Source organism: Microbacterium sp. C23T (genome assembly GCF_053345975.1).
Map to the genome: position 1 here is coordinate 1 of NZ_JBKFBD010000029.1, position 57,671 is coordinate 57,671.

47 protein-coding genes and 3 tRNA genes (1 of these 50 running past the window's edge) are annotated in these 57,671 nt (G+C 70.1%); 29 read left to right on the plus strand and 21 right to left on the minus strand.

From position 1 onward, the window contains the following. Positions 1-55: 55 nt before the first annotated feature. Positions 56-1,426 carry a glycosyltransferase gene (locus ACLBXX_RS15820; protein ID WP_447658816.1) on the minus strand — a complete coding sequence of 457 codons (1,371 nt, stop codon included), beginning with the start codon at positions 1,424-1,426 and terminating at the stop codon, positions 56-58. Between the two features lie 539 nt (positions 1,427-1,965). On the opposite strand from ACLBXX_RS15820, the gene ACLBXX_RS15825 reads away from it, so the two are divergent. Further along, entirely contained in the window at positions 1,966-7,950 is a 5,985-nt protein-coding gene (locus ACLBXX_RS15825) for a CBM96 family carbohydrate-binding protein (RefSeq protein ID WP_447658817.1), read from the plus strand. A 75-nt stretch (positions 7,951-8,025) separates the two neighbouring features. Next, positions 8,026-9,516 carry a glycerophosphodiester phosphodiesterase gene (locus ACLBXX_RS15830; protein WP_447658818.1) on the plus strand — a complete coding sequence of 497 codons (1,491 nt, stop codon included), beginning with the start codon at positions 8,026-8,028 and terminating at the stop codon, positions 9,514-9,516. 240 nt (positions 9,517-9,756) lie between these two features. On the opposite strand, the gene ACLBXX_RS15835 is transcribed toward ACLBXX_RS15830, so the two are convergent. Together ACLBXX_RS15835 and ACLBXX_RS15840 are read right to left on the minus strand one after the other, a co-directional pair. Beyond that, positions 9,757-11,214, minus strand: coding sequence for a sugar transferase (locus tag ACLBXX_RS15835; protein WP_447658819.1), 1,458 nt, complete (start codon positions 11,212-11,214; stop codon positions 9,757-9,759). A gap of 364 nt (positions 11,215-11,578) precedes the next feature. Continuing rightward, positions 11,579-12,742 carry a polysaccharide deacetylase family protein gene (locus ACLBXX_RS15840; RefSeq protein ID WP_447658820.1) on the minus strand — a complete coding sequence of 388 codons (1,164 nt, stop codon included), beginning with the start codon at positions 12,740-12,742 and terminating at the stop codon, positions 11,579-11,581. A gap of 147 nt (positions 12,743-12,889) precedes the next feature. On the opposite strand from ACLBXX_RS15840, the gene ACLBXX_RS15845 reads away from it, so the two are divergent. Next, positions 12,890-13,255, plus strand: a complete 366-nt coding sequence (locus tag ACLBXX_RS15845) for a hypothetical protein (RefSeq protein ID WP_447658821.1) — start codon at positions 12,890-12,892, stop codon at positions 13,253-13,255. A 96-nt stretch (positions 13,256-13,351) separates the two neighbouring features. Here the strand turns inward: ACLBXX_RS15845 and ACLBXX_RS15850 are convergent, their stop codons facing one another. After that, on the minus strand, positions 13,352-15,154 hold the full coding sequence (locus ACLBXX_RS15850) for an LVIVD repeat-containing protein (protein WP_447658822.1): 1,803 nt from the start codon (positions 15,152-15,154) through the stop codon (positions 13,352-13,354). 181 nt (positions 15,155-15,335) lie between these two features. Between ACLBXX_RS15850 and ACLBXX_RS15855 the strand changes: the two genes are divergently transcribed. Continuing rightward, a complete protein-coding gene (locus tag ACLBXX_RS15855; protein WP_447658823.1) occupies positions 15,336-15,992 on the plus strand; it encodes a DUF305 domain-containing protein in 657 nt (218 codons plus the stop codon). A gap of 33 nt (positions 15,993-16,025) precedes the next feature. Next, entirely contained in the window at positions 16,026-16,541 is a 516-nt protein-coding gene (locus tag ACLBXX_RS15860; RefSeq protein WP_387147700.1) for a glycine cleavage system protein R, read from the plus strand. 9 nt (positions 16,542-16,550) lie between these two features. Here ACLBXX_RS15860 and ACLBXX_RS15865 read toward each other — a convergent pair whose 3' ends face one another. From ACLBXX_RS15865 to ACLBXX_RS15875, 3 genes are read right to left on the minus strand one after another with little or no spacing between them, the layout of a single operon-like run. Further along, positions 16,551-20,315, minus strand: coding sequence for an SCO7613 C-terminal domain-containing membrane protein (locus tag ACLBXX_RS15865; protein WP_447658824.1), 3,765 nt, complete (start codon positions 20,313-20,315; stop codon positions 16,551-16,553). Beyond that, positions 20,312-20,557 carry a helix-turn-helix domain-containing protein gene (locus ACLBXX_RS15870; protein WP_447658825.1) on the minus strand — a complete coding sequence of 82 codons (246 nt, stop codon included), beginning with the start codon at positions 20,555-20,557 and terminating at the stop codon, positions 20,312-20,314. The genes ACLBXX_RS15865 and ACLBXX_RS15870 overlap by 4 nt, the downstream gene beginning before the upstream one ends. Continuing rightward, a complete protein-coding gene (locus ACLBXX_RS15875; RefSeq protein WP_387147706.1) occupies positions 20,557-21,033 on the minus strand; it encodes a DUF2975 domain-containing protein in 477 nt (158 codons plus the stop codon). The genes ACLBXX_RS15870 and ACLBXX_RS15875 overlap by 1 nt, the downstream gene beginning before the upstream one ends. Positions 21,034-21,178: 145 nt before the next feature. Between ACLBXX_RS15875 and ACLBXX_RS15880 the strand changes: the two genes are divergently transcribed. After that, positions 21,179-21,736: a dihydrofolate reductase family protein gene (locus tag ACLBXX_RS15880; protein ID WP_447658826.1), complete on the plus strand. Its 558-nt coding sequence runs from the start codon at positions 21,179-21,181 to the stop codon at positions 21,734-21,736. Positions 21,737-21,792: 56 nt separating this feature from the next. Here ACLBXX_RS15880 and ACLBXX_RS15885 read toward each other — a convergent pair whose 3' ends face one another. Further along, entirely contained in the window at positions 21,793-22,086 is a 294-nt protein-coding gene (locus tag ACLBXX_RS15885; RefSeq protein ID WP_447658827.1) for a hypothetical protein, read from the minus strand. A gap of 67 nt (positions 22,087-22,153) precedes the next feature. After that, positions 22,154-22,576 (minus strand): Hsp20/alpha crystallin family protein, encoded by a 423-nt coding sequence (locus ACLBXX_RS15890; protein ID WP_447658828.1) that lies wholly within the window; start codon positions 22,574-22,576, stop codon positions 22,154-22,156. Between the two features lie 449 nt (positions 22,577-23,025). Here ACLBXX_RS15890 and ACLBXX_RS15895 point away from each other — a divergent pair, with 449 nt between their 5' ends. After that, a complete protein-coding gene (locus ACLBXX_RS15895) occupies positions 23,026-23,301 on the plus strand; it encodes a MerR family transcriptional regulator (protein WP_447658829.1) in 276 nt (91 codons plus the stop codon). A 253-nt stretch (positions 23,302-23,554) separates the two neighbouring features. On the opposite strand, the gene ACLBXX_RS15900 is transcribed toward ACLBXX_RS15895, so the two are convergent. From ACLBXX_RS15900 to ACLBXX_RS15915, 4 genes are all read right to left on the minus strand, one after another. Next, on the minus strand, positions 23,555-27,628 hold the full coding sequence (locus tag ACLBXX_RS15900) for a carboxypeptidase regulatory-like domain-containing protein (RefSeq protein WP_447658830.1): 4,074 nt from the start codon (positions 27,626-27,628) through the stop codon (positions 23,555-23,557). Positions 27,629-28,212: 584 nt separating this feature from the next. After that, positions 28,213-28,285, minus strand: a tRNA-Phe gene (locus ACLBXX_RS15905). Positions 28,286-28,362: 77 nt separating this feature from the next. Beyond that, positions 28,363-28,436, minus strand: a tRNA-Asp gene (locus tag ACLBXX_RS15910). 20 nt (positions 28,437-28,456) lie between these two features. After that, a tRNA-Glu gene (locus tag ACLBXX_RS15915) sits at positions 28,457-28,529 on the minus strand. 321 nt (positions 28,530-28,850) lie between these two features. Here ACLBXX_RS15915 and ACLBXX_RS15920 point away from each other — a divergent pair. Further along, positions 28,851-30,158 (plus strand): peptidoglycan DD-metalloendopeptidase family protein, encoded by a 1,308-nt coding sequence (locus tag ACLBXX_RS15920; RefSeq protein ID WP_447658831.1) that lies wholly within the window; start codon positions 28,851-28,853, stop codon positions 30,156-30,158. Positions 30,159-30,226: 68 nt separating this feature from the next. On the opposite strand, the gene ppa is transcribed toward ACLBXX_RS15920, so the two are convergent. Further along, entirely contained in the window at positions 30,227-30,760 is a 534-nt protein-coding gene (gene ppa / locus ACLBXX_RS15925; protein WP_447658832.1) for an inorganic diphosphatase, read from the minus strand. 73 nt (positions 30,761-30,833) lie between these two features. On the opposite strand from ppa, the gene tilS reads away from it, so the two are divergent. Continuing rightward, positions 30,834-31,829 carry a tRNA lysidine(34) synthetase TilS gene (gene tilS / locus ACLBXX_RS15930; protein ID WP_447658833.1) on the plus strand — a complete coding sequence of 332 codons (996 nt, stop codon included), beginning with the start codon at positions 30,834-30,836 and terminating at the stop codon, positions 31,827-31,829. Between the two features lie 23 nt (positions 31,830-31,852). Continuing rightward, positions 31,853-32,404 (plus strand): hypoxanthine phosphoribosyltransferase, encoded by a 552-nt coding sequence (gene hpt, locus ACLBXX_RS15935; protein WP_056372524.1) that lies wholly within the window; start codon positions 31,853-31,855, stop codon positions 32,402-32,404. A 6-nt stretch (positions 32,405-32,410) separates the two neighbouring features. Here the strand turns inward: hpt and ACLBXX_RS15940 are convergent, their stop codons facing one another. After that, complete coding sequence (locus tag ACLBXX_RS15940; protein ID WP_447658834.1) at positions 32,411-33,451, minus strand: hypothetical protein; 1,041 nt, start codon at positions 33,449-33,451, stop codon at positions 32,411-32,413. A 186-nt stretch (positions 33,452-33,637) separates the two neighbouring features. Between ACLBXX_RS15940 and ftsH the strand changes: the two genes are divergently transcribed. From ftsH to ACLBXX_RS15995, 11 genes are read left to right on the plus strand one after another with little or no spacing between them, the layout of a single operon-like run. Next, positions 33,638-35,647, plus strand: a complete 2,010-nt coding sequence (gene ftsH / locus ACLBXX_RS15945) for an ATP-dependent zinc metalloprotease FtsH (protein ID WP_387147721.1) — start codon at positions 33,638-33,640, stop codon at positions 35,645-35,647. Positions 35,648-35,656: 9 nt separating this feature from the next. Further along, positions 35,657-36,247 carry a GTP cyclohydrolase I gene (folE, locus tag ACLBXX_RS15950; protein WP_387147724.1) on the plus strand — a complete coding sequence of 197 codons (591 nt, stop codon included), beginning with the start codon at positions 35,657-35,659 and terminating at the stop codon, positions 36,245-36,247. Then, positions 36,244-37,071 carry a dihydropteroate synthase gene (folP, locus tag ACLBXX_RS15955; protein ID WP_447658835.1) on the plus strand — a complete coding sequence of 276 codons (828 nt, stop codon included), beginning with the start codon at positions 36,244-36,246 and terminating at the stop codon, positions 37,069-37,071. Before folE ends, folP begins: the two co-directional genes overlap by 4 nt. Further along, on the plus strand, positions 37,071-37,466 hold the full coding sequence (folB, locus tag ACLBXX_RS15960) for a dihydroneopterin aldolase (RefSeq protein WP_387147730.1): 396 nt from the start codon (positions 37,071-37,073) through the stop codon (positions 37,464-37,466). Before folP ends, folB begins: the two co-directional genes overlap by 1 nt. Continuing rightward, a complete protein-coding gene (gene folK / locus ACLBXX_RS15965) occupies positions 37,463-38,020 on the plus strand; it encodes a 2-amino-4-hydroxy-6-hydroxymethyldihydropteridine diphosphokinase (protein WP_447658836.1) in 558 nt (185 codons plus the stop codon). The genes folB and folK overlap by 4 nt, the downstream gene beginning before the upstream one ends. After that, complete coding sequence (locus ACLBXX_RS15970) at positions 38,017-38,514, plus strand: DUF3180 domain-containing protein (protein WP_447658837.1); 498 nt, start codon at positions 38,017-38,019, stop codon at positions 38,512-38,514. Before folK ends, ACLBXX_RS15970 begins: the two co-directional genes overlap by 4 nt. After that, positions 38,456-39,073: a PH domain-containing protein gene (locus tag ACLBXX_RS15975; RefSeq protein ID WP_447658838.1), complete on the plus strand. Its 618-nt coding sequence runs from the start codon at positions 38,456-38,458 to the stop codon at positions 39,071-39,073. Before ACLBXX_RS15970 ends, ACLBXX_RS15975 begins: the two co-directional genes overlap by 59 nt. Further along, on the plus strand, positions 39,070-40,848 hold the full coding sequence (locus tag ACLBXX_RS15980; RefSeq protein ID WP_447658839.1) for a PH domain-containing protein: 1,779 nt from the start codon (positions 39,070-39,072) through the stop codon (positions 40,846-40,848). The genes ACLBXX_RS15975 and ACLBXX_RS15980 overlap by 4 nt, the downstream gene beginning before the upstream one ends. Then, positions 40,845-41,558, plus strand: a complete 714-nt coding sequence (locus ACLBXX_RS15985; protein WP_387147745.1) for a DUF2520 domain-containing protein — start codon at positions 40,845-40,847, stop codon at positions 41,556-41,558. The genes ACLBXX_RS15980 and ACLBXX_RS15985 overlap by 4 nt, the downstream gene beginning before the upstream one ends. Beyond that, the gene (panC, locus tag ACLBXX_RS15990; protein ID WP_447658840.1) at positions 41,555-42,400 is read left to right on the plus strand and encodes a pantoate--beta-alanine ligase; all 846 of its coding nucleotides are present in this window, start codon (positions 41,555-41,557) and stop codon (positions 42,398-42,400) included. The genes ACLBXX_RS15985 and panC overlap by 4 nt, the downstream gene beginning before the upstream one ends. A gap of 27 nt (positions 42,401-42,427) precedes the next feature. Beyond that, the gene (locus tag ACLBXX_RS15995) at positions 42,428-43,294 is read left to right on the plus strand and encodes an MBL fold metallo-hydrolase (RefSeq protein ID WP_447658841.1); all 867 of its coding nucleotides are present in this window, start codon (positions 42,428-42,430) and stop codon (positions 43,292-43,294) included. On the opposite strand, the gene ACLBXX_RS16000 is transcribed toward ACLBXX_RS15995, so the two are convergent. After that, a complete protein-coding gene (locus ACLBXX_RS16000) occupies positions 43,249-44,481 on the minus strand; it encodes an MFS transporter (RefSeq protein WP_447658842.1) in 1,233 nt (410 codons plus the stop codon). The genes ACLBXX_RS15995 and ACLBXX_RS16000 overlap by 46 nt on opposite strands. 128 nt (positions 44,482-44,609) lie before the next feature. Between ACLBXX_RS16000 and lysS the strand changes: the two genes are divergently transcribed. Then, complete coding sequence (gene lysS, locus ACLBXX_RS16005; RefSeq protein WP_447658843.1) at positions 44,610-46,124, plus strand: lysine--tRNA ligase; 1,515 nt, start codon at positions 44,610-44,612, stop codon at positions 46,122-46,124. A gap of 29 nt (positions 46,125-46,153) precedes the next feature. On the opposite strand, the gene ACLBXX_RS16010 is transcribed toward lysS, so the two are convergent. Then, positions 46,154-47,461, minus strand: coding sequence for a DUF4192 family protein (locus tag ACLBXX_RS16010; RefSeq protein WP_447658844.1), 1,308 nt, complete (start codon positions 47,459-47,461; stop codon positions 46,154-46,156). Positions 47,462-47,587: 126 nt separating this feature from the next. On the opposite strand from ACLBXX_RS16010, the gene ACLBXX_RS16015 reads away from it, so the two are divergent. From ACLBXX_RS16015 to ACLBXX_RS16030, 4 genes are all read left to right on the plus strand, one after another. Next, on the plus strand, positions 47,588-47,782 hold the full coding sequence (locus ACLBXX_RS16015; RefSeq protein ID WP_056372494.1) for a hypothetical protein: 195 nt from the start codon (positions 47,588-47,590) through the stop codon (positions 47,780-47,782). Between the two features lie 172 nt (positions 47,783-47,954). Further along, entirely contained in the window at positions 47,955-49,421 is a 1,467-nt protein-coding gene (gene cls, locus ACLBXX_RS16020) for a cardiolipin synthase (protein WP_447658845.1), read from the plus strand. Between the two features lie 126 nt (positions 49,422-49,547). After that, the gene (locus tag ACLBXX_RS16025; RefSeq protein ID WP_447658846.1) at positions 49,548-50,285 is read left to right on the plus strand and encodes a hypothetical protein; all 738 of its coding nucleotides are present in this window, start codon (positions 49,548-49,550) and stop codon (positions 50,283-50,285) included. Between the two features lie 556 nt (positions 50,286-50,841). Beyond that, positions 50,842-51,597 carry an endonuclease domain-containing protein gene (locus tag ACLBXX_RS16030; RefSeq protein ID WP_447658847.1) on the plus strand — a complete coding sequence of 252 codons (756 nt, stop codon included), beginning with the start codon at positions 50,842-50,844 and terminating at the stop codon, positions 51,595-51,597. Between the two features lie 132 nt (positions 51,598-51,729). Here ACLBXX_RS16030 and ACLBXX_RS16035 read toward each other — a convergent pair whose 3' ends face one another. Genes ACLBXX_RS16035 through ACLBXX_RS16045 form a run of 3 tightly spaced genes read right to left on the minus strand, consistent with a single transcriptional unit; the run spans position 51,730 to position 53,188 of the window. Next, positions 51,730-51,960, minus strand: a complete 231-nt coding sequence (locus tag ACLBXX_RS16035) for a helix-turn-helix domain-containing protein (protein WP_447658848.1) — start codon at positions 51,958-51,960, stop codon at positions 51,730-51,732. Continuing rightward, a complete protein-coding gene (locus tag ACLBXX_RS16040; protein ID WP_447658849.1) occupies positions 51,957-52,565 on the minus strand; it encodes a hypothetical protein in 609 nt (202 codons plus the stop codon). The genes ACLBXX_RS16035 and ACLBXX_RS16040 overlap by 4 nt, the downstream gene beginning before the upstream one ends. Further along, on the minus strand, positions 52,565-53,188 hold the full coding sequence (locus tag ACLBXX_RS16045) for a hypothetical protein (RefSeq protein WP_447658850.1): 624 nt from the start codon (positions 53,186-53,188) through the stop codon (positions 52,565-52,567). The genes ACLBXX_RS16040 and ACLBXX_RS16045 overlap by 1 nt, the downstream gene beginning before the upstream one ends. A gap of 197 nt (positions 53,189-53,385) precedes the next feature. Between ACLBXX_RS16045 and ACLBXX_RS16050 the strand changes: the two genes are divergently transcribed. The 3 genes from ACLBXX_RS16050 to ACLBXX_RS16060 all read left to right on the plus strand — a co-directional run bounded on the left by ACLBXX_RS16050 (position 53,386) and on the right by ACLBXX_RS16060 (position 57,269). Next, the gene (locus ACLBXX_RS16050) at positions 53,386-55,911 is read left to right on the plus strand and encodes an ATP-dependent Clp protease ATP-binding subunit (protein ID WP_447658851.1); all 2,526 of its coding nucleotides are present in this window, start codon (positions 53,386-53,388) and stop codon (positions 55,909-55,911) included. Between the two features lie 80 nt (positions 55,912-55,991). After that, positions 55,992-56,495 (plus strand): amino-acid N-acetyltransferase, encoded by a 504-nt coding sequence (locus ACLBXX_RS16055; RefSeq protein ID WP_387147784.1) that lies wholly within the window; start codon positions 55,992-55,994, stop codon positions 56,493-56,495. 78 nt (positions 56,496-56,573) lie between these two features. Next, complete coding sequence (locus ACLBXX_RS16060; protein ID WP_447658852.1) at positions 56,574-57,269, plus strand: hypothetical protein; 696 nt, start codon at positions 56,574-56,576, stop codon at positions 57,267-57,269. 137 nt (positions 57,270-57,406) lie between these two features. On the opposite strand, the gene ACLBXX_RS16065 is transcribed toward ACLBXX_RS16060, so the two are convergent. Next, a protein-coding gene (locus ACLBXX_RS16065; protein ID WP_447658853.1) for an amino acid permease crosses the window boundary here: on the minus strand, positions 57,407-57,671 show its 3' end. Its footprint extends 1,295 nt past the window's final position; only the last 265 of its 1,560 coding nucleotides appear in the window; its start codon lies off the right edge, out of view; the stop codon is at positions 57,407-57,409.

The following is a 57,671-nucleotide window of genomic DNA, read 5'->3' on the forward strand; positions in this document are numbered from 1 at the left end:
GGCGCCCGGCGGGGGGGCCCCCCCGCCCCCCCCGCCCGGCCCCCCGCCCTGCGCGTCAGGGGTGGCGGTGCCCGCCCGCGAGCGGGCGGCGCGTCGTGGCGGTCTCGATCGATCCGTGGTGGATGATCCGCCCGATCCCCCGACTCACCGAGGCGGCGAGCGCGGGGACCGGCGCGCGCCGGCCGGAGGCCATCGCCGCCTTCAGCGTCGTCTCGAAGGAGGCCACCGAGGCCTGGACATCGAGATGCAGATCCCGGAACGTCCGGCCCGCCTCGCCGAACAGGTGGGCCGCGTCGGGATCCGCTGCCAGCCGCTCGGCCGCGTCGACCAGGGCGCCGGGGTCGCCGGCCGGAACGCAGGGCCCGGCGCCCGCGGCGCAGACCTCGTCATGCGTGATGCTCGACGAGTCGACGGCCGCGATCACCGGAAGTCCTGTCGCGAAGTACGTCGTCAGCTTGCTGGGGACGGCCATCTCGGTGAGCCCCGGGAGCTCGTTGACGAGAAGGATGTCGGCGGAAGCCAGGGCGCGCTCGAAGAGACCGTCGGGCAGCGGATCGAGGAACTGCAGTCGCGCGCACCCGCCCATCGCCTCGAGGGCCGGCCGCTGATTCCCATCGCCCAGGAGCACGAACTTCACGTGCGATCCGCGGCGATCGGCCTCGCGGGCGGCATGGACCACGTTCTCCAGCCCCTGCTTGGCGCCGATGTTGCCGGCGTGCAGCACGACGATGTCGTCCGCCGCCCAGCCGAGCTCTCCGCGGAGGACGTCGTCGCGTCCGCGGTCATCGGTTCTCACGTGCGACCAGTTCCGCACGACGTCGACGGGTGTGGTGACGGACAGTTCCTCACGCAGGACACGGCGGAACCGGTCGTGGATCACCACGACCCGGTCGGCTGATCTCACAAGCCCGCGCTCGAGCGCCGCGATCGCCTCCGCACGCCGGGACACCGCGCCCGTCTCACGGGCACCGAGAGTGTAGATGTCCTGGATCCAGACGATCGTCGGGATGCCCGACAGTGCGGCCCGGGCGGCGGCCATCCGCGAGGAGATCATCGCCGGGCTGACCAGGACGACGGCATCCGGATGCTGCCAATGGGCGAAGTCGGCCCGCACACCGAACGTCAGCTCGGAGAGTGCCCGATCCGCCATGGTGTGGCGGTGGGGCACGTAGTGACTCAGGCGCGTGACGTCGACGCGATCCTGCTTCTCGACGCGGGTCCAGCCGCCGAAGCCGTCCTGGATCTTCCACCACGGGTAGTGCGGGTGGGTGGTGATGACGCCCACCTGCCAGCCGCGTCCAGCAAGGGCCTGTGCCATGCCGGCGGTGTAAGGCGCGATCCCGGTGGGTTCGGGTGCGTAGTTGATCCCGATGAACAGCACCCGCGGGGCTCGCCGCCGCTTCAGAACCGTCGGTTGCCCAGCCATCTGTCCTCCCAGCATGCGCGCGACGTCGTCGTCGCGACGCATCTCCCGGAGAGCGCTCTTGAGCGCAGTCCTGCCTCGACCCCTCGATTCCGGGCACGCCGACCGTGGATCTCGGCTCCGCCGGTCGTCGGTTTCGGGTTCGTCGACCGTCGGGTGAGCCGGTCGACGGTTTCGGGTTCGTCGACCGACAGCCCCTCGCCTCACGGCAGGGGGTGCATGTCTTCGGCCACACCATACAGCGCGACGGCGTCGCGCGGAATACGCCGTTCGGTCCCGCCCTGTTCACCTTCTCCACCAGGGATGAATGGCGCATATCACAGGCGGGTACTGGAATACAAATCCTGGGGAGACAAAGCGCGGACTGCGTTGTACAGTGTGCGTAGCATCGTCCCGAATGCCGAGTGCCGCACTCTTTGGGGAGAGTGTCAGAGCCCGCGACAGGGAACCCGGCGGTGCTACTGGGAGGCCCGCGGACCCGACCGTGGGCGTTGGGGGTGTGACCTGTGGTCTCACGAATCTGGGTAAGTGTTGTTGCAGCAGTGGCGCTCGTCGTCGGCTTCGTGGCCGTCACACCGCCCGAACGAGCCTCGGCGCTGTCGCCGGGCGTCGGGTTCAGCGCCGATGATCTGCCGACCTGGCAGACCGACGGAACGGTGTACGCGCTCGCGCAATCGGCCGGCAGGGTCGTGGCCGGCGGCACGTTCAGCGAGCTCCGCCCGCCGGAAGGCGGATCGGGCACGCCCGTCGCCGCGAACGGCCTGGCGATCCTCGACGCCGAGACGGGCAACCCCGACAGCTGCCAGCTGAGCCTCTCGCTGATCGGCGGGACCCCGGCGATCTACGCGGCCACCACGGCGCCCGACGGCAACAGCGTCTACATCGGCGGCAACTTCTCGAACGTCGGCGGTGTCTCGACGGGCCGCATCGCCCAGATCGACGTGCGCACCTGCACGGTCATGAGTCTCCGTCTGCCGACCATCTCGTCGATCGTGCACACGATCGCCGTGAAGGGCACGACGATGTACTTCGGCGGCATGTTCCTCACGGTGGGCGGAGAGCCGCGTCAGCGATTCGCCGCCGTCGATGTGACGACAGGCGCCCTCCTCCCCTGGACGGCGAACGCCGACGACACCGGCCGCGGCATCGGCGTCTCACCCGACGGCTCGAAGGTCGCGATCGGCGGGGACTTCTCCAACGTCAACGGCGCGTTCTCGCACTCGATCGCGATCGTCGACGCGGTGACCGGCGCCAATGTCCGCACGTACCCGTCCGGCTTCATCCCGAACACGTCGGTGACCAAGCACATCTTCAGCGGCGACGACGGCAAGTTCTACATCTCGAACGAGGGCACCGGCGGCGGGGTCTTCGACGGCCGCGCGGCGTTCTCGTGGGCCACGGGCGATCAGGTCTGGCGCGACACATGCCTGGGCGCCACCCAGATGACGCTGCAGGACCAGAACACCCTCTACTCGGTGAGTCACGGCCACAACTGCGATTCGATCCACGCCCAGCAGGACGGTTCGCGCCACTACTTCCTCGCGCAGAGCGCCGTCGACGGATCGCACTTCGCCTGGGATCCCAAGGGCAGCGACGGCATCGGTGAGGGCATCGGTCCTCGCGCGCTCGTCATCGCGACCGGCAGGACCAACGGGCAGCGGTACATGTGGAGCGGCGGCGACTTCACGATCATCAACGGCGATCCGCAGGACCACCTCACACGCTTCGGCACCACCGACACGGGCAACCCGCCGGTGCCGACCGTTGCCGCGGTCGCACAGAGCACCGGACCCATCGAGGTGCGCATCCGGACGTCGGTCGACGACGATGACTCCGACCTGACGTATCGGGTGTTCCGCAACAACTCGTCCACCCCCATCTGGAGCGGCACGGCGTCGTCCGTGTGGTGGAACCGGCCGCAGGTGACCTTCGTCGACACCGACGTCGTCGCGGGGACGACCTACACGTACCGGGTCCGAGCCACCGACGGCACGAACACTTCGGGGCTCTCACCGGTGGTCTCCGTCACAGCGAGCACTCCGGCGGCCGGTTACGCGGCAGCCGTCCGTGCGGGTTCGCCGGCCATCTACTGGCCGGGGGATGCCGTGGGGTCGTGGCTGCAGGACGGCTCCGCTTCGACCTCGAACACCAACCGGCAGGCAGGCATCCTCGAGAACGGTGCGACCCGCTCGACCGACGCCCCCGTCACCGGCGACCCGAGCGGATCACTCCTCTTCGACGGTTCCGACGACTACGTCTGGCACCAGGGCCTCGCCCCGGCGCCGACGACGTACAGCGTCGAGACCTGGATCAAGACGACGACCACCCGCGGTGGGAAGATCATCGGCTTCGGAAGCGGGCGTCCACGCACCGACACCGGTGCGACGGTGCTCAGCGGCAGCTACGACCGGCATCTCTATATGACCAACACCGGCCGCGTGTTGTTCGGGGCCTACACGGGCTCGACGGTCACGCTGACCTCGCCCGGGGCGTTGAACGACGGTTCGTGGCACCACATCGTCGGCACGCAAGGCTCCGGCGGCATGGCGCTCTACGTCGACGGCGTCCGCGTCGCACAGAACACGAACACGGTCGCTCAGGCGTATTGGGGCGTGTGGCACGTGGGCGGGGACAACCTCTCCAGTTGGCCGAACCGCCCGACGAGCAACTTCTTCTCGGGCCTGATCGACGAGGCGGCCGTCTACTCGACCGCGCTCAGCGCAGGCGCCGTGGCGGATCACTATCAGGCCGCGGGCCGAAACCTGGGCCTCAACCAGGCGCCGGCAGACGCCTACGGCACACGCGTCTTCGCCGCCGACCCGACGCTCTTCTGGCGCCTCGGCGAGGCATCATCGGCAACGACCGCCGCCGATTCCGCGCGCTTCGGCACCTACCCCGGCGCGTACCGGACGGGTGTCACCAAGGGCCAGCCCGGCATCATCCCCGGCAACACGGCGGTGACGACTCCCGGCACCAACCTGGGCACCGTCGCGACCCAGGCCTCGCTCACCCCGACGACGACCTTCACGGGTGAGATCTGGTTCAACACCACGACCCCCGGCGGCAAGCTGTTCGGGTTCGAGAACGTGCAGACCGGCAACGGCACGAGCTACGACAAGCACCTGTACATGACCTCGGGCGGCAACCTCGTCTTCGGCTCGCGGGTCGGCTCCACCAACGTGGTCGTCTCCAGCCCGCTCGGCTACGCCGACGGCCGGTGGCACCAGGCGGTGGGCGTCCTGGATTCGTCCGGCCGCAAGCTCTACGTGGACGGCGCGCTCGTCGCGCAGAGCACCACCACGGGAGCCGAGACCTCCAACGGGTACTGGCGCATCGGCGGGGGCAACCTCAGCAACTGGCCGAGCGCCACATCGAACTCCTACTTCCGTGGGGCGCTCGACGAGTTCTCGCTCTACAGCTCGGGGCTGACCGCCACCGAGATCGCGCGGCACTATGCGCTCGGGGTGCAGGACGTCGCCCCGCCGAGCAGCCCGACCGGGCTCACCGCGACACACGGCGCCGGTGGCGTGGACGTGTCGTGGACGGCGTCGACGGACAACACCCGCGTGCTCGAGTACCGCGTCTACCGGGGGACGGCAGTCGACTTCGTGGCCGACGCGGATTCGTTCCTCACGGCGACCGCGACGACCTCGTATCACGAGGTGGCCCCGGCCATCGGCACCTATTACTACCGGGTTGTCGCGGTGGACGCCGCGGAGAACGAGAGCGCGCCGTCGGACGCGAAGCAGCTCGACGTCACGGATATCGACGCACCCACCGCACCCGCCAGCGCGGCGGCTGTCCAGATGGGGGCGGACGGCGTGACCGTCACGTGGGCGCCCTCCGCCGACAACGTCGACGTGACCGAGTATGCGGTGTACCGTGGCCCGACCTCGGGCTTCGCGATCGTCGACGGAACGCTCGTCGGGACGGTCGGCGGCACGTCGTTCAGCGAGAGCGGCCTCTCCGCGGGCGCGAAGTACTACCGCGTCATCGCACGTGATGCGGCGGGCAACGCGAGCCCGGCGTCGGAGACCGCCGTGGTGACGATCGTCCCGCCGGATGTGACCGCTCCGAGCGCGCCCGGGAACTTCACCGCGACGCTCTCGACCGGAACCAACGTCACGCTCTCGTGGGATGCCTCGACCGACGACCGCGGCGTCACCTCCTACGTCCTGTACCGGAGCCTCGCGTCGGACTTCACGCCGGGCGCGGGCAACCGCATCGCCGAAGTCACGACACCGGGACACGTCGACACCGGCCGCGCCGCCGGCACTTGGTACTACAAGGTGACGGCGCAGGATGCCGCGGGCAACATCAGCACCGCGTCGTCTGCGTCGGTGACCGTCCAGCCGCCGTCGCAACCCGTCGACGTGACTCTCACGCCCACCGAGGACGCGATGGTGGCGCAGTCCGCTCCGACGACGCTGTACGGCTCGTCCAACCAGCTGTCGGCGCGCGGCACGGGCGGCACGATCGAGTCGTTCATCCGGCTGCAACTCCCGGCGGCGCCCGCGGGGACGGTCCTCACGAGTGCGGTGCTGTCCGTCCGCACATCGAACGACAGCACCGCCGCCACGACCGACTCGCCGCAGTTCGGGCTCGTCACGGGCGCGTGGAGCGAGGACGCCGTCAACTGGAACAACCGCCCGACGGCGACCGCGACCGGCGTGCTCGGTACCCTGACGGGTGCGACAGCGCTCAATGCGCCCTACACCGTCGCGCTCGGCGCGAACGGGCTGACCGCTTTCCTCGGACAGACCGTGACGCTGCGGATGTCGGGCACCACCGGTGACAACGTGCGCCTATGGTCGGCGGAGGCGACGTCGGCTGCCTACCGTCCGTCGCTGCGGCTGACGTTCACGCCCGTCTCCGGTCCCGACACCCAGGCGCCGACCGTGCCGACCGGGCTCGCGACCTCCGTCGCGAACAACGCGGACGTGACCGTGACATGGTCGCCTTCGACGGACAACACCGCGGTCACCGGCTACGCGGTCTACCGGGGGACGACCGCCGGCTTCACGGCCGACGCGACCTCGAAGATCGCGGACGTGACGGCGCCGTCGTACACCGACACCGGCCGGACGCAGGGCGTCTGGTACTACAAGGTGACGGCGAGGGACGCGGAGAACAACGTGAGCGCCGCCTCGGCGAGCGCCTTCGCCACCATCCTCGCCAACGGCGGCACGCCCGTGGAGATCACCGTGCCGATCACGGATGACGCCATGGTCGCGCAGTCGTCTCCCACCACTCTCTATGGCACGTCGAACCAGCTGTCGTCCCGTGGGACCGGCGGGACGATCGAATCGTTCCTCGCCGTGCCGCTGCCGGCGGCCCCTGCGGGCACCCAGCTCACCGGCGTGGCCATCTCGGTGCGCACCTCGACGGACAGCACCGCCGCGTCCGCGGACGCCCACGACTTCCGGCTCGTGTCGGGAGCCTGGACCGAGGCTGCGGTCAACTGGAACAACCGTCCGCAGACGACGACCACGGGAGTGCTCGGAAGTCTCACGGGTGCGGCGGCGCTCAACACGCCGTACACCGTCGCACTGAGCCCCGCGCCGTTCGCGGCCGCGCTCGGCCAGACGGTGACGCTGCGGATGTCGAGCGCGGGCGGCGACAACGTGCGTCTGTGGTCGGCGGAAGCGACCTCGGCGACATATCGGCCGTCGGTGAAGCTGACGTTCACACCCGTCGCGGGGCCGGACACCGAGGCGCCCTCGGTGCCGGCAGGCCCGGCGACGTCCGTCGCGAACAACGCCGATGTCACCGTCACCTGGACCGCATCCACCGACAACGTCGGCGTCACCGGGTACACGGTCTACCGAGGCACCGCCGCCGGCTTCACCGCCGACGACTCGTCGCGGCTCGCCGATGTGACCACGACGTCCTACGGTGACAGCGGGCGCCCCACGGGCACCTGGTACTACAAGGTGACCGCGCGCGATGCCGCGGGCAACGTGAGCGCGGCTTCGGCGGCGGCATCTGCCACGATCACACCGCCGGCCGTACCGCCCGTCGTACAGACGGTCGTGACCAGTGCCGACACGATGGTGGCCGCCAGCAACGCCGCGGGCGTGTACGGCACGACCAACCAGCTGTCGTCGCGGTTCAACACGGCGATCGAATCGTTCATGTCCTTCGCGCTCCCGGCGGCGCCTGCCGGGATGCAGCTGACGTCCGTCTCGCTCGCGGTGCGGACCTCGACCGACGCCACCGCCGCATCGGCCGACACCCACGTGTTCCACCTGATGTCGGGCACATGGGATGAGGCGACGATGACCTGGAACAACCGCATCACGCAGACCGCGTCCGGGGCGATCGGCCAGCTGTCCGGCGCATCCGCCCTCAGCACCGCCTACACCGCGACCCTCAGCGCCGCGGACCTCGCCGGCCTGGCAGGTCAGACCGTGACGCTGCGCATGTCGAGCCTCGCAGGGACCGACAACGTCCGGATCTGGTCGCGCGAGGCGACCAACGCGGGGTATCGCCCCACCCTCACCCTCACCTACACGGCGGTGCCGTAGACCGCGGAGATCGTCGGGGGTGGATGCCTCCTCCAGGAGGAGGCATCCGCGACGACGAGGAACAGGGAAGACGCAGTGACACCGACCCCGATCTCGCGCCGCGGCTTCCTCGTCGTGGGGCTGTCCGCCGTGGTCCTCGCGGGCTGCACGGCGCGGCCGGGGGCGCGGGCCACCCCGAACACCGCGCCGTCGAGCCCGTCGCCGTCGCCCAGCCCCACACCGTCACCCACACCTTCGCGCCCGCCGGCGCCCACCTCCGTCGCCGAGCTCCTCGCGCGGCCGAGGTTCGCGGTCGCCCACCGCGGCAGCGGCGACAACTGGCCGGAGCACACCCTCACGGCGTATCGGAACGCCTCACTCGCCGGCGCCGACGCGGTGGAGATCTCGGTCTGCTCCACGTCTGACGGCGTCCTCATCTGTCATCACGACCTGTCCGCCCAGCGCGTCCTCGGCGTCGACGAAGCGATCGGCGACATGTCGTGGGCCGCAGTGAGCGCCCTCGAGGTGGACGCGCGGAGCTGGCTCGGCATCAACACCCCGCTGGAGCCGGTGTCAAGGCTCGACGACGTCCTGCGGGAGCTCGGCCCGGATGTGCTCGTCTTCATCGAGGACAAGCAGGGGACCAACACGATGCCGATCCTCGACCTCCTGGATACCCAGGCGCGCCCCACGGAGCGCTTCGTCTGGAAGCAATGGGCGCCCGCCGCGCAGGTGCGCGCTGCCAAGGAGAGGGGATACCGGGCGTGGGGCTACTTCGACGAGGAGCAGCTCGATCGGCTCGACGAGTTCGCGGCGACATTCGACATCCTCGGCGTGCCCACCTCGTCTTCGGATGAGCTCATCCGGAAGGTGGTCGGCACGGGCGTTCCGGTGATGTGCTGGGAGGTGCGCTTCCACGATGAGGTCGAGCGGCTCGCCGGCCTCGGCGTCACGGGGATCATGTGCTCCAATGTCGCTTACCTCATCGACGGGAGGCCCGCGGATCGTGACGCCTTCGCGAGCGGCCGGAGAGCGCCCGGCGATCTGCCTTCCGGGATCGATACCCTCGGCTGGTCCTCGCAGCCCACCTTCGTCCCGTCGAGGAAGTCCCTGCGCATTCAGGGCACGGAGGCGACCAGTTACCTGATGGGTTCGCTCGCTGCCATGTCCAGACGGCTCCGCCGTCTGGACGTGACGATCGCGTGGCCGGAGGCCGTTCCGCCGAAAGGGACCGCGGGCGTGATGTTCGCCTTGAGCGGCGACGGTCCGGGGGGACAGGGCCAGCGGGGCGACGCCACCGGCTGTCAGCTGACGCTGGACGTCGACGGCTCGATCGACATCGTCCCGTACGAGAAGGGGGTCACGGGAGATCCGGCAGCCTCAGGCTCCGTCGATGCACCCGCCGCAGGTACCGCCGTGCACCTCCGGATCGACGTCGGTGACGATGAGATCCGCGTGACCGCGCGCGACGGCGACCCGATCGTCGCACCGCTCCCCGCATCGGCGGGGCCATGGCTCCGCCTGTTCAAGGACTACAAGACGGAACAGGCCGTCGAATTCTCCGACGTGCAGGTCGTCTGGGCGTAGGCGAGGCGAAGGAGCCCGAGGCGTCAGCCCTTCAGAACTTCCCCCATATATTCCGGTGCGGGAATGAATTCCTTCCGGCGCCCCAGGGACCCGCGGCCACGCCCGTTTGGGGGGACGGGCCGCCGTTGCGCGTCGAATCGCCGGGGTACACCCGGCGGGGAGCGACCGGCGTGTGACCGCGGATCCGGTTCTTGGCGGCCGGCGACGCCGTTGTCGCCGGCCAAGTCTCGAGAGGGGGCATCAGTAGGCCCCCTTGGGGGCGATCATGACGTGTGCGGTGCGCCACATGATCATCAGGTCGGTCGCGATCGACCAGTTCTCGACGTAGCGCAGGTCGAGCCGCACGCTGTCGTCCCACGACAGATCGCTGCGGCCGCTGATCTGCCAGAGGCCCGTGATCCCGGGCTTGATGTACAGGCGGCGGTACACGGTGCCGTCGTAGGAGGTCACCTCGGAAGGAAGCGGCGGACGCGGTCCGACGATGCTCATGTCGCCGCGCAGCACGTTCACGAACTGCGGCAGCTCGTCGATGGAGAACCTCCTCAGCACAGCGCCCACGCGGGTGACGCGGGGGTCGCTCTTCATCTTGAAGAGCGGACCTGCGCCTTCGTCGTGCGAGGCCAGTTCGGTGCGCCTCAACTCGGCGTCCGCGACCATCGTGCGAAACTTCAGCATCCAGAACTGGCGGCCGTCGCGACCCACCCGCAACTGGTGGAACAGCACCGGCCCACGGGAGTCGAGTTTGATGGCGATGGCGACGAACGGCGCGATGATCACGATCGGCAGCAGGGCCAGGAGCGACAGCACGACGTCCATTCCCCGCTTGATGGCGTGGATCCCGCCCTCGAACTCGGGGATCTTCACCTGCACGAGGGGCAGCCCGTCGAGCGGCCGCAACGACAGTCGAGGGCCTGCCACGTCGGTGAGTCTGTTGCACAGCACGAGCTCGGCCGCGCTGCCCTCCAGCTCCCACCCCAGTCGTCGCACGAAGTCGCGGTCGTTCTCGGGCGTGCTGGCGACGACGATGGCGTCCGCGCCGGCCTCGCGTCCATACCGCGCGGTGAGGCGGATCGACCCGATCACCGGGTAGTGGTGGTCCTCGATGTCGATAGGCTCGAACACCCCATCCGTCGTCGTCGCACCGATGACCATGTAGGCGTGGTGAGGGTCGTGTGTGAGCTTGTCGATGACGTACTCCACGTCGTCGCGGGTACCGGCCACGATGACGCGCGAGACGCACTCGCCGCGTTCGCGCTCGTGGATCAGCCACTTGCGCCAGAGTCGGCGGGTGAGGACGAGGGCGACGAGCCCGCACGGCAGTGCGACGATGAGCTGTGCGCGCAGTCCGGGCAGCTGGGCGAGGATGAACACGGTCGACAGGATGCCGAAGGCGAATCCCGTCGCATGCCCGAGGCGCATGTACTCCGCCGCCCCCGCGCCGAGCACGGACGGCTCGCGCGTGCGGGCGAGCCACAGCAGAGCCATCCAGGCGCACACGACGAAGACTCCGATGCGTGCCGGCTGCGCGAGCGCGGCGAGGGGTGAGGTGAGCCCCGTTTCGAAGACCATCGCGGCGATCGCGGCCGCGGTGACGCAGGCCGCATCGGTCGCGACCAACCGTCGCCGGTAGCGCCGCTCCCACAGATGGCGGCGCTCCAGCGACGGCTGTACGCGAGGGGCGATCGCGTCGGGAAGCACGTCGAAAATCGGGCGCGTGAGGGGTGGACGTCGGAGGAGCGTTCGGGTCACTCCTCCGGCGCCCGTGGGCGCCGCGTTGGTCGCGGTCGGCTTCAGACCGCGGTCCACCGCGCGCACGACGACGCGTCCTTAGTAGACATGTACTTCCCCAGTCGGACGGCGCGACAACAGCGTCGAACAGACCAACCCCAGTGCGCAGACCCGGCCGGGTTGTCGGGTCGAAGGGGACCTCAGTTCGGGTACTGCGCCCCCCGCGCGATGACACTGTACGCCCGCGGGGCGACGACCGGAAGAGGTTGCCTCAGAAAACTTGACACACCTTAAGGGAAACCGATAAGGGGGACCCAGGCGCGGCTCGCAGGCGTCACCCGATGAGGTTGATCAACGCGTCCAGTCCCATGCCGTAATTGATGCGCACCGTCGGCAGCGCGAGCTTGTCGGTGCCGATCGTGACATAGCCGGGTTCGATGGTGCGGGCCATCTCCCAGCCCGCCTGGCGCAGGCCTTCCTTCGCGGTGTCGTTGTAGTGGCCGAAGGGGTACGCCATGATCTCCTTGACCCCCAGCACGCCGTACGACGCCTCCATGTCGGCCACGATCTCGGGCACCGAGAGGTTCGTGATGAGCCCGTCGCCGTTCGCCCCCGCGCGGTGCATGTCGTGCGTGTGCGAGCGCCGCAGCACGTAGACGTTCGGGGGCGGATCCTGCCGGTAGGCCGTGATCATGAACGACGTGGTGAGCACCTTGTACTTGTCGACCACCGGCGCCGCGAGGTCGAACCAGGTCTGGTCGGCGTCGTCGTCGGTGACGATCACCGAGTGGTTCGGCAGGAAGAGGCGGCCGTCGATGAAAGCCGACAGCTCGTCCCACGTGGGCAGGTAGAAGCCCGTCGTCGCGATGTGGTTCATGTGCGCGTCGAAGTCGCCGATGTAGGCGTAGTTGCCGCGCAGCCAGCCGCTTTCACCGCCGGGATTCGCGGTGAACTGGTGGTACATGAGGATCGGGATGCGGGCGTCCTCGGCCGCGTTCTGCTCGGGGCTCATCCACGCGCCGTACAGCGTCATGCGCTGGTCGGTGCAGGCGACGGGTTCAGAACCGTTCACGCGTCCGGGGATCGCGAACGCCGCGGCATCCGCCGGCGTCGCGTACCAGCCGGCGAACACGAGCCCGTCGCGCGACGGGATCGGCAAGCCTGTGTACAGCGCGCCCTGCGTCTGCAGCATGGGCGCATCGGCGATGCCGTCACCCGTGAAGCTCACCGCGCACGCAGCAGGGTCGGTGGTGGACGCGAGCAGCTGCTCCTCGGGCGTCAGCGGCGTCGGGGTCGGCGTGGGCGTGGGCGACTCGGTCGCGCGGGGCGCAGCATCCGTCCCCTGATCGTCGGCGCCCGCACGCGCGAAGCCGATCGCCGCGACCGTGCCGCCGATGACGGCGAGCAGCACCACAGCGCCGGCGATGCCCGCGAACAGGCGCCGGCGTCGCACCCGCGCCGACGGCCGTCGGGCGGGAGGTGTGCCGAAGGTGGCCATGAGACTCCCCGCATCCGGACCGCGCATCCCCACGTGCGATCTCTGAGGGGATGCTACCCGGATGCCGCGACCCGCGGCCCGACCGTGACGCGGGTTGTGGACGATCCGCGTCGCCTCCCGGCGTCGGTGTCGGTACGCTCGTGTCCCGTGCTGCCTGCGGACTGGATCGAACACCGTCGCGCCGACGGCGAGATCCTGGGATGGATGCTCGCCTCCGGCGACGGCTTCCGCGTCTTCGACCTGCTCGGTCGCGAGCGCACGCCCGAAGGCGTCGCCGACCTCGAGTGGCTCGCCGCCGAGGAGATGCTCGAGGAGCTCGGCATCGGCTACCTCGCCGACCGGTGGACCCTTCGCCTCCCGGACGGCACCGAGCGACCGGTGCGGATCGCCGAGGCGAGCGTCCGCGGCGTCACGGTGGTCGCGGACGAGTACGGCGCGGCGTCCGCTGTCGGCGCCGATCCCGAACGCTTCCGACTGCCGTTCCCGGTGACGTCCGAGCTCGTGCCGCGCTGAGACCGCGACGCCGGCCACGTCGGCCGAGCATCCCGGATCGACCGGTGCCCGACGGTCCGAAGACCGCCGGGCACCGACGCTGCGACCGGCGTCGTGTCAGCTGTACAGCGCCCTCAGGGCGGCGATCGACTCGGCCACGTCGGAGCCGGGCGCGGCGCCCGACTTGCGAGCGGCGTTGTCGAGCTGCGCGGCGACCGCGCGGTTCGCGCTGCCGTCGCCCGAGAGCACCTCGGCCTCCGCCAGGTGCTTGCGCACCTGCTGGATCGCCTTCGGCGTCAGCGACCCGGCGCGCTCCGCCTGATCGACGTACGCCCCCACCACCGCGAAGCTCGGCGCATGTTCGAGCTTCGTCTGCAGCTGGGCGTTGAACTCGGCCTGCTGGATCTCTCCGGCGGCCTCGATCTCGTTGGCCGACATCCACTGGCTCGGCGTGAGGCCGAGCGTCTCGAAGCCGCGCGCGATCTCACTGCCGAGGACGTTGCCGTTGTACCAGTACGTCGACCAGTAGCCGCCCAGGTTGAGCCCGTTCGGGTTCGGCGTGTTGATCGGGCCCCGGTCGAGATACGCGATCTCCTTCGGGTTCTTGGTGTCGGTGAAGTCGATCACCGACAACCCGCCCTGGTACCAGGCCTGCACCATCACGTCACGACCGGGCACGGGCACGATTGATCCGTTGTGGGCGACGCAGTTCTCCTGGACCGTCTGCACCGCGGGCAGCTTGTAATAGCTCGCGAACTGCAGCTTGCCCCCGACGATGTCGAACAGGGCATCGGCGCCCCACTCCGGCTTGTCCGTCGCGCGGCAGCGGGCCGACGTGCCGCCGCCCCACTCGTCGGTGAAGATCACCTTCGTGCCGTCGTTGTTGAACGTCGCCGAGTGCCAGTACGAGAAGTTCGGGTCGGAGACCGCGTCCAGTCGCACCGGGTTCGCCGGATCCGAGATGTCGAGCAGGATGCCGTTGCCCTGGCAGGCGCCGGCGGCCAGGCCGATCTCGGGGTACGCCGTGATGTCGTGGCACGTGTTCGTGTTCGGCACCGGGCTGTACGCGGCGCCCGACGGGTGCAGCGTGCCCGACAGGGTGTTCTGCAGGCCGTTGTAGGCGCCCGTCACTGGATCGGTGAAGATGCGCGGCTGACTCACGACCGACGCCGTCTGCGGTGCCGCCAGCGGCACCTTGATGACGTCGATGCGCCACTGCGTGGGGTTGCCCGTCGTGACAGGGTTCTGCGTGTTCGACGAGACGTTCTCGCAGCCGGCGAGCTCGGCGGCCGGGCGGACGCCCGAGGTCCCCGAGTTGTAGATGTAGATGTTCGCCGGGTCATCGGGGTCGGTGACCAGGGTGTGCGTGTGCGAGCCGCGGCACGTCTGCACGCCGGGCAGCTGCACCGGGTGGTCGATGTCGGTGATGTCGAAGATGCGCACGCCGCGGAACCGCTCGGCGTTCACGGCGCCGCCCGCGCCCTGGGTGCCGCAGTCGATGCGGCCGCGCGTCTCTTCGACCGACATGAACAGGAGGTTCCCGTACACCGAGACGTCACCCTGGCCGCCGGGGCACACGAACGACGCGCGCAGCGTGGGAGCGGCAGGATCCGAGACGTCGTACACCTGGAAACCGTTGAAGTTGCCGACGATGGCGTTGTCGCCGGTGAAGGCGAGGTCGGAGTTGACGAAGCCGAAGTTGCCGGGAGCGGCGTCGAATGGCGCCACGCGCGGGAGGCTCGCGAGCAGTTCGATGTTGCTCGTGATCTCTGTGGCATCGAGGTAGCCGGGAGGGGCGCCCTCGCGGGGGTCGCTCTCGGCGGAGGCGGCGGTGGCGGTCAGCACCGATGCACCGAGCAGGAGGGCTCCTGCTGCGGCGAGCGTGTGTCTGCGCCATCGCGCGGATCGGGAGTTCTTCATCGGACGTGCCCCTCTCACTGCGCTGGAAACGGATGCCTCCGGCAGGAGCCCGCGCACGACAGCGTGCCCGAACCAGGCCCTGGGGGAGGCCGATGCTCGGAATCTATCGGTTCTCTCCGTCTCCTGGCTAGGATCGATTCGGGCACTTCGGTTCCCGCCATCGGTGTCGGAGGAGCGTTCTGTGACCCCAGTCGTCGCTCGGGTGAGCGTTGTGCTCGTGATCGCGCTCGCACTCACCGGATGCACCGCGACGCCGCCCGAACCTCGCCCGACCTCGACCGCCCCCGTCGTCCAACTGGGCGCTCCCGGCGAGGAGGGCCGCACGCTCGCGCCGGGCGAGCAACTCGAGGTGACGCCCGAAGCGCACACCCAGACGGACGTCGTCTTCGTCCGCGACATGCTGCACCACCACGCACAGGCGCTGGAGATGACGGGTTACGTCGAGGACCGCACCTCTGACCGCGACATCCGTCTCCTCGCGGAGCGCATGCGGATCAGCCAGGAAGACGAGATGGTCCAGCTCGAGACGTGGCTGCAGAACCGCGGCGAGCCGGTGCGGGATCCGGATGCTGCGCACGACGAGCACACGCTCATGCCCGGGATGCTGAGCCCCGAGCAGATGGAAGCTCTCGAGGCTGCGGAGGGGGAGGACTTCGACACGCTGTTCCTGCAGTCGATGATCCAGCACCACCAGGGCGCGCTCGTCATGATCACGGAGCTCTTCGGCAGTGCCGACGGTGCGGAGGCGGAGCTCGCGCAGCTCGCCAACCACTTCGACTCCGACCAGCGCATCGAGATCTCGCGCATGACCTCGATGCTCGCCGAGCGATCCGACTGAACCTGCCGTCGCCCGGTGGGTACGCTGTGAGCCATGACGATCCTCGTGCTCACGCTCGTCGGAGGCGATCGGGCCGGTCTCGTCGCGGCTGTCGCCGATGTGGTCGACCGCCACGGCGGCAACTGGGAGAACAGCCAGCTCGCCGAGCTGTCGGGGGTGTTCGCCGGGGTCGTCGAGGTCTCCGTCGTCCCGGCACGTGCGGACGAGCTCCGTGAGTCCCTGTCGGTGCTCGACGGGCTGCTCTCCGTCACGGTCAGCACCGGCTCCGAGCCCTCCGCGGAGGCTGCCGCCATGCGTCCGCTCACCCTCCAGGTGATCGGCAACGACCATCCGGGCATCGTCAGGGAGATGACGACGGTCCTGCGCTCCCACGACATCAGCATCGACCGCATGACCACCGAGACGCGTGAGGCGGCCATGTACGGCGGCCGGCTGTTCGAGGCGACGGTGACGGCCCGGATCCCGGCATCCGTCGATCTCGCCGCCCTCACCCAGGAGCTCGAGCGGCTCGCGACCGAGATACAGGTCGACGTCACCTTCGGGTCCTGAGCCGCCCGCTCAGGCGAGGTCGCGCAGTCGGGCCGCGAGCCCGGTGCCGTCGCCGGCCCGCCGTTCGTAGCCGACGGCGATGATGAGCAGCACTGCTCCCACCACCGACAGTGTGATCCACCACGGCATCGCTTCGATGCCGCGGCCGATCTGCACCATGAACGCCAGCACGTTCTCGACCGGCAGAACGACGATCCCGATGAGGAACGGCGCGGCGAGGCGCCGGGTGGCGCCCACCAGGATCCCGACCAGGGCGATCGCCATCACGAGGATCGCGCGCCACGTCCGCGGGTCGGTGTAGGTCGCCGCGACCGACGCGCTGAGCATCGTCACGAGCCCGGGTGCGAGGAGCGGCCACGATCCGGTCCAGCCGGCGGGCCACGCCTCGAACGACCGCGTGGGCGCGAACGGTGCGGGATGGCGCAGCGCGAGCGCCCCGGCCGCGAGGAGGAAGAGCCCGAGCGGCAGCGAGAACCACTCGACGCGCAGGTCGCGAGGACTCCACGCGACCACCGCGGTCGTGAACGACACCGCGAACAGGAACCACACCGGTGGCAGCGCGGTCGGCGCCCGAAGGCCGCGCGCGGCGACGGCCACCATGAGCGTGAGCAGCGCCAGCAGCAGCGCCCACATCGTCCAGATGACGGACCAGTCCCGCTCGATCGCCGGCCACGCCGCGACCCCGAGGATCAGCACGGCGGGCGCGCCGAGCCAGCGCGTCCGGGAGAGCAGCGTGTCCGGTGTCGCCCCGACGTGGAGCAATCGCGCGGCGCACGCCGCTGCCCCGGCACCGACGAGTCCGAACGCGAGCGCCGCGACGATCAGCGGATCCGTGGGTGCGGCGTCGAGCCCCGTGCCCCACCGCACTCCCTGCACGGCAGCGGCGGCGGCCGCGGTGATCGCGACCGCGAGCGTCGGCGCCCGCAGCAGTCGCAGGCGGCGCACACGTGGCGCGGACACACGGGACACGATGACGGATGCTGCCACCAACGCCCAGGCCGCACCCACGAGCGCGGCGGCCCGGGCGGGGATACCGGCATCCATCGCGAACACGGGCATCCCAGCATCCGTGCCGTCCAGCGCGAGCGCGATCAGCACCGGGACCACCGCGACGGCCAGGCCCACGGAGTACAGGCCGACGGCCGGCCGCCCGCGCGCGGTCAGCCAGGCCGCGACGATCGCCACGCCCAGGGCCGGCGGCAGCAGGTAGGGCTCGAGGCCCGTGACGCCGACGATGCCCCACGCACTCCACAGGGCACCCGTGAACGCCGCACCCGCGAGCGGCCACGCGTAGCGGCGCGGCGAGAAGAGGGCGGTCGCGGCGAACCCGATGCCCAGGATCACGAGCACGAGCAGCGTGGTCGGCAGCCCCGCCGACGTGCGGACGAGGGAGAGCCCGACGGCGATCACGGCCGTGAGGAGAGCGGATGCCTCGACCGCGAGCCCTGCGGCCCGCACGTGTGCCGCCGGCAGGCGTCGCGAGAGGGCGGCGGCGAGAAGGTCCGCCGACGCCAGCACGCCGGCGACGACAGCCGCGACGACGGGGAGCACGATCGGCGAGCCGCTCATCGGCAGCAGCTGCGCGCCGAGGCACACCGCGACCACCGCGACGGCGGGCACGAGGGTCGCCGCGGCGAGCGTGCGCACGACGATGCCGAGCCCAGGTCGCGTCGTCGTGACGAGTGTGAGGGCGAGGCAGAAGATCACCGCGGTCGACAGGGCGGTCCAGCCGCTGCGCTCGAACACCACCTGCAGCACGCCGACGGCGAAGGGAACGGCGGTCACGACGAGCACGGCGTACCACTCGCGCGACGGAACCCGGCGGGCGAACGTGACCCCGATGGCGACCGCGCCGGCGGCGCAGGTGGTGAGGCAGACCACCACGAGCGGGTCGGCGCCCGCACGGGCGAGCGCGGTCGCGAGCACCACCAGCGCGTAGGCGAATCCGACTCCCACGTGCACGAACCGTGCCGCGCGCGGCACCGTGAGTGCGAGCACGCCGAGGGTGGCGACGACGGCGGCGCCCGCCCACACCGTGAGGTCGTCATCGCGCCACGACAGCACCGCGGCGAAGGCGACGGCCGCGTGCGCGCCCACCACGAGCGGCATGCGGACCGCGGCTGAGGCATCCCGCAGCCACGTCGTCGAGACCGCACCGGCCACGGCCGCCGCGACGAGCCCGATCGCGATGCGCGCCCACACCTCGAGGTTCGGCAGCGCGAGCACCGTGAGGAACGCGAGCACGGCGTACCACGCGCCGAGGAATCCGAGCCACCGGGTCCCGAGGGCCGGTGGCCGCCATGACTCGATCGGTTCGGCGACGGGGTCGGTGACGAGGCGCTGTTCGACGGATGTCTCGTCCCCGGCCGCACCAGTGAGTGCGACGCCGTGCAGGGTCGTGATCGCCGCGAACGACGCGAGCGACAGGGCCAGGGCAGCGAGCCCTGCGGTGAGCCCGAGCCCGGTCGCCGACGACAGGACGGTGCTCGGGCCGGCGACGGCGCCCGCCAGCGTCAGGAAGGCGGTGAGCGTCGGGATCACGGCGGCGGCCGCGACGATCGCGACGGCTCCGGCGAAGAAGGCACCGCGCGCGACCACGCGATGCAGGGGGCTGAGTGCACCCGCGACGACGAGCCCGAGGCCGGCGGCGACCGGGAACGCCGCGAGCCAGTTGCCGAGACCTGTCGCGGCGAGGGGCAGCACCGCCACGGCGGCGACGATCGCCGCTCCGGCGACACCGCTCCACAGGGCTCCCGCGAGGTGCCGCGCGGATACTGCGGCAAGGGCGGCGATCGCGACCAGAGTCGCGCTCGCAAGATACGCGGGGGAGACGCCGGTCGAGGCATCCGTTCCCCATACCGTCGCGAGGGCGGCGGCCACGAAGCCGAACTGGACGACGGTGAGGGTCACGGTCTCCGCTGTCAGCGGGCGCGCGAAGCCGCTCGACCCGCGGGACGCGAAGGCGACCAGCGCGCTCGCCGCGGCGGCGGAGGCCAGGCAGCCGGCCGTGGTCGCGAGTGCCGAGGGGGTCGCGAACCCGAGCATCAGGGGAACGAAGGCCAGGGCCACGAGGCCGCTCCATAGCCACGCGCGGATGCCGGCGCGCGGGCCGAGCACGGCGAGAGAACCGCCGGCGACGAGCGTCGTCAGGGAGGTGAAGACCCATCCGTCCAGGCCGGACGGAAGCAGCGCGAGCGTGGTCGCGATGGTGAGGGCGAGGAACACCACGCCGAGGGCGCCGATCGCCTCGGCGGAGAAGCGCAGGCCGCGGCGCGAGAGGAACGCCGATCCGCCGAGGAACGCCGCGGCGAGGGCGCCGACGATCGCGGCGCGCGGCAGCGGGTCGGCGAGGTCGGGGTTGAAGAACGTGAACACCACCGCGGCCACCGCGACGAGCCCGGCTCCCGCGACCGCGAGCACGGACTGCACGGTCGCGGAAGGCCCCGCCGCCGGCGAGGGCGTCACCGACGCAGCCGGAGGGTGGTGGGCGACGACGGGTTCCTCAGCGACGGCGGCGCTCGGTGCCTCGACCGGGACGATCGGCACGCGCTCGAGAACGAGCTGTCGCGCCTTGAGCGCATCGACGGCGTCCTGCGACGCCGCCCACAGATCGCGGCCGATCGCGCCGCGGAAGTCCGCGCCGCAGGCCGGGCACCGCCGCTCGGCGACGATGCCCGAGCCGCACACCGGGCAGCGCACGACGTCGAGCAGCTCGGCGATCGCCGTCGAGCTCCACGCCGGCGCCGCCCTTCGCCCCGCCGTCGCTGCGGTCATGCCCCGCCCTCCGCGGCGGCGATCGCCGCCGGGTGGTCGTCGGGCACCCACTCGAGGATGTCGCCGGGCTGGCACTCGAGCACCCGGCAGATCGCGTCGAGCGTCGTGAACCGCACCGCCTTCGCGCGCCCGTTCTTCAGCACCGAGACGTTCGCGGGGGTGATGTCGATCGCGGCGGCGAAGTCGGTGACCGACATCTTCTTCTTCGCCAGCTGCACATCGAGGTTGATGATGATCGGCATCACACCACCTCCGAGAGGTCGTGCTCGAGCTGCGAGGCTTTCCGCAGCAGCCCCCGCAGCACCACGATCAAAAGCGACAGGCCGGCGCCGACCACGACGCCGAGCAGCAGGAGCAGGGTGATGGATGGCGTCATGAATCCCGTGAGGCTCAGTGCGATGAGCGCGACCAGCACCAGGAACGTCGCGAACGCGACCGCGGCCAGGCTGACGTCGACGTCGGGGAAGGCGCTCTCGCTGAAGATGCTGTCTTCGCGGACGAGCGACAGCAGGCGCCACACACACACGAGCACCACCTGCACGCACAGGAGGAAGAGGATGCCGACGATCGTGCCCGGGATCTCGAAGTACGAGATCTCGGAGTAACGCACCGCCGACTGCGCGGCGACGGCCGGGACCACGAACACCTGGCAGCACAGCAGCAGCGCGAGCAGTGCCGCGATGAGGACTTTCAGGACGACGATCGTGGTGCGTTGCATGCGAGTCTGCCTATCGATAAACGGTATGTACCTATCGACAAACAATAGCCCCCGCAACCGTCCTCACCGCAAGTGATGATGGCTGACGCGCTGGCAACGTGAAGACGCTGGCCCGCGAGCGGCGTGCCGAGTAGCGTGCCGACGCATGGGCTCGCTCATCTACTTCAACTCCGCCTCGCTCGACGGCTACATCGCCGGTCCGGACGGCCGCTGGGACTGGGCCACGCCCGACGCCGAGGTGCACTCCTTCGTCAACGACCTGATGGCGCCCGCGCGCACCCACCTCTACGGGCGTCGCGTCTACGAGGTCATGAAGGCCTGGGAGGACTTCCCGCTCGACGACCTTCCGCCCGCTGAGCGTGAGTTCGCGCTGCAGTGGCGCGACGTCGACAAGGTCGTCTACTCCGCGACGCTCGACGACGTGACGACCCGCCGCACCGAGCTGCGCACATCGTTCGACCCTGATGAGGTGAGGCGGATGACGGATGCCTCCGCCACCCCGATCGGGATCGGCGGCGGCCGGCTCGCCTCAGCGGCGGCGCGCGCCGGCATCCTCGATGAGGTGCACACCGTGATCGCGCCCGCGGTCGTGGGGGGCGGCATCCGCTTCCTCGACGAGGGGCTGCGTCTCGACCTGGAACTCATCGACGAGCGCCGCTTCGCGAACGGGTCGGTGTATCTCGGCTACCGCGTCCGGCGGTGAGCGGGCGGAACCGCGCGGATCTTCCCTCGCCGAGCCTGCTCGGCGATCGCGGGCGGTCAGACCACCGCTGCGAGGCCGGCCGGGGCAGGCGGGCGATGGGGGATGTCCACGGGCTTCCGGTTGTGAGGCGTGCAGGCGATCACGTCGTCGAGTACCGAGCGGATCGAGGGGTACCGGGGAGAGAGCGGCAGGTTCCGCACCCACGTCACCTGGTACTCGTCGGAGGCTGCCCGCCCGATGTGGGCGACCACCCGGCGCGCGTCGTTCACCGAGTACGCCCGGTCGTGGACGACCCACTCGGCCTCGGCGAGCCGCGTCGCCTCGAAGCGGGGTCCTGCGTAGGGCTTCATCGTTGCTCCCAGAGGTCTCGCGGCGGTGCCGGCCGCAGCGGGGAGTGCGGCCGGCACCGCATTCGGGTCAGGTGGTGATCGCCGGGGTCCGCTCGCTGGCCCCCACCTCGATCTTGCGTGGCTTGGCCCGCTCGCTGACGGGGATGACGACCGAGAGCACCCCGTTGTCGTACGCGGCGGTGATCTTCTCCACGTCGACACCGTCACCGAGCGCGAACTGCCGCAGGAATGTCTGCCCCCCGCGCTCCCGTGCGAGCCATCGCACGCCCTCGCGGGTGTCCGCGGTGCGCTGGGCGCGGATCGACAGCTGCCCACCGTCCACGTCGATGTCGATCGACCCGGGATCGATTCCCGGCAGATCGGCGTGGAGGACGTACTGGTCGCCGTCACGGAACAGATCCACCGGCATCAGCCTGGGCGTCCGGACGGAATCCAGCACAGATGCCGCGAGACGGTCGAAGTCGGTGAACGGGTCATAAGTCATCGCCATGGTCTTCTCCTTCCTCATTCGGCGATCTTCAGACCTTCTGTGGCAGGCGCGGGTGGGCGTGGGGAGGCGAGCGGACTCGAGGGCGGTCAGCGCGAGTCTTAGCGGCAGGGAAGCGCCGGGCCGCCACGACGCCGGCGCGCATCACGTCTGCACTCTGGGAAGGCGTGGTCGACCGCGTCGCGGTTCGCGCGGGAAAGGACCCGCGGATGATGCGGAAGAACTCCTCATCGATCCACTGCTGGTCGGCGCAGAGCGCGTCTGCCGGTTCGTGCACCTGCGGCGCGGTCGCGCGCGCTGCCACGAGCATCATCGAAATCAGCCCCTTCTCGGCTCCCCCCGATTGCGGCGAAGCCGTCACGATGAGACGGAGATAATCTGTGATCGTTGCTGTAGATTTTTTGTAACTCGAATCGAGACTCGCTGCAACGGTCTTTAAGGAAACTCTCAGAATGGTCGACCGCACATCCTCGACTCCGCTCTATGGCATCGCCGTGACCGCGGACCTGCTCGGTGTGCCCGAGGCGAGCCTTCGACTCTTCGAGACCAGGGGGCTGCTCACTCCGTCGAGAACCGACGGCGGGACGCGACGGTACAGCGACGACGACCTCACGCGCCTGCGACGAATCACGGCATTGCGCGCGCAGGGGGTCAATCTCGAGGGCATCCTCAGAGTTCTCGAGCTCCAGGACGAGAACCGGGCTCTGCGGGACGAGCTCAACGGCTGAGCGCGAACGAGCGCGCGAATGCGCGGCGGTCCCGACGGGCGACGTGCCTCGCCGACCAGACCCACGTTTTTCGGGCCGGCGTCGAGGACCGTGTCGACCTGCGGGCTCTCCGCGACCTCGCCGGCACCGTCGCCAGGCCGAACTCTCGAGCGGCCGGACCGCCCGATCGCGAAGCTCCGGAACCTCGTGGCCCGAGGGGGCGGGCGGTTCGGGGTGACGGCGGGAGCGCCGGAGGCGCTCCCGCCGTCCGATATCAGCAGCCGGTGCCTTCGAAGCCGACGCTGCGCTCGACGCTGCGGTGCTGTCCGTCCACCACCGCAGTGACATCCAGGCCGACCGAGCCGGACGGGATCTCCGCGAGCCGGGTCGTGAACGCGTGCGACGCGGACTTGCCGGCCGCCAGCACCGGGATCTTCTTGGTGCCGTACGGCGTCTCGACGGTGACCGCGACACGCACATCCTCGCCGTTGGTCACCTTCACCGTGAGCACGACCTTTCCAGCCACGCAGCGGTCGGTCACCGTGGCGGTGACGTCGAGCTGCGGTGCGCTCGCCTCGCGGTCGACGGAGACGACGTAGGTCACGAAGTCGCCCGCGTACGAGCTCGACGTCACCTCGATGTCGTTCGCGCCGTCGCTCAGCTCCACGAGGGCCTCCGTCGCTCCCGGCTCGAGCTCTTCGCCGTTGATCTGCACGCGCTGGCCGGACCAGCCCAGCTCCCACTGCAGGGTGAGCGACGCCACCGATGCCGGCAGCGTCTCACCGATGGCGTACGCGTTCTCCGCGCCCGAGCGGTCGGGATCGAATGCGGGCGAGAGGGCGTACCCCTCGACCGCGAGGGCTCGCAGGGTGGCGAGCTGGCTCGGGTTGACCCGCGAGATCGACAGCGCGTACGTGGTCGCCGACCCGCTCTCGCCGGTGATCACGACCGGCACCTGCGTGACGATCGCCGAGTCGTTCGGGTCGCCATCGGTCAGCGGCACATCGACCGACTCGCCTGGCGCGACCTCGACGCCGTTCACCGTGGCCGTCGCGAAGCCGCTCCGCGGCGAGACGGCGACCGAGACGCTCTCGGTGAGCGGATCGACCTCGCCCGCGTACGTCAGGCCGTCGGCCGACGCGGTGAGCGCGATGTCACCGGCGGTGGTGCTCGCCGCCACCGACTCGAGTGCGGAGTCGCCGTAGTCGAACGGCGTGCCCGTGTTGACGCGGAAGTAGTCGATCAGAAGGTCCCCGACGTTCGACCCATTGATGAAGAACAGGAAGTAGTCGAGGTCGTCCACGCGGGTGCGCAGCGGCTGATCGGTCAGCACAGGGGTCGACATGTCATCGATGTAGAAGTCGAACGTGCCCGAATCCAGATCCATGACGTTGCGCACCGTGTACCACTGACCCACCGTGTAGTCGGCGACGTTGCGAACCGTGCTCGCCCCTGTCACATTGTGGGTCAGGATGCGGCCGCCGGCGAATCCGATCGTGCCGGCTGGATTCGCCGACCCTGCCGGGTTGGCCGCATTCCAGCTGCTCTCGGTGTACGAGTACAGCGCGAGCTGGTTCGGCGTGCCGTTGGTGGTGGTGCGCTGCAGGCGCGCCTCCATCGTGACGGTTCCGGTGAGGTTGAGCTCGGTGGTGTTGTGCACCCCGAGCGTCGCCGAGCTCGCGCTGGACTTGTTGATGCGCAGGTACTTGTTGCCCGCCTGCGCCGCGTCCGGCAGCACCTCGATGGTGCCCACGGCCGGAGCCGTGCGCGCCGTGAGCGATCCGTCGTGGTTCTGCGTGAACGCTCCGGTCGGCTCGTCTTCGAAGGTCTCGTTGATCGCGTAGGCCGTCGCACCGGCGATCCGGCGCAGCACGAGGTCGACCGGCACCGTGCGGGCGGCTCTGACGCTCACCTCGGATGCCGACGCGTTCTCGTAGCCCGCCTTGGACGCGGCGACGGTGTAGCCGTCACCGGCCGGCACCTCGCCGATCGAGTACGCGCCCGAGGCGTTGGTCGTGGTCGTCTCGACCGTGGCGCCGCCCTTCGAGAGAGTGACCGTCGCTCCGTCCAGTCCGCGCCCCGCTGAGGTGATCACTCCCGCGATCGTCCCCTCCGTCGCGGTGGTGGCGCCGACGGCCAGATCGGTGCTCAGCGTCTGCTGACTGCCGAGCGTGATCGGCACCGCGGCGCCGTTCGCGTACCCGGTCGCCGAGGCGATCAGCGTGTACTGCCCGGCCGGCACCTCGATGGTGTAACGACCCTGCTCGCTCGCGGTGACCGAGCCCGAGCCGTACGAGACCGTGGCGCCCGGAACGGCCAGGCCCTCGGCATCCGTCACCACGCCCGACACCACGGCGCGGCCGACGGCCGGCTGGAACGAGCTGGGGCCGACGTGCGGCGGAGTGGCCACCGGCAGGCCGAAGAAGTCGACCCCGAGGGCCTTCTGGCTCTGACCGGTGTTGCCGGCGGCGTCGAACCCGGGGGCGATCGCGCCCAGATCGACGGTCTGACCGCCGTTGATCAGCGGCGAGGACGGCGAGCCGATGATGGCGTTGGCCACGTCGGACGACGGGTCGCCCCGCAGCAGCGGGTCGGCCGTGATCGCCGTGGCGTCTGCTGCGGGCGCGCTGACACCCGGACCGAAGTACGAGTTGTTGCGGAACGACACCCCGGGGAACGTCGAACGGAACGCGGCGCCGGCCACGTCGGCACGGGTGTTGTAGAACACGTTGTTGATGACGTGGTGCGGGTTGCGCGACGTGAGGTAGATCGACGCGTCTCCGGAGGACTCGAAGAAGCCGACCGTGTTGTTCCGGATCGGGCGCACCGTGTTGTACATCAGGTTGTTGTGCACGACGTTCACACCGGTGTCGCCGTGCGGGTTGATGTAGTTGCGCTCGATGTCGCGGATGATGTTGTACCGCACAACCGCCGAGCTGAAGCCGAACCCGCACAGCAGGATGCCCTCACCGGACTCGTGCACGTAGTTGCCCTGGATCAGGATGTTCGACGTCGCGCGGTCGGGGTCGATTCCGTTGGAGTCGGCAGCGCCGGTGCGGCCCTTCAGCTCTCCGACCTCGTTGTTCTGCACGACGACGTCATCGGCGTAGTACATCTCGATGCCCGAGACTCCCGCGCCGTCGATGAGGTTGTCCTGCACCGTCGCCGACTTCACGCTGGTGAGGTACATCGAGTCCCAGCCGTACTGGGTCTCACGGTTGGTCAGGTAGTTGCCCGAGATCTCGATGCTCGAGTGCGGGCGCCAGTTCGGGTCCTCGGTGAGCGTGCCGTCCGGCGCCATGCGTCCCGCCGTGCGGTCGCCCCAGCCGGGAGCGAGGTCCTGATAGCGGTTGGTGCCCATGCCGGCGAACTGCTTGAACACCAGGTTCGCGAACGCCGTGTTGGCGACGTAGTTGTCGCGGATGGTGATGTCCTCGAACTGGGTGACGGTCTGCCCGTCGCCCTTGAGGCCCTCGAACATGATGCCGCCGGTGCGCTTGGACCGGTCGACACCGGCGCTGCTCACCGACCAGGTGTATCCGGTCACGTCGCGGACGAAGACGTTGTGGATCTCGAATCCGCGCAGCGTGCCGGCGTCCTCGCCCTGAACGTGGATGCCGCGCAGGTCACCGGTCTGCTGGTTCTCGTCACCCGGAGCCTGGCCCACGTTGCGTGCGGGGCGGAAGACGGTGGCGTCGAATCCCGCGGTCTCGTTGCTGATCTCGAGGTTGGAGATGTTCCAGTGCTGCTGGTTGGTCAGCTGCACGACGTCGTTCACGACGCCGAGACCGTTCAGCTCGGGGGCGGCGCCCGTGCCGTAGCTGGAGAGCACGATGGGCGCGCCTTCGGTGCCCGACCCCTGGGGTGCGAGCAGCGCCGAGGCGTCGGCGCCGGTGATGTGGGTGGGCTGTCCGCCGCTCCACGTCGTGTAGTCGTACGCCTCTCGGGCGACGGCGGTGCCCGTGGCCGACCACGAACTGCCCGCCCTGAGCAGGATGCGGTCTCCCGGCCCGAACTGGGCGGCGTTGACCTTGCCGAGCGTCCGCCAGGCCGTCGCAGCCGATGTGCCGTCGGCCGCGTCGTCTCCCGCGGCCGAGTCGACGTAGTACGTGGTGCCGCTGCCGGCGGGTGCCGAGCCGTCGGTGACGGCAAACTGTCCGCTGGAGACGACAGCCGTGCCGTCAGCGCGCAGCTCGGACTTGTCAGTGAAACCGGTGAACGCGGCGACGCCGGGTTCGAGTGCTGTGGCCGGGCTCGCGCCGGCGGTCGGCAGCCCCACCGTCAAGAGGGCTGCGACGGTGACCGCGGCTCTTGTGATTGGTCGCCGCACGGACAGAGACAGGGACATCGATGTTCCTTTCAGGGGGAGCCGGCATCGGCGGACGCCGCAGGTCGCGGTTCGGCACCGGGAGACCCCGTCCATCGCGACTCTGCGGCACCACATATAGTGAACGTTCACTTTATGTGGTGCTCTGATCGTAGTGATCGATCACTCGGCAAGTCAAGATGCATGAGATCCGCCGGAGATGCATCTCCTGGACGCGCGAGGCCGCTTCCCCGAAGTGAAAACTCACGGCCGCCGGCACACAGCGGCAAGCCTTGCGATCGCGGCCGGCGAGAACGTCGACATCCGGCAGCGCATGCTCGGGCGCGCGTCAACTGGCATGGCGCTGGATGTCTACGCCGACCTCTTGCCCGAGGAGCTGACGTCCGTTTCGGTCGTTTCGGTCGTGCCGCGCGCGATTCAGATGGGGGCAGAATGTGGGCGAGCGGCCCATCGGCCTAGCTCGAGCCCCTCGTTCAGCCTGGCGCCGGCGCTTCGCGACGCGGACCGGCGCGGCAAGGAGAAAGCATCTGCTCCCGGAAAGACGAAACCCCCGCGATGTAGAAGCTACGCGAGGGTTCCTGGGGTGACTGTAACGATCACCCTTGTGGCTCCGACCGGCATCGATCCGGTGACCTTTCGATTTTCAGTCGAACGCTCTACCAACTGAGCTACAGAGCCGCACGGCATCTCTCATACAAGACCTGCCGCGTCCTAGACGAAAGGCCCTCTTCGAAAAAAGGGCCCGTCGCTCGGAGCGACCCTGACGGGACTTGAACCCGCGACCTCCGCCGTGACAGGGCGGCACGCTAACCAACTGCGCTACAGGGCCATGATTATTGAATTGTGGAGTGACCCCAACGGGATTCGAACCCGTGCTACCGCCGTGAAAGGGCGGCGTCCTAGGCCGCTAAACGATGGGGCCGGGTGAACCTTTGGGGCTCACTGCCGAGGACCAAGCATACGTAACTCCTCGCGAAAACGCGAATCGAGCGCGTGCCGCCCTTGTGCAACGCGTTCGCGAGGCGCACACTGACCGGGTGACCGCTTCCCGAGGCGGCGGTCGCCGTGCACCTCTGGGGGGTTGCACATGTTACTGATGTTGCTAGTGTGAAACGAGTTGACGCCGCGAGGGAGGGATCCGGTGCAGCCCGAAAACGTCACTGATCAGGCCGTGTCCGACGACGCCTCCGTGGACTGCGGGTGCGCGCCGTCTGCTCGCGAGCAGCGGCGGCTGTGGCCCTCTATGAACCGGCGCACCGCGCTCGGGCTCGGAATCCTCGGCGTCGCCGCGCTCGGCGCAGCCGGCGGAACGCTCGGCCCGCTCGTCGCCCCGGCATTCGCCGCCGACTACCCCTCGTGGGACGACGTCGTCGCCGCGAAGAACAACGAGGCGGCCAAGGCCGCCGAGATCACCAAGATCCAAGAGCTCATCGCCGGGCTCGAAGCCGATGTCGCCGCGAAGCAGCAGGTCGCGCAGCAGATGGCCGACGAGTTCTACGTCGCGCAGCAGGCGTACTTCGACGCCGCGCTCCGCGCCGACCAGCTGCAGCAGCAGGCCGACGAGCAGGCCGCCGCCGCGATCGACGCCGCGAACAAGGCCGGCCGGGTCGCGGCGCAGTTGTACCGCAACGGCGGCGACGACACGTCCCTCGAGCTGTTCTTCGCCGGGTCGGCTGCCGGTGCCGACGACCTGCTGGCACGTCTGGGCACGATGGACAAGCTCGTCCAGCGCAACCAGGACGTGTACGCCCAGGCCGTCACCGCCCGCGACTCCGCGCAGAGCCTCAGCGACCAGGCGGGTGTGCAGCGGGCGGAGCGCGACCGACTGCAGAAGATCGCCGAAGAGAAGATGGTCGCCGCGCAGAAGGCCGCCGACGAGGCGCAGGCCGCCCTCGACGCGCAGAACGCCAAGCGCGGCGAGCTCCAGGCGCAGCTCGCAGCCCTGCAGGACGCCACGGCGAAGACCGTCGCCGACTACCAGGAGGGCGCCCCCCCCCCCCCGGGGGCGCCCGCCGCGGCCGCGGCGGCGGCTGCAGCCGCCGCGAAGGCAGAGGCCGACCGCCTCGCCCAGCAGAACCAGGGCGGCGGAGGCGGTGGAGGTGGGGGCAGCGGCGGCGGTGGAGCCGTCGTCGGCTCCGGCTGGGCACGTCCGTCATCCGGCTGGCGCAGCTCCGGCTACGGCCCGCGTACCGTGCAGTGCGGCAACAGCTACTGCTCCAGCGGCTTCCATTACGGTGTCGACCTCGCCGCAGGCTGCGGCTCCGGCATCTACGCCGCCTCGGCCGGGCGCGTCGTCTACGCCGGTTGGAACGGCGGCTACGGCAACTACGTCAAGATCGACCACGGCGGCGGCATCGGCTCGGGCTACGGCCACATCCGCAACGGCGGCATCTTCGTGGGTGTCGGGCAGTGGGTCAACGCCGGCCAGCTCATCGCGAGCGAGGGCAACACCGGCAACTCGTTCGGCTGCCACGTGCACTTCGAGACGTACGTCAACGGCTCCCCGGTCAACCCGATCTACTTCATGGCCGATCGCGGCATCTCGGTCTGACCGTCATCCACGCTTGAAACGACGAGAACCGGATGCCGAGGCATCCGGTTCTCGCATGAAGACACAGGTCAGAGCGTGTTCGGCGCGATGCCCTCACCCTGGGTGGCGGTCTGGCCCTCGTGCTGGGCGAAGCGCGCGAACGCCTCGTCGACCAGACGCTCGGCCTCCGCGGCGTTCGCCCACTCGTCGACCTTGACCCACTTGTTGGGCTCGAGGTCCTTGTAGTGCTCGAAGAAGTGCGTGATCTCCTTCTGCAGGTACTCGGAGATGTCGCCGACGTCCTGGATGTGCGCCCAGCGCGGGTCCTTGGCGAGCACGGCCACGACCTTGTCGTCTCCGCCGGCCTCGTCGCTCATCTTGAGCACACCGACGGGACGGACGCTGGCGAGGATGCCGGGGGCCAGGTCGACGTCGAGGATCACGAGCACGTCGAGCGGGTCGCCGTCCTCGCCGAGGGTGTTCTCGAAGAACCCGTAGTTGGTCGGGTAGCCCATGGGCGTGTAGAGGATGCGGTCGAGGAAGACGCGGCCCGTGCCGTGGTCGACCTCGTACTTCACGCGGCTGCCGCGCGGGATCTCGATGACGGCGTCGTACGCGCCCATAGTGGTGCTCCTTCGAAGACTGTGGATTGCCGCGACCAGCCTAGTCGCGGCGCGTCGCGGGTACGGTGGGCGGGTGGAGGAGCGCAGACCCGGACTCGACCCCGCCGTCGCCGAGGTGCGGCTCGCCGTGCGCCGCGCGCTGGCGGGACTCGAACCCGGAGCGACCGTGCTCGTCGCGCTGTCGGGAGGTGCGGACTCTCTGGCGCTGGCCGCGGCGACGGCATTCGAGGCTCCGAAACTCGGCCTTCGCGCCGCGTCGCTGACCGTCGACCATGGCCTCCAGGACGGATCGACGGATGCTGCCGCCGCCGCGGCAGCGAAGGCCCAGACGCTCGGGCTCGAGGCCCGCGTGGCGCGCGTCGAGGTCGGGGCAGCCGGCGGTCCGGAGGCGGCCGCGCGCGACGCGCGCTACCGCGCCCTCGCGGACGGTGCCCAGGCGATCGGGGCGGCCGCGATCCTCACCGGACACACGCTCGACGACCAGGCCGAGACGGTGCTGCTCGGCCTCGCCCGCGGCGCAGGCGCGACCAGCCTGCAGGGCATGGCCGAGGCATCCGTTCTCGAGGGCATCCCACTGCTGCGCCCGCTGCTGGGCGTGCGCCGCGACACGACGCGCGCCGCGTGCGCGGCCGAGGCGCTCGAGCCCTGGGACGATCCCCACAACGCCGACCCGCGGTTCGCACGCGTGCGGGTGCGAGGGACGGTGCTGCCGGTGCTCGAATCCGAACTCGGCCCGGGGATCGCCGAGGCGCTCGCCCGCACGGCGGCGCAGCTGCGCGAAGACGCCGAGGCGTTCGACGAGATGATCGACGAGACGATCGAGGACATCGTCGAGCACGCGGAGGCCGGCATCTCGGTGTCGGCGGCGGCGCTCGCCGCGAACCCGGCGGCGCTGCGCAACCGGATCATCCGGCACGTCGTGGCCAGCGAGTTCCACGAGAGCCTCACCCGCACGCAGACGCTCGAGGTGGCGCGCCTGGTCACGGACTGGTCAGGTCAGGGACCCATCGATCTTCCCGGATGCCGCGCCCGCCGCGTCGGCGGCCGCATCGAGTTCACCGCGCGCTGAAGTCGCCCCCCTAGACTCTTGACATGCGCGCGGCCGACGTTTCCAGCGACATCACCGAAGTCCTCGTCACCGAGGAGGAGATCCGAGCCAAGCTCGACGAGATCGCGGCGCAGGTCGCCGAGGACTACGCCGACGAAGACCTTCTGCTGGTCGGAGTGCTCAAGGGCGCGATCATGGTCATGGCCGACTTCTCGCGCGCGCTCAAGAAGCACGTGACGATGGACTGGATGGCGGTCTCGTCCTACGGCGCCGGCACGAAGTCCAGCGGTGTCGTCCAGATCCGCAAGGACCTCGACACCGACATCCTCGGCAAGCACGTGCTCATCGTCGAGGACATCATCGATTCGGGTCTGACCCTCAGCTGGCTGCTGGAGAACTTCGCGGCCCGTGGTGCGGCATCCGTCGAGGTCTTCGCGCTGCTGCGCAAGCCCGAGGCGGCCAAGGTCGAGGTGCACTGCCGCTACGTCGGCTTCGACATCCCGACGGAGTTCGTCGTCGGCTACGGCCTGGACTACGCGGAGAAGTACCGCAACCTGCGCGACGTGGCCGTGCTCGCGCCGCACGTCTATTCCTGAATCTCGTCAGCGCGCGAGCATCTCCACGAGGGCGGGCGGCGCGGCGTACGTCGAGACCATGTCGACGATGAGCCGGCGGCAGCCGTCCAGCTCCACCGTGATCGGAGCCTTCCCCTCCTCGTTCGCGTCGAGCACGACCAGGGAACCGGGGATGTCGTCGCACGGCTTCGGCAGCGGCTGAGCGGATGCTGCCGCCTCGAGCACTGCGCGCGTCTCGGCGGTGTCGAGCCGACGGCTGCCGGTGAACCATGCGGTGCCCTCCACGTCGATGGTGGCCCAGGTCGTCGCGCCGGGCGCGGGCGTCGCCGAGGGGTTCGCGGCATCGTCGGTGGAGTACGCGCAGAGCCGGAGCGTCTCGACCTCGCCGGGTGCGGGCGTCCGCGGCGGCGCCCACGGCACGGTCTGGATCCCCGTCGACGTCGGCGCGGGGGCCGGCGCATCGAGCGTCCCCTCCCATTCCTCGAGATCCTCCGGCGAGGCGATCTGCAGCGGCCGGGCCGACCACGTCGGCGCGCATCCGGCGTCGAGCGCCGCGCGCGGCTGCGCGAGCGTGCGCTGTTCCTCGTCGGTCTGCACGACGGCCAGCTCGGCCAGCGCGTCGCCGATGAGATCCAGCTTCGGCTGGCTGCAGCCGTCGGCCGGATAGCGGACGCGGATGCCTCGGCCCGCAGCATCCGTCAGCCAGATCTGCGGGGCGATCATCGCGATCGCCGCGCACGGTCCCAGGGAGCGCGCGTCGTCGGGCTCCGCCTGAGCACGCAGGAGCGCCGTGAGATCGCCTTCGAGCCGCTCACGGAGGACGACGGACCAGATGCCCTCGTCGTCTTCGACGGTCTGGAAGGGCACACAGCGGACCGCGGCGACGGGCTCGAAGTCGTCGGGCATGGGTCCGGCTCCGCCGGGGTCGCCGCCCAGGGGATCCATGCCCGCACACGAGATCTCGGCGACGATCTCGGAGGGCGCCAGCGCCTGCGGAGCGGACGCGCAGCCGGTCAGGGCGACGGCTGCTGCGGCGAGGACGATGAGCGAGGTGTGGATGCGGGGCACGGGGTCCTCCTCGTCGTAGGCTCGTGCGGCGCTTCGCCCCACGCTATCGGGCGGACTGTGATTACGCCCGGGGCGAATGCACAGACGGCGCCTAGGAATCGCGCGATACCCTGATTCAACCGTCGACGGGGGCTTTCCCGTCCGCGGCGGCACGTCGACGAAAGGGGTCGGGCTCGCGCCCGCGCCATGGACTTCAAGAAGATCACCCGCAACCCGCTCTTCTACGTCCTGCTGATCGGGGTCTTCCTCATCGTGGGTTTCTCGCTCATCTCGAGCCTGGGCGGCGCGAAGCAGATCTCCACGCAGGAGGGTCTCGAGCTGCTCTCGGGCGACACGGTCACCGAGGTCGTCAACACAGACGGCGACCAGCGGGTCGACATGAAGCTCTCAAAGGAGTACGAGGGCGCCTCCGACGTGCAGTTCTACTACGTGTCGGCGCGGGCTGACGAAGTCGTCACCGCGATCAACGACGCGAACCCCAAGGACGGCTTCAACGACGCCGTCCCGCGCGCCACGTGGTTCGACGGCTTCATCTCGCTCCTCCTGCCGATCCTGCTGCTCGGCCTCCTCTTCTGGTTCCTGCTCTCGAGCGCCCAGGGCGGCGGCAGCAAGGTGATGCAGTTCGGCAAGTCGCGCGCGAAGCTCGTGACGAAGGAGATGCCGCAGGTCACCTTCCAGGACGTCGCGGGCTCCGACGAGGCGATCGAAGAGCTCGAAGAGATCAAGGACTTCCTCAAGGACCCCTCGAAGTTCCAGGCGGTCGGCGCCCGCATCCCGAAGGGCGTGCTGCTGTACGGCCCTCCCGGAACGGGCAAGACGCTTCTCGCCCGCGCTGTCGCGGGTGAGGCGGGCGTGCCCTTCTACTCGATCTCGGGTTCGGACTTCGTCGAGATGTTCGTCGGCGTGGGTGCGAGCCGCGTGCGCGACCTCTTCAACAACGCCAAGGAGAACGCGCCGGCCATCATCTTCATCGACGAGATCGACGCCGTCGGCCGCCACCGCGGCGCCGGCATGGGCGGCGGCCACGACGAGCGCGAGCAGACGCTCAACCAGATGCTCGTCGAGATGGACGGCTTCGACCCCAAGGCCAATGTCATCGTGATCGCGGCGACGAACCGCCCCGACATCCTCGACCCGGCGCTACTGCGCCCCGGCCGCTTCGACCGGCAGATCGGCGTCGACGCCCCCGACCTCAAGGGCCGCACGAAGATCCTCGAGGTGCACGGCCGCGGCAAGCCGCTCGCGGACGGCGTCGACCTCGAGGTCGTCGCCCGCAAGACGCCCGGCTTCACCGGCGCCGACCTCGCCAACGTGCTCAACGAGGCCGCGCTCCTCACAGCCCGCTCGAACGCGCAGCTGATCGACAACCGCGCCCTCGACGAGGCCATCGACCGCGTGATCGCCGGCCCGCAGCGCCGCACGCGCGTGATGAAGGACAAGGAGAAGCTCATCACGGCGTACCACGAGGGCGGTCACGCGCTCGCGGCGGCGGCGATGAACCACACCGACCCCGTCACGAAGGTCACGATCCTTCCGCGCGGCAAGGCCCTCGGCTACACGATGGTGCTGCCGCTCGACGACAAGTACTCCGTCACGCGCAACGAGCTGCAGGACCAGCTCACGTACGCGATGGGCGGCCGCGTGGCCGAAGAGATCGTCTTCCACGACCCGACGACCGGTGCCTCCAACGACATCGAGAAGGCGACGAACATCGCCCGCAAGATGGTCACCGAGTACGGCATGACCGGCGACATCGGCCCCGTCAAGCTCGGCCAGTCCTCGGGCGAGGTCTTCATGGGTCGCGACATGGGCCACGGGCGCGAGTTCTCGGAGCGCGTGGCCGAGCGGGTCGACGTCCAGGTGCGCGACCTCATCGAGCAGGCGCACAACGAGGCGTACGAGGTCATCAACGCGAACCGCGCCGTGCTCGACAAGCTCGCTCTGGAGCTTCTCGAGAAGGAGACGCTCGACCACTTGGAGCTCGCCGAGATCTTCAAGGACGTCAAGCGCCTCCCGCCGCGCCCGCAGTGGCTGTCGAGCGAGCAGCGCCCCGTCTCGGAGCTGCCTCCCGTCGAGGTCCCGCAGCGTCGCGGCGAGGCAGGACTCGCCGCGAGCGTCGAGGCCGACGAGCTGCCGGCCGCCGAGAAGGCGACCAAGCGGCGCCCCACCGGACAGGCGCGCCCGGCGACCGCGTAGGCTCGGCCTATGGCCGTCGATCGTGAGCGTGTCGCCGCGCTCGTGCGCGAGCTGCTCGAGGCGATCGGCGAAGACCCCGAGCGCCCCGGACTGAAGCAGACACCCGAGCGGGTCGCCGACGCGTACGCCGAGTTCTTCGCGGGAGTGGGGGCGGATGCTGCCGCCCCGCTCGCGCACACGATCTCGGTGTCGCGCGGCCCCGCTCCCGACACGCTCCCCTCGGGAGCGGTGATCCTGCGCGACATCATCTTCCGCTCGGTGTGCGAGCACCACCTCCTGCCCTTCCGGGGGCACGCGCACCTCGCCTACCTCCCCGGCGAGCAGGTCGTCGGCCTCGGCGCGCTGCCGAAGGTCGTCGACATCCTGTCGTCGCGTCCGCAGGTGCAGGAGCGCCTGGGCGAGCAGATCGCCGACGTGATCGCCGGATCCCTCGACGCCCGCGGCGTGCTCGTGGTGCTCGACGCCTCGCACGAGTGCGTGACGATGCGCGGCGGACGGCAGCCGGATGCCTCGACGGTGACGATCGCCGCCCGCGGGGAGCTCGCCGAACCGGCCGCGCGCGCCGAGCTGGTCGCGCTGATCGGGGCCGGCCGCTCATGACCTTCATCATGGGCGTCGTCAATGTGACGCCCGACTCGTTCAGCGACGGCGGGCGGTATGTGGATGCCGCTGCCGCCGTCGCCCACGGACTGCGGCTTCGCGCGCAGGGCGCCGACATCCTCGACATCGGCGGTGAGTCGACCCGGCCGGGCGCCGAGCGCGTGGCTCCGGACGTCGAGCAGGAGCGGGTGATCCCCGTCGTGCGCGCCCTCGCCGACGCGGGGGTCGTCGTCAGCATCGACACGATGAACGCCTCGACCGCCGCCCTGGCCGTCCAGGCGGGCGCGCGGATCGTGAACGACGTCTCGGGCGGCATGGCCGACCCCGGGATGCTGGCGGCCGTCGCCCCGACCGACGCGGACGTGGTGCTGCAGCACTGGCGCGGCTATTCCGCCGACATGTACGCGCGCGCCGTATACGACGACGTCGTGGCCGAGGTGACGCGCGAACTCACCGGCAGGATCGAGGCCGCCGCGCAGGCCGGCATCGATCCCGCGCGGATCATCGTCGACCCCGGCATCGGCTTCGGCAAGCGCGGAGAGCAGAACTGGCAGACCTTGCGAGGTCTCGACCGCTTCGTCGCGATGGGGCAGCGGGTGCTGATCGGCACCAGCCGCAAGCGGTTCCTCGCGGACGCGCTCGCGGAGGACCCCGCCGACGCTTCCGAGGCCCGCCGCGACCTTGCGACGGCGGTGACCAGCGTCCTCGCGGCGCAGGCGGGCGTGTGGGCGGTGCGCGTCCACGATGTCGGCGCCACACGGGATGCTCTGGTGGTCGCCGATCGCTGGGCCGGTGCGGATCGAACAGGCGGCCAGGAGGGCTGATGGACTTCATCGACGAGATCACGCTCACCGGCGTGCGCGCCTACGGGTATCACGGGGTGTTCGAGGACGAGCGCCGCGAGGGCCAGGAGTTCGTCGTCGACGTGACCCTGTACCTCAGCACCGCCGAGGCGGCCGAAACCGACGACGTGGCCGACACCGTGCACTACGGCGAGGTCGCCGAGCGCATCGTCGCGATGGTCGGCGGCGAGCCGCTGAACCTCATCGAGGGCGTCGCGGCGCGCATCGCCGACGACCTGCTCACGTACGACCTCGTGCGCATGGTCGCGGTCACGGTGCACAAGCCGCAGGCCCCGATCACGGTTCCGTTCTCCGATGTCGCGGTCACCATCCGCCGCGGCCGCCCCGTCGAGCCGACGTGGACGGTGGGCTCGTGAACCGCCGACTCGCACAGGGCTTCGACGGCGACCCCGACCGGCATCCGCGGGAGGCCGTCGAAGCCGTCGTGGCGCTCGGCGCCAACCTCGGCGACCGCGCCGAGACGATGACCGCGGCCATCAAGGACCTCGCCCGCGTGCCGCTGATCGACGCGGTCCGCGTGTCGGAGCCGATCGAGTCGGTCGCGCTGAAGCCGGAGGGACCGGATGCGTCCGCCCCGGCCTACTTGAACGCTGTGGCGATCCTCACCACACGCCTGGCGCCGTCGGTGCTGCTCGGCTACCTCCACGCCATCGAGCAGCGGCACGGCCGGGTGCGGTCGGTCGCGCGTTCCGCGCGCGAGGGCGGCTGGGAGGACCGCACGCTCGACCTCGACCTGATCGCCTACGGCGACGTCGTCAGCGACGATCCGCGCCTGCTGCTGCCGCATCCGCGCGCGGCCGAGCGCGACTTCGTGCTCGGGCCGTGGCTGGCCGTCGATCCCGACGCGGTGCTCCCGGGCGTCGGCCGGGTCGACGAGGCGCTGCGCCGGCTGCGGACGGAGGGCCGATGAAGCGCACCGGTGCAGGCGTTCTGATCATCGCTGCGGTCCTCGGGGTCGCGGCGGGCTTCCTCGTGGACCAGCTGCTGACCTCGGCAGGAAGCCCCACGTTCACACCCGCGGTGACCCTGCCCATCCTCCTCGTGCTGCTCGGGGTCGTCGTGATCGCTCTGGCGATCCCGATCCGCCGCGCCACGCGCGGCACCACCAAGGCGAAGGTCGACCCGTTCCGCGCCGTGCGCATCGCGATGCTCGCGAAGGCGTCCAGCATCGTGGGCGCCGCGATCGGCGGCCTGGGTGCAGGCCTGTGGATCTTCCTGTCGACCCGGCCGGTCACGCCCTCGCTAGGCTCGTTGGGAACGGTCATCGCGACGACCGTGTGCGGCGCCCTGCTGGTCGCCGCGGGTCTGGTCGCGGAGCACCTGTGCACCATCCGGAAGGACGACGATGACGAACAGCCCGGAGGCGACGACCCCGGACTCGAACCTCGAATCCACGACCACTGACGCGGCCGCGGTGCCTGGCGCGGAGGCGGTCCCCGTCCCCGCTCCGGAGTTCGAGCGGCTCGTCGAGCCGCGGTCCGAGAACCGTCTCGCGCTCGAGGGCGGGGTGTGGCACCAGATCTCCCCGAAGTACGTGACGGTGCAGCTGATCTCGACGGGGTCGTTCCTGCTGGTGGTCATCGCCGCCACGCTCGTGCTCACGCTCCTGATGCACCAGCTGTGGGCGTGGATCCCCGGCGGCATCATGACCGTGATCCTCGCGTGGACCCTCGCCATCCTTCCGCGCCAGGCGCGGGCGATCGGGTACCAGCTCCGCGACGACGATCTCGTCTTCCGCCGCGGCATCCTGTGGCAGCGCTTCGTCGCTGTGCCCTACGGCCGCATGCAGCTCATCGACATCACGCACGGTCCGCTGGACCGGGGCTTCGGCATCGCGCAGCTCAAGTTCGTCACGGCCGCCGCCGCGACCGGCGTCGTGATCCCGGGGCTGGCGCAGTCCACCGCCGAAACGCTCCGCGACCACCTCGTCGAGGTCGCCGAGAGCCGCCGCACAGGGCTATGAGCACGGTTCCCCCTGCTGAGCCGACGCCTGCCGGCCCCGGCGTGCCGCCGCCGCAGCTGGTGCGGTCGCCGCTGAGCGACGGCGAGTGGCACCGGCTGCATCCGCTGACCCCGCTGCTGCGCGGCGGACTGTTCCTCATCGTCGTCATCGGCATCATCTTCGCGAACCTGCGCGACCGGCTGCTGTACATCTTCCTGCCGTGGCTCGCCCCCGGGGTGGGGGACGAGGTCGTGGAGTGGGAGCAGGTCGGCGGCGACCCGATCGACTTCATCATCGCGAACAACCTCTATCTGCTGGCCGGCGTCGCCGTCCTGGCGGTTCTCATCATTCTCGTGACGGTGTTCTACACGTCGTGGCGCTTCCACACCTTCCGCATCACCGACGACGACGTCGAGGTGCGCAGCGGCATCCTGTTCCGCACGCAGCGGCGTGCGCCCCTCGACCGCGTGCAGGGTGTCAACCTCACGCGGCCGATGATCGCGCGGCTGCTGGGTATGGCCAAACTCGAGGTCGTGGGCGCGGGCACCGACGCGAACGTCAAGCTCGAGTACCTCTCGACCGCCAACGCCGAAGCGGTCCGTGCCGACATCCTCCGTCTCGCGTCGGGGCGCCGGCTGGCGATGGCCGCCGGCCCGGCCGGTGCGGCGGCGCCGCGACAGCCCGGCAGGGTGGCCTCCCTCAGCCAGACGGTCGGCCGCGAGATCACCGGGCTCATCGAGGGGCCCGAGGCCCCGGTCGCCGAGCGGGAATCGGTCGTGCACATCCCGGTCGGCCGGCTCGTGGCATCCCATGTCCTCAGCGCGTCGACGCTCGGACTGCTGTTCGCCATCGTCGCCATCGTGATCGGTGTCAGTCAGGGCGTGACCTGGCTGCTGTTCGGCTTCGTGCCCGCGATCATCGGTTTCGGCGCGTACTGGGTGCGCTCGATCGTGCGCTCGCTGCGCTACTCGATCGCGCCGACGCCCGACGGCGTGCGCATCACGTTCGGACTCTTCACGACGATCACCGAGATCGTCCCGCCCGGCCGGGTGCACGCCGTCGAGGTGACGCAGGGGGTCTTCTGGCGCCCCGCCGGATGGTGGACGATCCGCATCAACCGCCTCACCGGTCGCAGCGCCGCCGACAGCACGACGGATCAGTTCACGACCGTGCTGCCGGTCGGCACCGCGGCGGACGTCGAGCGGGTGCTGCGCCTCCTCCAGCCCTCGCTGCCCGACGACGAGCGGGCGCTCATCGTGCAGCAGGGCATGTTCGGGCCGACCGACGACGACACCTTCACGAACACGCCGAAGCGCGCGTGGTGGATCCGGCCGTTCTCGTACCGCCGCAACGGCTTCCGCCTCACCGACGACGTGCTCCTGATGCGGCGCGGCGTGGTGTGGCGCAAGCTCGTCATCCTCCCGCTCGCGCGCCTGCAGAGCTTCGGGCTCCACCAAGGGCCGCTCGACCGCGCGTCGCGCGTGACCAATGTGCGCGCACACGTCGTCACCGGCCCGGTCTCGCCGTTCCTCGCGGCCGTCGACCGCGACGCCGCCCTGGCGCTGTTCGACGAGGTCGCCCACGGATCGGTGCGCGCCGCGCTGGCCGACCGCACCCACCGCTGGGCCCAGGACGACATGGATGCTGAGGCCGCCGTGCACCCGGCCCCCGAGGCGTACGTGCCTGCAGGGCCGGCGCCCGTTTCTCCCGCTGCGGCGGGGGCGGCCGTGCCGCCGGTCCCGCCACCGCCCCCGGATTACACCGTTGCGGCCGAGCCGAGGGAGGACCGCGCGTGAGCCGCGACGGTCGCCTCGGCGTGGGGATCATCGGCGCCGGCCGGGTCGGCCCCGTCCTGGGCGCGGCACTCGCCGGAGCCGGGCACGCGCTCGTGGGGATCACCCAGGGATCCGACCCCGAGCACGTCGAGGCGATCCTGCCCGGGGTTCCCGTCCTGGACGCCACCGAGGTCGCCCGCCGGAGCGAGCTGGTGATCGTCGCGGTGCCGCACGACCAGCTCGAGGGACTTGTCGGCGGTCTGGCCGAGGTCGGAGCGTGGCAGCCGGGGCAGCTCGTGCTGCACACGGATCCGGCCTTCGGCACCGGCATCCTGTCGGCCGCCGTCGCGAAGGGGGCGATCCCGCTCGCCGTGCACCCCGCGATCGAGTTCAGCGGAACCTCGATGGATCTGCGTGCGCTCGCCAGCGCCTACGCCGCGGTCACGGCACCCGCTCCGGTGCTGCCGATCGCGCAGGCGCTGGCTGTCGAGCTCGGCTGCGAGCCGGTCGTGGTCGACGAGTCGGCTCGCCCCGCATACGCCGAGGCGATCGCGACGGCACGCGACTTCTCGCGGTCGATCGTGCGGCAGGCGACCGCCCTCCTCGCCGAAGCGGGCGTGCCGCACCCGGGCTCGTTCCTGTCGGCCCTCGCGCACACGACCATCGACCACGCGCTGGCGGAGGCGGGTTCCGGCCCCGGAGCCGAGCCCCCCGCTACGATCCAAGGATGATCAGCACCGTCAGCGAGCTGCGCGCTCGGCTCGCCGAGGTCCGCACCGCCGCCCCGGGGGCGCGCATCGCGCTCATCTCCACCATCGGCTCGCTCCACGACGGGCACATCGACCTCGTGCATCGCGCGCGCGAAGTGGCCGACATCGTCGTCGTGTCGGTGTTCGTCAACCCGCTGCGCTTCGCCTCGCCGACCGAGTTCGCCGCCTACCCCCGGACCCCCGACGAGGACGAGCGCCTGCTCGAATCGCTCGGTGTCGACGTCGTGTTCGCACCGGAGGCGAGCGAGCTGCTCCCGGACGGCGCGGCGACGACGAAGGTCACTGCGGGCGACCTCGGCCTCCGCTACGAAGGGCGCGCCCGCCCGTTCTACTTCGACGGGCTGCTGACGGTCGAGGCCAAGCTGTTCCATCTCGTCCGGCCGGACGTCGCCGTGTACGGCGACCGGGACCGGCAGCGGGTGTTCCTGGTTCGCCGCATGATCCGCGACCTGTTCTTCGACCTCGAGGTGGCGACCGTCGAGACCGTGCGGGGCGACGACGGCCTGCCGGTGTCGACGCGGGTCGGCATGCTCGATGACCGCGACCTCGTGGCCGCTGCGCTCCTTCCGGCTGCGCTCGACGCGGCGGCAGCGAACGCGGACCGCGGCGTCGACGCATGCATCGCCGCCGCGCAGTCGACGCTGATGGGGGAGCCGCGGATCCGTCTCGAGTACCTGAGCGTCGTCGACCCGGCGACGTTCCTGCCCGTCGACGAGGGCAGCAGCGGTCCCGCCCTCGCCCTCATCGGGGCCTCGGTGGCGGGGCACCGCTTCATCGACAACGCCGAGATCTACCTGGGCTGACGCCTGGTACGAGGGCTGGGAGGCGACATGCGCGTCACACGGATCGGCGGCCCGACCGCCCTCGTCGAATGGGAAGGCTGGCGGATCCTCACGGATCCGACGTTCGACCCGCCGGGCCGTACGTACTCCTTCGCTCTGGGCACGTCATCGCGCAAGACCACCGGCCCCGCGATCCCGCTCGAGGAGATCGGCGCGGTCGACGTGGTGCTGCTGAGCCACCATCACCACGCCGACAACCTCGACGACGCGGGTCGGGCGGGGCTGTCGGCGGCGCGGACCGTGCTGACAACGGTCGCGGGCGCGAAGGCGCTGACGAAGGACGGCGCGCATCCCGACGCCCGAGGCCTCGCCGCCGGGGATGCCGTCACCCTCGCCGCCGAGGGCAAGCGCGACCTGCTCGTCACCGCGACCCCGTGCCGGCACGGGGCTCCGCTCACCGGGCCGATCGTCGGACCCGTCGTCGGGTTCGCGCTCTCGCTCGGGGGCGCGGGACGGCCCGGCCTGTGGATGACGGGCGACACCGTGATGTACGGCGGCCTGCGGCGCGCGGCGACCGGGCTGCGGCCCGAGGTGGCGCTCGTGCACATCGGAGCAGTGAAGTTCCCCCGCACAGGGCCGCTCTCGTACACGATGGACGCCGACGACGCGGTCGAGCTCGTCGGGCTCGCCCAGCCCGACGTGGCCGTGCCGATCCACGTCGAGGATGGAGTCACTTCTCGCAGCAGGAGGAGGCCGCCGCGGCGGTCTTCGACGCCGCCCCGGGGCCGGTGCGGGAACGGATCCGCTGGGCGCGGCTCGGGGTTGCGGTCGACCTGCCCTGAGGCGATCCGCGGAGTCCGCGGCCGGGATCACCTTGCCCGGTCGTCCGACCGCGTGCGTGCCGGGAGCGCGTGACGCCGCATCGCGACACCCGCGCCGAGCGTCGCGAGGAGCACGACGGCGGAGAAGACGAGGAGCACGGTCGTCTCGCCCACGAAGGGAAGGCTCAGTCCGACGAGCAGCACCGGTGCGACGAGGCCCCCGTAGGCGATGAGGAAGAGGAGTGCGAGAGTCTCGCCCCGGCGGTCGGGTGCCGAGAGGGCCCCGGCCGCGGCGATCGCCGAGCGGAACATGATGCCGGCGCCGGACCCGGCGACGATCCCGCCCGTGATGAAGAGCACGAGGGCGGGGATCAGGGCTCCTGCGGCGATGGACACGAGTCCGACGACGAAGCACAGCATGGCGATGAGGAGCTGCGCCCGCTGGGCGACGCGGACCAGCAGCAGCTGCGCGAGCGCTGCGGCGCCGAAGACGGCGAAGACGGTTGCCCCGTCCACGAGGTGGTCGGACACGTGGAACGTGTCGTGGAGGAATGTCGGCGCCAGCGAGGTGAACAGCGCGAACAGCGCGAACGAGGCGGCCGCGCCGGTGCCCGCCGCAGCGAAGGCCGCACCGGACCCGGAGGGGAATGCGAGCCGCTGCGGTCGGTAGACCGGATGCCGCGCCGACGTGTCGACCGTCTCGGGCACGTGGCGCAGGACGAAGGCCGCGGCGATGAAGAGCACGAGGAAGACGATGTGCGGCAGCTCGAGGGGGTCGGGGGCGAACTCGGCGAAGAGGCCGCCCGCGAGTGGTCCGAGCGCGAGTCCGCCGAGGTTGGCGGCTCCGGCCACCGACGCCGCGACGACCGCGGTCTCCGCGGGGCGCGCCCTCGCGCGCAGCTCGGCGAGGTGAGCGGTGGCCGCGGCGCTGAGCATGCCCACGCTGACGCCGTCGACGAATCGCGCGACGATGAGGCCCGGGACCGAGTTCCACACGATGAAGACGACCGCCGCGAGCGCCGAGACGAGGACCGCGATCACGGCCATCCGGCGTCGTCCCGCCCAGTCGCTGATGTGGCCGATCAGGAACAGGCTGAAGACGACCCCCACCGCGAACGCGGCGAAGATGAACGTCACGACCGGAACGGGGAAGTCGTCGGCGGCCTGGTACAGCGGGTACAGCGGCGTCGGGACCGTGGCGTAGGCGGTGACGCTCGTGAAGGCGGCCGCGACGACCCAGAACCCGGCGAGATCCGACATCGTGCGACGAGCTTGCGACATCGCGTCGTCCGATCGTGTCGAGGTGGGCGTTCGAAGGATCGGCCCCGACCTTACTCGCACCCTTGAGCACCTCGGTAGACTTGGGGGTCCGCGTTCTGCGGAGAACACCCCACCGAGGAGCCCACCCCGTGACCGACGCGACCGCGCCCGACGAGCCGACCGAAGAAGAAGTCTTCGAGCAGAAGGCCGTGCGGCTGGCCAAGCGCGAGCGTCTGATCGCGGAGCGTGCGGATGCCGCGGGTGGGGCCTACCCGGTCAGCCTGCCGATCACCGACACCATCCCGGCCCTGCGCGATCGGTTCGCCGACCTCGAGCCGGGCGCCGAGACCGGCGTGACCGCCGCGGTCGCCGGACGCATCGTCTTCAGCCGCAACACCGGAAAGCTCTGCTTCGCCTCGCTGCAGGCGGGTGACGGCAGCCGCATCCAGGCGATGGTGTCGCTCGCGGCCGTCGGCGACGAGTCGCTGCAGGCCTGGAAGGAGCTCGTCGACCTCGGAGACCACGTCTTCGTCTCGGGTGAGGTCATCTCGAGCCGCCGCGGCGAGCTGTCGATCATGGTGTCGGAGTGGCGCATAGCGTCGAAGGCCGTGCTGCCGCTGCCGAACCTGCACTCCGAGCTCAGCGAAGAGAGTCGCGTCCGCAGCCGCTTCCTCGACCTCATCGTGCGCGACCGCGCGCGCGACACGGTCCTCGCACGCGCGAAGGTCAACGCCAGCCTGCGACAGACGTTCGCGTCGCACGACTTCATCGAGGTCGAGACCCCGATGCTGCAGGTGCAGCACGGTGGAGCGTCGGCACGCCCGTTCATCACGCACTCCAACGCGTTCGACACCGACCTGTACCTCCGCATCGCGCCCGAGCTGTTCCTCAAGCGCGCCGTGGTCGGCGGCATCGACCGCGTCTTCGAGATCAACCGCAACTTCCGCAACGAGGGCGCCGACTCGACCCACAGCCCCGAGTTCGCGATGCTCGAGGCGTACCAGGCGTACAGCGACTACAACGGCATCGCTGACCTCACGCAGGAGCTGATCCAGAACGCGGCCGTCGCGATCTCGGGCTCGACCACGGTGATCTGGGCCGACGGCACCGAGTACGACCTGGGCGGACAGTGGGACCGCCTGTCGATGTACGAGTCGCTGTCGGAGGCGGCGGGCCGCTCGATCACGCCCGAGACGCCGTTCGAGGACCTGGTCGCGCTCGCCGGGGCCGAGGGCGTCGACCTGCCGCCGCACGCGATCCACGGCAAGCTCGTCGAGGAGCTGTGGGAGCACTTCGTGAAGCCGGGCCTCGTGCGCCCCACCTTCGTCATGGACTTCCCGGTCGACACGAGCCCGCTCGTGCGCGAGCACCGCTCGATCGCCGGCGTCGTGGAGAAGTGGGACCTCTACGTGCGCGGCTTCGAGCTCGCGACCGGCTACTCCGAGCTCATCGACCCGGTCATCCAGCGGGAGCGCTTCGTGGAGCAGGCCAAGCTCGCCGCGAAGGGCGACCTCGAGGCGATGCGGATCGACGAGGAGTTCCTGCGCGCGCTCGAGCACGGCATGCCGCCGACCGGTGGCATGGGCATGGGCATCGACCGGCTGCTCATGGCGGTGACCGGGCTCGGAATCCGCGAGACGATCCTCTTCCCGCTCGTCAAGTAGTCCGCCGGCGCGATCCTCCCGCGCGCGGATCACCGGGCGCTCGCGCGCTGGAAGGCCCAGTCCGGCAGGTGCCCGGCGTTCACGAACGACAGCACGATCTGCGACAGCCCGTGCTCGGGCTCGATCTCGCACGCGCGCTCCGCGTATGCCGCCGCGTGGGTCGAGCGGCCGAGAGCCCACGACAGCCATGCGCACATCGCGAGCGGGCCCGGCTGTGCGTCCCGCGGCGCGACGGCGGCGGCCCGACGCGACAGCTGCAGAGCGGTCTCGAGCCGTGACACCTGCGGGCGGTCGCCCTCTCCCCACATGCGCATCGCGAGATGCGCCGGATACTCCTCTCCCGACTCCCACCGCAGCTGCGCATCGAACGCCTCGTCGCCCTGTGCGAGGTTGCCGCTCCACTGCACGAGCGCGACATCCCGCAGCGACGGGCGCGCGAGGCACCACACCAGAGCGGCGTCGTCGTACGCGTCCGCCGCACCGAGCGGTCGTGCGAGGGCGTCCTCGAAGAACCCCGGCAGATCGTCGAACCGGCAGACCGCCGCGAGCGCCTGCGGGTCGACCCGCGCCACCTCGTCGGTGACGGATGCCGCAGCCTCCGCCGTGCCCGATACCGGCGCTGGAACGGGGCCGAGGTCGCTGACCCGCGCGCTCGGCAGCGCCGCGCTCGTCGCGCCCTCCGTTCCGCGGGCGGAGCCCAGCACCGCGTCGTCGCACGCGGTGCGGGCAGATCGCGCGGTGCGCGCCGCAGTGCCGCCGTCCGCCTGTGGTCCGCACAGCACCGCCACCGCCGTGTCGAGCGCCGTCATCGCCTTCGCGACCCGCTCGCGCTCATCGGCCGAGCACTCCGGCAGGTCGGCGCCCGTCGACTGATCGCCGTCCGGCTCCGGGATGTCTCCGGAGCCGATCCACTCCAGGTCGCCGAGCGATCTCCCCGTCGCGGGACACTCCGCGTCTAGGAACGAGCCCCACCCGTCGGCGCCGACGCACAGCAGATCGGTGACCCGCAGGCCGCACGCATCGGCGCGGCGCTCGAGGGCGGCGAGGAGGTCGCGATGCGGCATCCGTCCCTCGTCCTGGAACCGTGCTCCGGTGTATGCGATCGCGGCGACGGCGTCGGCCTCGGGGAGCCGGCACACCATGCCCGTGACGGTCGCGGCGATCCTGTCGACGGCGTCCTCGTCGCCGTCGGGGAGGTCGAAGCGCATGGCGCCCAGGCTGCGGGCCCCATGGAACGGGATCACCACGAGGCTCCGCGTCGGGTGGTAGCCGAGCATGCGGGGGACGAAGGAGAGGAACTGCGCGGCGTCTGCGGCTTTCACGATGGTGGGGGTCATGGGAAGAGTGTCGTGACGCCGGGGGTCCGCACCGCCGTCTCCACAGGCGTCGTCGCCCCGGGGCCGAAAGCGGGGCTCTGGGGAGGAGGGGAGGAGGCGATACCCGCACGGCGTATCCTTGAAGGCATGGATTACTGGGTCGCGGCGCTCTGGACGCTCCTGCCGACCGTCCTCGTGTCGCTGATCTTCTTCTTCGTGCTGCGCAGCATCGTCCGCGCCGACCGCACCGAGCGTCGTGTCTACGCGAAGATCGAGGCCGAAGAGCGCGCCAAGCGCGGGCTGCCGCCGGTGGCGCCCGGCACCGCCTCCACCGACGCCTGATCGCCGCCGGCACCGGCCCCCGCCAGGCCGATCCCGCCGGATCACGCGCGGCACCCGCCGAGCTCGCCCGGATGCGGGCCGCGTCCGCCGCCCCCGATAGTGTGGGGCACACCGCTCGATCGGCGTGTCCGATCGGGTCGGTCCGCCCGACGCCGGGGAGAGGCTCCGCTCGATGATCACCATCACGTTCGACGCGACGTGGTGGGTGGTGCTCGTCTTCATCGTCGACATCGTCATCCGCATCACGGCGATCATCGTGGTGCCGCGCAACCGCCGTCCGACCGCGGCGATGGCGTGGCTGCTCGCGATCTACTTCATCCCGATCATCGGCGTCTTCCTGTTCCTGCTGATCGGCAACCCGCGGCTTCCGCGCAAGCGCCGTCGCAAGCAGGAGCGCATCAACGACTACATCCACGACACCAGCGCGTCACTGGACTTCGGAACACTGCGCCCGCACGCGCCGAGCTGGTTCACGTCGCTCGTGACGCTCAACCGCAATCTCGGCGCGATGCCCCTGGCGGGCGACAACGCCGCACACCTGATCCCCGAGTACCAGGAGAGCCTCGACGCGATGGCCGACGCCATCCGCGAAGCCGAGCGGTTCGTGCACGTCGAGTTCTACATCCTGCAGGCGGATGCCGCGACCGACAACTTCTTCCGCGCGCTCGAAGAGGTCGCGGCGCGCGGGGTGACCGTGCGTGTGCTGCTCGATCACTGGGCGAACCGCGGCAAGCCGTACTACAAGCGCACGCTCAAGCGCCTGACCGGGATGGGCGCGCAGTGGCACCTCATGCTCCCGGTGCAGCCGTTGCGCGGCAAGTACCAGCGCCCCGACCTGCGCAACCACCGCAAGCTCCTCGTCGTCGACGGACGCGTCGCGTTCACCGGCTCGCAGAACGTCACCGCCCCGACGTACAACCTGCGCAAGAACATCAAGCGCGGTCTGAACTGGGTCGACCTCATGGCGCGGATCGAAGGCCCGGTCGTGGCATCCGTCAATGCCGTCTTCCTCAGCGACTGGTACAGCGAGACCGATGAGGTGCTCACCGAGCAGATCGACCTCTTCGACGTGCGCAGCGGGCCAGGCGACCTCGACTGCCAGATCGTGCCGTCCGGGCCGGGATTCGAGTTCCAGAACAACCTGAAGCTCTTCGCCGGGCTGCTCTATGCGGCGCAGCGCAAGATCATCGTGGTGAGCCCGTACTTCGTGCCCGACGAGGCGATGCTCCTGGCGATCACGACAGCGTGTCAGCGCGGCATCCATGTCGAACTGTTCGTGTCGGAAGAGGGCGACCAGGCGATGGTCTACCACGCGCAGCGCAGCTACTACGAAGCGCTGCTGCGCGCAGGCGTGAAGATCTGGATGTACAAGAAGCCGTTCATTCTGCACACGAAGAGCCTCACCATCGACGACGAGGTCGCCATCGTCGGCTCGAGCAACATGGACATGCGCTCATTCGGTCTCAACATGGAGATCTCGATGCTGGTGCGTGGCGAGGAGTTCGTGCGCCAGATGCGCATCGTGGAAGACATGTACCGCTCGCTCTCGCGGGAGCTCACGCTCGAGGAGTGGGAGAAGCAGCCGCTGCGCTCGACGGTGCTCGACAATCTCGCACGTCTCACGTCGGCGCTGCAGTAGGGCGTTCTCCCGGCGGATCGTGACCTTGATGTGACCGGACTGCTGAGATTCCGGGGCGTTTTGCGACACGATATGGGTGACGGATGCCGCGGGGGATGGCGTCCGCGGAACTCCAGGAGGCCTCGCATGCCCGTTCGCTCCCGTTCACTGCTCGCCGGGCTCGGCCTGGCACTGCTCACCGCAGGACTCCTGACCGCCTGCGCGACGCCCGCCGGCAGCGGCGGCACCACCCCGTCGCCGGCCGCGACCGGCAAGAGCGACGACAGCAACGAGCAGGAGGTCGGCGCGGCCTGGCTCGACGGCGGCCGCATGGTCGGCATCGTCACCCAGGGCAGCTCGACGTGCATCCCGGTCGCCGAGGAGGCGACGTTCGAAGACGGCGTGATGAAAGTCACGCTGGTCGACGCCGAGGGCGACAAGGCGTGCACCGCCGACCTCGTCCCGCGAGTGACGTTGGTGGGCGTTCCCGACGGGGTCGACCCCGCGAAGGGCGTCGAGATCGAGGTGACCGGCGACGGCTGGCACGGCGACACCGACCTCGACGGCGTCGAAGGCCTGAAGGCCGGCGGCGAGACCGACTACCTGCCGAGTGCCGGCTGGACCGACGTCGACGGCCAGTTCGTGATCCTGTCGTGGGGCTCGTCCTCGTGCGCTCCCACGATCGAGAACACCGAGCCGACCAGCGCGACCGAGGTCACCGTGACCTTCGTGACCCCGCCGGCCGACCAGGTCTGCACCATGGACATGGCCCCGCGCGGCGTCGTCACAGCGGTCAACGGCGTCGAGGACGAGGACGCCGAGACCTTCGCCATCCTCACCGGTGGCGAGTTCGACAACATCCGCATCCCGATCTACCCCAACTGACGCCGGCGATTCCGGATGCTGCGGCCCGCGGCATCCGGGCCCCATCGAGTGCGCTCGCCTCATTGCTCCGCGGTCACCTTTGGCGGGTTCCGGGCCTCGAGTCTCGCCCTTTCTGACTGCGGAACGTCGTGGCGCGTGGTGTGCGGACGCCGGCGCTGGGTACCTCTTGTTCCGCAGTCACTTGTGGCGGGTTTCGGGCCTCGAGACCCGCCGTTTGTGACTGCGGAGCGGCGAGTGCGGGTTCCTCCCCAGGAGGCGCGGCGGTGCCGTCGTCCACAGAAGGCTGAACCGGGTTCCACTGCGAGCGACGGCGCGGTCAGGATCGGGCGGCATGCACAGGAAGCCGTTGCCGGGCGGTCTCGGGAGGGTCTTCACGATCGCGGACGCGAAAACCGCCGGTGTCCCGAGATCGAGGCTGCGGGCACTCGACCTCGACTCCCCGTTCCGCGGGCTACGCGTGGTGTGCGACGAGGTCCCCGCGTCGCCGGAAGAGCGGCCCAAGGCGGAGGCGGCCACCGCAGCGATCCGCGCGAACGCCTTGCTCTACGCACGGGTGATGCCGAGGAATCAGTTCTTCTCGCACGTGACGGCTGCGGTGCTATGGGGGCTGCCACTCCCCTCCCGCATCCTGACCGACGCGTTCGGTCGCCCCCGCATGCTCGATGTCGCGGTGCGGGCTCCGCTCCGGCATCCGCGGCACGACGGAGTTCTCGGCCACCAGGTGAAGCAAGGGACCGTCATGGTCGTCCACCACGCGACCCACGGCGTTCCGCTGACCAGTCCCGCATTCACCTGGGTGATGCTGGCGGCAGTTGTGCGCGACCACTACGACCTGGTGGCGGTCGCGGATGGAGTCGTCCGCGAGCAGATGTTCCCGGAGGATCCGCCGCCGCTCGGCACTCTCGAGCAGCTCGAGTCGGCTGTGCGGTCCGGGCGCAGGGTGGGCATCAGGGCACTGAGGGAGGCGCTGCCGCGTGTGCGCACTCGTTCGGCATCGCGGATGGAGACCAGGTGCCGGCTCATCCTCATCGATGCCGGTCTGACCGAGCCGCTCCTGAATCATGCGGTCTTCGACTCGACGCGGGGATTCATCGGAGTCGTCGACCTCGCGTACCCTGAGCTGAGGATCGCCATCGAGTACGAGGGCGAACACCACCTGCGAGATCCCGGGCAATGGGCGAAGGACATCGCTCGCTACGAGGCGCTCGCCAACGCCGGCTGGTTCGTGATCCGCGTCACGAAGAACGACGTGTTCGACGGCCGGGCCGGCCTCATCTGGCGGGTGCGGTCGGCGGTCCGCTCTCGCCGCTGACCGCGACATCCGCCCCCGCCGCTCCGCAGTCGCTTCGTGCCGATCGTCGCAACCTGAGGTGACCGAAAGCGACTGCGGGACGGGAGAACGCTGGGCGGGACGGATGCTGCGGGCCGCAGCATCCGGAATCGGTCAGTCGGCCCGCACCAGGAGGTCGCCGATCTCGCAGTCGAGCGCCCGGCAGATCGCCGACAGCGTCGAGTAGCGGATCGCGCGGGCGCGGTCGTTCTTGAGGATCGACAGGTTCACGACCGAGACTCCGACGAGCTCGGAGAGATGCGTCAACGTCATCCGCCGCTCGAGCAGAAGCTCGTCGAGCCGGCAGTGCACTCCGGAGGGGCCGTCGTCGTCGGCCGGGGTCACACGAGCCCCCGCACATCTCGTTGCAGCCGCTCGCCGTGGGCGAAGGCGCCCGCGAGAACCCCGAAGACGATCGCCGCGATCCACGCCGGTGCGAACGCGACGAGGTCGAGCATGTGTAACGGTTCGTGGGCAAGGCCGAGCGCCTCCATCGCGCTGCGTCGCGCCATCGCATCGCTCAGCATCACCAGCAGTGCGGTCGCGAAGACGGTCGCGCCGATGAGCGTGAGACCGCGCGTCACCCTGCGGGCGAAGAACTCGCCGGCGCGGAAGGCGAGCGCCACCCGGATGAGCGCGCCGACCACGACGAGCGTGCCGACGAGGGTGATCACGACCGATACGACGAGGAAGAGCTGCCCGGTGACGTCGAGATCGGGCACGAGCACGGTGGCCTCCGTGAGGACCCGCGAGTCGGGCGACGACTCGCCCTCGAGCTGAACGTCGACGGCGTCGTCGGTGACCGGCAGCGCGAACGGCGTTCCGGCCGGATCGAACACGGCGACGATGCGCGAGATGGCCCAGATGACGATGCCGACCGCGATCGCGACCGAATACAGCAGCAGGTCGAGCGCGCCGGGCGCGGCCTTGGACGAGGATCGTGTCGACATCACACCAGGCCCGCCGTGTCGCGCTGAAGGCCTTCCATCCTGCGGAGCAGGTACGCCAGCGCGATCACACCGAGGCCGACGACGGGGATCGTGAGACCCCACGACGACAGGGCGAACCCGGGGACCAGGATGCCGTCCACAGCATCGTTCAGCTCGAACGCCGCCTGCATCGAGGCGAACCCCGTGAGCGCCGTTGCCAGCAGCGGCCCGAGGACGAGCACCAGCCCGGCCACGAGGCTGAACCGGTAGAGCGCCGGGCGGAACGGTCGGCCGGAGGCCGTCGCGAACAGCAGCAGGGCCAGAGCGGAGCCGACGATCAGCGCGGTGACGCCGAGCAGCACCGCACCGCCGGCGAAGAGAGCGCGGGTTCCCGTCGCGAGAGCGTCGGTGGTGAGGGCGACGGTCTCGACGGCGGCCTCGCTCACGCCCCCACCGGGCTCGACCGGCACCGTCTGGTCGGCGAGCAGCGACACGGTCACGGTGTCGGCCCACACGAAGGTCGCCGCGATGGTGGCCTGACCCGTGCCGAGTGCGACGGCCATCGCCACGGCCAGTCCGCCGATCACCCGCATCGTGACGCGGTCCGCGCGATGGGGGATCGTGTCGACGGTGCTGTCGATCATGGCGCCCTCCTTGCATATCGATAAACGTTGTTATCGAAAAACGATAAACCCGATGGATGCTGCGCCGCAAGGCATCCGTTCCGTTTCGTGTGCGCTCCGCCGACGGCGAACACGGCCGTGCGCTCCCGAGCCGCTGGCTACCCTCGTTGTAAGGCGCAGTGGGTCAACCGACCCGAGGCGCCCCGGAGGAGTGAACGATGTTCGAGAGATTCACCGACCGTGCCCGTCGTGTGGTCGTCCTCGCCCAGGAAGAGGCGAAGATGCTGAACCACAACTACATCGGCACCGAGCACATCCTGCTCGGTCTCATCCACGAGGGCGAAGGGGTCGCCGCCAAGGCGCTCGAGAGCCTGGGCATCTCGCTCGACGCCGTGCGCGAGCAGGTGCAGGACATCATCGGCCAGGGCCAGCAGCAGCCGACCGGTCACATCCCCTTCACGCCGCGCGCCAAGAAGGTGCTCGAGCTCAGCCTCCGCGAGGCGCTGCAGCTGGGCCACAACTACATCGGCACCGAGCACATCCTCCTCGGCCTCATCCGCGAGGGCGAGGGCGTCGCCGCCCAGGTGCTCGTCAAGCTCGGCGCAGACCTCAACAAGGTGCGCCAGCAGGTCATCCAGCTGCTCTCGGGCTACCAGGGCAAGGAGCCCGCGGGTGTCGCTTCCGGCGCCGGCGAGCAGACCCAGGGCACCACGCAGGGCGGCTCGCAGGTGCTCGACCAGTTCGGTCGCAACCTCACGCAGGCCGCGCGCGACAACAAGCTCGACCCGGTCATCGGGCGCGAGAAGGAGATCGAGCGCGTGATGCAGATCCTGTCGCGCCGCTCCAAGAACAACCCCGTCCTCATCGGCGAGCCCGGCGTCGGAAAGACGGCCGTCGTCGAGGGTCTCGCGCAGGCCATCGTCAAGGGCGATGTGCCCGAGACGCTCAAGGACAAGCAGCTCTACTCCCTCGACCTCGGCTCGCTCATCGCCGGCTCCCGCTACCGCGGTGACTTCGAGGAGCGCCTGAAGAAGGTCACCAAGGAGATCCGCACGCGCGGCGACATCATCGTCTTCATCGACGAGATCCACACCCTCGTGGGTGCGGGTGCCGCCGAGGGCGCGATCGACGCCGCGTCGATCCTGAAGCCGCTCCTCGCGCGTGGCGAGCTCCAGACGATCGGTGCGACCACGCTCGACGAGTACCGCAAGCACTTCGAGAAGGATGCTGCGCTCGAGCGTCGCTTCCAGCCGATCCAGGTCGCCGAGCCGAGCCTGCCCCACGCGATCAACATCCTGAAGGGGCTGCGCGACCGCTACGAGGCGCACCACAAGGTGCAGATCACCGACGGCGCGATCGTCGCGGCGGCGAACCTCGCCGACCGCTACATCTCGGACCGCTTCCTGCCCGACAAGGCCATCGACCTGATCGACGAGGCCGGCGCCCGCCTGCGCCTGTCGATCCTGTCGAGCCCGCCGGAGCTCCGCGAGTTCGACGAGAAGATCGCCAAGGTTCGCGAGGATAAGGAGCGCGCCTCCGAGGACCAGGACTTCGAGAAGGCCGCGTCGCTGCGCGACGAGGAGAAGTCCCTGCTCGCCGAGCGCCTGCGCCTCGAGAAGCAGTGGCGCTCGGGTGACGTCGCCAGCCACGCCGTCGTCGACGAGGGCCTGATCGCCGAGGTGCTCGCCCAGGCGACCGGCATCCCGGTGTTCAAGCTCACCGAGGAGGAGTCGAGCCGTCTCGTCTTCATGGAGAAGGCGCTGCACCAGCGCGTCATCGGCCAGGAGGAGGCGATCGCCGCCCTCTCGAAGACGATCCGCCGTCAGCGCGCGGGCCTCAAGGACCCGAAGCGCCCGTCGGGCTCGTTCATCTTCGCCGGCCCCACCGGTGTCGGAAAGACCGAGCTGGCCAAGGCGCTCGCCGAGTTCCTCTTCGACGACGAGCACGCGCTCATCTCGCTCGACATGTCGGAGTTCGGTGAGAAGCACACCGTCTCGCGGCTGTTCGGTGCCCCTCCCGGATTCGTCGGGTTCGAAGAGGGCGGCCAACTCACCGAGAAGGTGCGCCGCAAGCCGTTCTCGGTCGTGCTCTTCGACGAGATCGAGAAGGCTCACCCCGACATCTTCAACTCGCTCCTGCAGATCCTCGAAGAGGGCCGCCTGACCGACGGTCAGGGTCGCGTCATCGACTTCAAGAACACCGTGATCATCATGACGACGAACCTCGGTTCGTCGGCGATCGCCGGTGGCCCCGTGGGCTTCCAGGTCGAGGGCAACAGCGGCACGACCTACGAGCGCATGAAGGGCAAGGTCAACGAGGAGCTGAAGCGCAACTTCAAGCCCGAGTTCCTGAACCGCGTGGACGACATCATCGTCTTCCCGCAGCTCGACAAGGACGAGCTGCGCCAGATCGTGGGTCTGTTCACCAAGCGCCTCGGCGAGCGTCTGCTCGACCGCGACATGACGATCGAGCTGACCGATGCCGCGAAGGACAAGCTGATCGAGATCGGGTTCGACCCCGCACTCGGCGCCCGGCCGCTGCGTCGTGCCATGCAGCGCGAGGTCGAGGACCGTCTGTCGGAGAAGATCCTGCACGGCGAGCTCGAGTCCGGCGACCACGTGAAGGTGGACGCGCAGAACGGCGAGTTCGTCTTCGAGCACGGGCCGCGCGGCGACAAGGTCGCGGTGGGAGTCGTGCACAACGGCGAGATCTCCGCGACTCCGGACCTCGCTGCGAACGCGTAACCCCTGATTCGAACGAAGAGCGGATGCTGCGGCATCCGCTCTTCGTCGTTCCGGGGCCCGCGCGGCTCTACGCTTGATGGGTGGCAGAGTTCACCGTCCGGCCGGCACGCACGAGCGACGTCCGCCGCATCCAGGCGCTCCTCGAGCCGTTCGTGCAGCGGCGGATCCTCCTCGGCAAGGACCTCGTCGTGCTGTACGAGGCGACGCAGCAGTTCCTCATCGCGGAGGACGCCAACGGCGACATCATCGGCTGCGGCGCGCTGCACGTCATGTGGGAGGACCTCGGAGAGGTCCGCACGCTGATCGTCGCCGACGGCTGGCTGCACCACGGTGTGGGCCGCGCGATCGTCGAGGGCCTCGAGACGAACGCCCGCACGCTCGGCCTCTCGCGCCTGTTCTGCCTGACGTTCGAGGTCGACTTCTTCACGCGTCGCGGGTTCGAGCAGATCGGCGAACAGGTGGTCGACCCCGACGTGTACTCGCAGCTCATCCGCTCTCCCGACGAGGGCGTCGCGGAATTCCTCGACCTCGCGCACGTGAAGCCGAACACCCTCGGCAACACCCGCATGATCAAGCGCCTCTGACGCTCGCTCGGCCGCCGAGTCGCGGCATCCGGGGCGCGCCGACGGGAGAAGGCGACGCCCGCCGTTAGCCTGTTGAACATGACCGGCCCCAGCCCCCGACGTCGCCCCTCCAAGGCGGTCTACCGTCGCCGGCGGCTCGTGCTGATCGTCGGGCTGCTGGTCATCGCGGCGGTGGTCTGGCTGCTCATCGCGCAGCCGTGGGCGGGGGCGGCGACGACCTCGTCCGACGAGAAGCCCCCGGCGAAGAACACGGCCGAGTCGCTGCCGGTTCCGTCGTCGCAGGCGACCACCGGCGGAACCGACACCGGGGCCGTCGAAGGCGCGGTCGTCGAGGGGCAGACCCCGACGCCCGGGGCGACCCCCACTGCGCAGGCGTGTGTCGCGAGCGAGATCACGGTCGAGCCGGTCACCAGCGCTGACACCTACGCGGGCGAGCAGCAACCGCAGTTCACGATCAAGCTCACCAACAACGGGCCCGACTGCACGATGAACGTCGGCACCAGCGCCCAGTCGTTCACGGTCACCAGCGGCGACGACATCTGGTGGCGCTCGACCGACTGCCAGAGCGAGCCCAGCGACATGATCGTGCTGATCGCCGCCGGGCAGACGGTGTCGAGCGCGACGGCCCTCTCGTGGGATCGCACGCGCTCCGCGGTCGGCACCTGCGCCGACGGCAACCGCCCGATGGCTCCCGGCGGCGGCGCCTCGTACCACCTGTCGGTCGAGATCGGCGGCATCCCGTCGACGGAGCCGAAGCAGTTCCTGCTCTACTGACGCGCACCTCGGACCGATGACGGATGCCGCGGGGCGCAGCATCCGTCTTCCCGATCGTCCGTACGACGCAGTGGAGCGGGGCGTCCCCCAGGCCGCCCCGCTCCTCTTCCCCTGCACAAGGTGTTTTGGCCGAACACCTAGGGCTTGTTGTCGAAGACTTCCTTCTCCATCGCGTCGTAGCCCTCCGCCTGCGGATCGCGGTGCTGGCCACCTGACAGCGCGTACTCCTCTTCCGGAGAGAGCACCAGGCGGTGGCGGCCGACGAGGGCGAAGATGACGAGGCCGATGACGTAGAGCACCCCGATCGCGATGATCGCAGCCGTGTATCCGGGGTTGATGAACTGGCCGATGAACGTCGCGAGGGCGATGACGCCGGCGATGGCGGCGCCCGTGATGCCCACC

What these genes read in the sequence shown, in the direction of transcription:
- ACLBXX_RS15820 (WP_447658816.1), bottom strand. Translation starts at nt 1,426, where the DNA reads ATGGCTGGGCAACCGACGGTTCTGAAGCGGCGGCGAGCCCCGCGGGTG.
- ACLBXX_RS15840 (WP_447658820.1), bottom strand. Translation starts at nt 12,742, where the DNA reads ATGGCCACCTTCGGCACACCTCCCGCCCGACGGCCGTCGGCGCGGGTG.
- ACLBXX_RS15850 (WP_447658822.1), bottom strand. Translation starts at nt 15,154, where the DNA reads ATGAAGAACTCCCGATCCGCGCGATGGCGCAGACACACGCTCGCCGCA.
- ACLBXX_RS15860 (WP_387147700.1), top strand. Translation starts at nt 16,026, where the DNA reads ATGACGATCCTCGTGCTCACGCTCGTCGGAGGCGATCGGGCCGGTCTC.
- ACLBXX_RS15865 (WP_447658824.1), bottom strand. Translation starts at nt 20,315, where the DNA reads ATGACCGCAGCGACGGCGGGGCGAAGGGCGGCGCCGGCGTGGAGCTCG.
- ACLBXX_RS15870 (WP_447658825.1), bottom strand. Translation starts at nt 20,557, where the DNA reads ATGCCGATCATCATCAACCTCGATGTGCAGCTGGCGAAGAAGAAGATG.
- ACLBXX_RS15875 (WP_387147706.1), bottom strand. Translation starts at nt 21,033, where the DNA reads ATGCAACGCACCACGATCGTCGTCCTGAAAGTCCTCATCGCGGCACTG.
- ACLBXX_RS15880 (WP_447658826.1), top strand. Translation starts at nt 21,179, where the DNA reads ATGGGCTCGCTCATCTACTTCAACTCCGCCTCGCTCGACGGCTACATC.
- ACLBXX_RS15885 (WP_447658827.1), bottom strand. Translation starts at nt 22,086, where the DNA reads ATGAAGCCCTACGCAGGACCCCGCTTCGAGGCGACGCGGCTCGCCGAG.
- ACLBXX_RS15890 (WP_447658828.1), bottom strand. Translation starts at nt 22,576, where the DNA reads ATGGCGATGACTTATGACCCGTTCACCGACTTCGACCGTCTCGCGGCA.
- ACLBXX_RS15895 (WP_447658829.1), top strand. Translation starts at nt 23,026, where the DNA reads ATGGTCGACCGCACATCCTCGACTCCGCTCTATGGCATCGCCGTGACC.
- ACLBXX_RS15900 (WP_447658830.1), bottom strand. Translation starts at nt 27,628, where the DNA reads ATGTCCCTGTCTCTGTCCGTGCGGCGACCAATCACAAGAGCCGCGGTC.
- ACLBXX_RS15920 (WP_447658831.1), top strand. Translation starts at nt 28,851, where the DNA reads ATGAACCGGCGCACCGCGCTCGGGCTCGGAATCCTCGGCGTCGCCGCG.
- ppa (WP_447658832.1), bottom strand. Translation starts at nt 30,760, where the DNA reads ATGGGCGCGTACGACGCCGTCATCGAGATCCCGCGCGGCAGCCGCGTG.
- hpt (WP_056372524.1), top strand. Translation starts at nt 31,853, where the DNA reads ATGCGCGCGGCCGACGTTTCCAGCGACATCACCGAAGTCCTCGTCACC.
- ftsH (WP_387147721.1), top strand. Translation starts at nt 33,638, where the DNA reads ATGGACTTCAAGAAGATCACCCGCAACCCGCTCTTCTACGTCCTGCTG.
- folE (WP_387147724.1), top strand. Translation starts at nt 35,657, where the DNA reads ATGGCCGTCGATCGTGAGCGTGTCGCCGCGCTCGTGCGCGAGCTGCTC.
- folP (WP_447658835.1), top strand. Translation starts at nt 36,244, where the DNA reads ATGACCTTCATCATGGGCGTCGTCAATGTGACGCCCGACTCGTTCAGC.
- folB (WP_387147730.1), top strand. Translation starts at nt 37,071, where the DNA reads ATGGACTTCATCGACGAGATCACGCTCACCGGCGTGCGCGCCTACGGG.
- ACLBXX_RS15970 (WP_447658837.1), top strand. Translation starts at nt 38,017, where the DNA reads ATGAAGCGCACCGGTGCAGGCGTTCTGATCATCGCTGCGGTCCTCGGG.
- ACLBXX_RS15975 (WP_447658838.1), top strand. Translation starts at nt 38,456, where the DNA reads ATGACGAACAGCCCGGAGGCGACGACCCCGGACTCGAACCTCGAATCC.
- ACLBXX_RS15980 (WP_447658839.1), top strand. Translation starts at nt 39,070, where the DNA reads ATGAGCACGGTTCCCCCTGCTGAGCCGACGCCTGCCGGCCCCGGCGTG.
- panC (WP_447658840.1), top strand. Translation starts at nt 41,555, where the DNA reads ATGATCAGCACCGTCAGCGAGCTGCGCGCTCGGCTCGCCGAGGTCCGC.
- ACLBXX_RS15995 (WP_447658841.1), top strand. Translation starts at nt 42,428, where the DNA reads ATGCGCGTCACACGGATCGGCGGCCCGACCGCCCTCGTCGAATGGGAA.
- ACLBXX_RS16000 (WP_447658842.1), bottom strand. Translation starts at nt 44,481, where the DNA reads ATGTCGCAAGCTCGTCGCACGATGTCGGATCTCGCCGGGTTCTGGGTC.
- ACLBXX_RS16010 (WP_447658844.1), bottom strand. Translation starts at nt 47,461, where the DNA reads ATGACCCCCACCATCGTGAAAGCCGCAGACGCCGCGCAGTTCCTCTCC.
- ACLBXX_RS16015 (WP_056372494.1), top strand. Translation starts at nt 47,588, where the DNA reads ATGGATTACTGGGTCGCGGCGCTCTGGACGCTCCTGCCGACCGTCCTC.
- cls (WP_447658845.1), top strand. Translation starts at nt 47,955, where the DNA reads ATGATCACCATCACGTTCGACGCGACGTGGTGGGTGGTGCTCGTCTTC.
- ACLBXX_RS16025 (WP_447658846.1), top strand. Translation starts at nt 49,548, where the DNA reads ATGCCCGTTCGCTCCCGTTCACTGCTCGCCGGGCTCGGCCTGGCACTG.
- ACLBXX_RS16030 (WP_447658847.1), top strand. Translation starts at nt 50,842, where the DNA reads ATGCCGAGGAATCAGTTCTTCTCGCACGTGACGGCTGCGGTGCTATGG.
- ACLBXX_RS16040 (WP_447658849.1), bottom strand. Translation starts at nt 52,565, where the DNA reads ATGTCGACACGATCCTCGTCCAAGGCCGCGCCCGGCGCGCTCGACCTG.
- ACLBXX_RS16045 (WP_447658850.1), bottom strand. Translation starts at nt 53,188, where the DNA reads ATGATCGACAGCACCGTCGACACGATCCCCCATCGCGCGGACCGCGTC.
- ACLBXX_RS16050 (WP_447658851.1), top strand. Translation starts at nt 53,386, where the DNA reads ATGTTCGAGAGATTCACCGACCGTGCCCGTCGTGTGGTCGTCCTCGCC.
- ACLBXX_RS16060 (WP_447658852.1), top strand. Translation starts at nt 56,574, where the DNA reads ATGACCGGCCCCAGCCCCCGACGTCGCCCCTCCAAGGCGGTCTACCGT.